General features: G+C 62.4%; 49 protein-coding genes and 1 pseudogene. 19 read left to right on the top strand and 31 right to left on the bottom strand.

The genetic code is table 11. The features are described 5' to 3' along the window. From NKI66_RS29985 to NKI66_RS29955, 7 genes and pseudogenes are all read right to left on the bottom strand, one after another. Positions 1-626, bottom strand: a pseudogene (locus NKI66_RS29985) (DUF4102 domain-containing protein); the annotation flags it as partial. 264 nt (positions 627-890) lie between these two features. Then, positions 891-4,100, bottom strand: coding sequence for a type I restriction endonuclease subunit R (locus tag NKI66_RS29980; RefSeq protein WP_352753804.1), 3,210 nt, complete (start codon positions 4,098-4,100; stop codon positions 891-893). Further along, complete coding sequence (locus tag NKI66_RS29975; protein WP_352753803.1) at positions 4,097-4,510, bottom strand: hypothetical protein; 414 nt, start codon at positions 4,508-4,510, stop codon at positions 4,097-4,099. The genes NKI66_RS29980 and NKI66_RS29975 overlap by 4 nt, the downstream gene beginning before the upstream one ends. Then, the gene (locus NKI66_RS29970) at positions 4,507-5,478 is read right to left on the bottom strand and encodes a restriction endonuclease (protein ID WP_352753802.1); all 972 of its coding nucleotides are present in this window, start codon (positions 5,476-5,478) and stop codon (positions 4,507-4,509) included. The genes NKI66_RS29975 and NKI66_RS29970 overlap by 4 nt, the downstream gene beginning before the upstream one ends. Further along, entirely contained in the window at positions 5,475-6,857 is a 1,383-nt protein-coding gene (locus tag NKI66_RS29965; protein WP_352753801.1) for a restriction endonuclease subunit S, read from the bottom strand. The genes NKI66_RS29970 and NKI66_RS29965 overlap by 4 nt, the downstream gene beginning before the upstream one ends. Beyond that, entirely contained in the window at positions 6,854-8,413 is a 1,560-nt protein-coding gene (locus NKI66_RS29960; RefSeq protein WP_352753800.1) for a class I SAM-dependent DNA methyltransferase, read from the bottom strand. Before NKI66_RS29960 ends, NKI66_RS29965 begins: the two co-directional genes overlap by 4 nt. Before the next feature lie 62 nt (positions 8,414-8,475). Beyond that, entirely contained in the window at positions 8,476-9,615 is a 1,140-nt protein-coding gene (locus NKI66_RS29955; RefSeq protein ID WP_352753799.1) for a LacI family DNA-binding transcriptional regulator, read from the bottom strand. Positions 9,616-10,170: 555 nt separating this feature from the next. Here NKI66_RS29955 and NKI66_RS29950 point away from each other — a divergent pair. From NKI66_RS29950 to NKI66_RS29935, 4 genes are all read left to right on the top strand, one after another. Next, complete coding sequence (locus NKI66_RS29950; RefSeq protein WP_352753797.1) at positions 10,171-11,133, top strand: sugar-binding protein; 963 nt, start codon at positions 10,171-10,173, stop codon at positions 11,131-11,133. Positions 11,134-11,329: 196 nt separating this feature from the next. Next, the gene (locus NKI66_RS29945) at positions 11,330-12,868 is read left to right on the top strand and encodes a sugar ABC transporter ATP-binding protein (protein ID WP_352753805.1); all 1,539 of its coding nucleotides are present in this window, start codon (positions 11,330-11,332) and stop codon (positions 12,866-12,868) included. 61 nt (positions 12,869-12,929) lie between these two features. Next, positions 12,930-13,925: an ABC transporter permease gene (locus NKI66_RS29940; protein ID WP_023810673.1), complete on the top strand. Its 996-nt coding sequence runs from the start codon at positions 12,930-12,932 to the stop codon at positions 13,923-13,925. Between the two features lie 136 nt (positions 13,926-14,061). Next, the gene (locus tag NKI66_RS29935) at positions 14,062-14,961 is read left to right on the top strand and encodes an aldose 1-epimerase (RefSeq protein WP_031213037.1); all 900 of its coding nucleotides are present in this window, start codon (positions 14,062-14,064) and stop codon (positions 14,959-14,961) included. Between the two features lies 1 nt (position 14,962). Here NKI66_RS29935 and phnN read toward each other — a convergent pair whose 3' ends face one another. The 9 genes from phnN to NKI66_RS29890 form a co-directional block, all read right to left on the bottom strand. After that, positions 14,963-15,592 carry a phosphonate metabolism protein/1,5-bisphosphokinase (PRPP-forming) PhnN gene (gene phnN, locus NKI66_RS29930; RefSeq protein WP_023810671.1) on the bottom strand — a complete coding sequence of 210 codons (630 nt, stop codon included), beginning with the start codon at positions 15,590-15,592 and terminating at the stop codon, positions 14,963-14,965. Beyond that, the gene (locus NKI66_RS29925) at positions 15,589-16,728 is read right to left on the bottom strand and encodes an alpha-D-ribose 1-methylphosphonate 5-triphosphate diphosphatase (protein ID WP_023810670.1); all 1,140 of its coding nucleotides are present in this window, start codon (positions 16,726-16,728) and stop codon (positions 15,589-15,591) included. Before NKI66_RS29925 ends, phnN begins: the two co-directional genes overlap by 4 nt. A 13-nt stretch (positions 16,729-16,741) precedes the next feature. Beyond that, positions 16,742-17,449: a DUF1045 domain-containing protein gene (locus NKI66_RS29920; protein ID WP_352753796.1), complete on the bottom strand. Its 708-nt coding sequence runs from the start codon at positions 17,447-17,449 to the stop codon at positions 16,742-16,744. Between the two features lie 153 nt (positions 17,450-17,602). Further along, positions 17,603-18,415, bottom strand: a complete 813-nt coding sequence (iolB, locus tag NKI66_RS29915; protein ID WP_023810668.1) for a 5-deoxy-glucuronate isomerase — start codon at positions 18,413-18,415, stop codon at positions 17,603-17,605. 334 nt (positions 18,416-18,749) lie between these two features. After that, positions 18,750-18,962 (bottom strand): DUF3329 domain-containing protein, encoded by a 213-nt coding sequence (locus tag NKI66_RS29910; protein ID WP_023810667.1) that lies wholly within the window; start codon positions 18,960-18,962, stop codon positions 18,750-18,752. 58 nt (positions 18,963-19,020) lie between these two features. Beyond that, positions 19,021-19,938 (bottom strand): myo-inosose-2 dehydratase, encoded by a 918-nt coding sequence (gene iolE, locus NKI66_RS29905; RefSeq protein ID WP_023810666.1) that lies wholly within the window; start codon positions 19,936-19,938, stop codon positions 19,021-19,023. Positions 19,939-20,080: 142 nt separating this feature from the next. After that, the gene (gene iolD / locus NKI66_RS29900) at positions 20,081-21,931 is read right to left on the bottom strand and encodes a 3D-(3,5/4)-trihydroxycyclohexane-1,2-dione acylhydrolase (decyclizing) (RefSeq protein WP_352440535.1); all 1,851 of its coding nucleotides are present in this window, start codon (positions 21,929-21,931) and stop codon (positions 20,081-20,083) included. 35 nt (positions 21,932-21,966) lie between these two features. Beyond that, on the bottom strand, positions 21,967-23,901 hold the full coding sequence (locus NKI66_RS29895; RefSeq protein ID WP_352440534.1) for a bifunctional 5-dehydro-2-deoxygluconokinase/5-dehydro-2-deoxyphosphogluconate aldolase: 1,935 nt from the start codon (positions 23,899-23,901) through the stop codon (positions 21,967-21,969). A 140-nt stretch (positions 23,902-24,041) separates the two neighbouring features. Further along, complete coding sequence (locus tag NKI66_RS29890) at positions 24,042-24,887, bottom strand: MurR/RpiR family transcriptional regulator (RefSeq protein ID WP_032909097.1); 846 nt, start codon at positions 24,885-24,887, stop codon at positions 24,042-24,044. A 156-nt stretch (positions 24,888-25,043) separates the two neighbouring features. Between NKI66_RS29890 and NKI66_RS29885 the strand changes: the two genes are divergently transcribed. Together NKI66_RS29885 and NKI66_RS29880 are read left to right on the top strand one after the other, a co-directional pair. After that, positions 25,044-26,153 (top strand): Gfo/Idh/MocA family protein, encoded by a 1,110-nt coding sequence (locus NKI66_RS29885; protein ID WP_023810663.1) that lies wholly within the window; start codon positions 25,044-25,046, stop codon positions 26,151-26,153. Positions 26,154-26,367: 214 nt separating this feature from the next. Next, the gene (locus tag NKI66_RS29880) at positions 26,368-27,111 is read left to right on the top strand and encodes a hypothetical protein (protein WP_352753795.1); all 744 of its coding nucleotides are present in this window, start codon (positions 26,368-26,370) and stop codon (positions 27,109-27,111) included. 43 nt (positions 27,112-27,154) lie between these two features. Here the strand turns inward: NKI66_RS29880 and NKI66_RS29875 are convergent, their stop codons facing one another. Next, entirely contained in the window at positions 27,155-27,856 is a 702-nt protein-coding gene (locus NKI66_RS29875; RefSeq protein ID WP_023810661.1) for a helix-turn-helix transcriptional regulator, read from the bottom strand. Positions 27,857-27,985: 129 nt separating this feature from the next. On the opposite strand from NKI66_RS29875, the gene NKI66_RS29870 reads away from it, so the two are divergent. Continuing rightward, positions 27,986-28,621, top strand: a complete 636-nt coding sequence (locus tag NKI66_RS29870; protein ID WP_023810660.1) for a LysE family translocator — start codon at positions 27,986-27,988, stop codon at positions 28,619-28,621. Between the two features lie 264 nt (positions 28,622-28,885). Here NKI66_RS29870 and NKI66_RS29865 read toward each other — a convergent pair whose 3' ends face one another. From NKI66_RS29865 to NKI66_RS29835, 7 genes are all read right to left on the bottom strand, one after another. Beyond that, positions 28,886-29,977: a 3-deoxy-7-phosphoheptulonate synthase gene (locus tag NKI66_RS29865; RefSeq protein WP_023810659.1), complete on the bottom strand. Its 1,092-nt coding sequence runs from the start codon at positions 29,975-29,977 to the stop codon at positions 28,886-28,888. Positions 29,978-30,497: 520 nt separating this feature from the next. After that, positions 30,498-31,292, bottom strand: coding sequence for an SDR family oxidoreductase (locus NKI66_RS29860; protein ID WP_023810657.1), 795 nt, complete (start codon positions 31,290-31,292; stop codon positions 30,498-30,500). A 33-nt stretch (positions 31,293-31,325) separates the two neighbouring features. After that, a complete protein-coding gene (gene iolG / locus NKI66_RS29855) occupies positions 31,326-32,321 on the bottom strand; it encodes an inositol 2-dehydrogenase (protein WP_352753794.1) in 996 nt (331 codons plus the stop codon). A 114-nt stretch (positions 32,322-32,435) separates the two neighbouring features. Beyond that, positions 32,436-33,203 (bottom strand): ATP-binding cassette domain-containing protein, encoded by a 768-nt coding sequence (locus NKI66_RS29850; RefSeq protein ID WP_023810655.1) that lies wholly within the window; start codon positions 33,201-33,203, stop codon positions 32,436-32,438. A gap of 2 nt (positions 33,204-33,205) precedes the next feature. After that, entirely contained in the window at positions 33,206-34,282 is a 1,077-nt protein-coding gene (locus tag NKI66_RS29845) for an ABC transporter permease (RefSeq protein WP_023810654.1), read from the bottom strand. Positions 34,283-34,394: 112 nt separating this feature from the next. Then, complete coding sequence (locus NKI66_RS29840) at positions 34,395-35,336, bottom strand: sugar ABC transporter substrate-binding protein (RefSeq protein ID WP_023810653.1); 942 nt, start codon at positions 35,334-35,336, stop codon at positions 34,395-34,397. A gap of 302 nt (positions 35,337-35,638) precedes the next feature. Next, positions 35,639-36,670 carry a LacI family DNA-binding transcriptional regulator gene (locus NKI66_RS29835; protein WP_023810652.1) on the bottom strand — a complete coding sequence of 344 codons (1,032 nt, stop codon included), beginning with the start codon at positions 36,668-36,670 and terminating at the stop codon, positions 35,639-35,641. A 168-nt stretch (positions 36,671-36,838) separates the two neighbouring features. Here NKI66_RS29835 and NKI66_RS29830 point away from each other — a divergent pair, with 168 nt between their 5' ends. The 3 genes from NKI66_RS29830 (at position 36,839) to NKI66_RS29820 (ending at position 39,574) form a co-directional block, all read left to right on the top strand. Continuing rightward, a complete protein-coding gene (locus NKI66_RS29830; protein WP_352720768.1) occupies positions 36,839-37,930 on the top strand; it encodes a fatty acid desaturase family protein in 1,092 nt (363 codons plus the stop codon). Positions 37,931-38,024: 94 nt separating this feature from the next. Beyond that, positions 38,025-38,339, top strand: coding sequence for a Rieske (2Fe-2S) protein (locus tag NKI66_RS29825; RefSeq protein ID WP_352672863.1), 315 nt, complete (start codon positions 38,025-38,027; stop codon positions 38,337-38,339). Continuing rightward, the gene (locus tag NKI66_RS29820) at positions 38,336-39,574 is read left to right on the top strand and encodes an NAD(P)/FAD-dependent oxidoreductase (RefSeq protein WP_031213034.1); all 1,239 of its coding nucleotides are present in this window, start codon (positions 38,336-38,338) and stop codon (positions 39,572-39,574) included. Before NKI66_RS29825 ends, NKI66_RS29820 begins: the two co-directional genes overlap by 4 nt. 285 nt (positions 39,575-39,859) lie before the next feature. On the opposite strand, the gene NKI66_RS29815 is transcribed toward NKI66_RS29820, so the two are convergent. The 6 genes from NKI66_RS29815 to hslV form a co-directional block, all read right to left on the bottom strand. Beyond that, entirely contained in the window at positions 39,860-40,819 is a 960-nt protein-coding gene (locus NKI66_RS29815) for a DUF1402 family protein (protein WP_352753793.1), read from the bottom strand. A gap of 231 nt (positions 40,820-41,050) precedes the next feature. Then, positions 41,051-42,364: an ATP-dependent protease ATPase subunit HslU gene (gene hslU / locus NKI66_RS29810; RefSeq protein ID WP_023810648.1), complete on the bottom strand. Its 1,314-nt coding sequence runs from the start codon at positions 42,362-42,364 to the stop codon at positions 41,051-41,053. A 4-nt stretch (positions 42,365-42,368) separates the two neighbouring features. Further along, entirely contained in the window at positions 42,369-42,968 is a 600-nt protein-coding gene (locus NKI66_RS29805) for a DUF2585 domain-containing protein (RefSeq protein ID WP_352753792.1), read from the bottom strand. Between the two features lie 52 nt (positions 42,969-43,020). Then, a complete protein-coding gene (locus NKI66_RS29800) occupies positions 43,021-44,181 on the bottom strand; it encodes a hypothetical protein (protein ID WP_023810646.1) in 1,161 nt (386 codons plus the stop codon). Beyond that, positions 44,178-44,690, bottom strand: coding sequence for a GNAT family N-acetyltransferase (locus NKI66_RS29795; RefSeq protein ID WP_023810645.1), 513 nt, complete (start codon positions 44,688-44,690; stop codon positions 44,178-44,180). The genes NKI66_RS29800 and NKI66_RS29795 overlap by 4 nt, the downstream gene beginning before the upstream one ends. Before the next feature lie 71 nt (positions 44,691-44,761). Beyond that, positions 44,762-45,313 carry an ATP-dependent protease subunit HslV gene (hslV, locus tag NKI66_RS29790; protein WP_023810644.1) on the bottom strand — a complete coding sequence of 184 codons (552 nt, stop codon included), beginning with the start codon at positions 45,311-45,313 and terminating at the stop codon, positions 44,762-44,764. Positions 45,314-45,555: 242 nt separating this feature from the next. Between hslV and hisB the strand changes: the two genes are divergently transcribed. From hisB to coaA, 9 genes are all read left to right on the top strand, one after another. After that, on the top strand, positions 45,556-46,155 hold the full coding sequence (gene hisB / locus NKI66_RS29785) for an imidazoleglycerol-phosphate dehydratase HisB (RefSeq protein WP_352611028.1): 600 nt from the start codon (positions 45,556-45,558) through the stop codon (positions 46,153-46,155). A 4-nt stretch (positions 46,156-46,159) separates the two neighbouring features. Then, positions 46,160-46,636, top strand: coding sequence for a DUF2628 domain-containing protein (locus NKI66_RS29780; protein ID WP_352611029.1), 477 nt, complete (start codon positions 46,160-46,162; stop codon positions 46,634-46,636). After that, positions 46,636-47,295 carry an imidazole glycerol phosphate synthase subunit HisH gene (hisH, locus tag NKI66_RS29775; protein ID WP_023810642.1) on the top strand — a complete coding sequence of 220 codons (660 nt, stop codon included), beginning with the start codon at positions 46,636-46,638 and terminating at the stop codon, positions 47,293-47,295. The genes NKI66_RS29780 and hisH overlap by 1 nt, the downstream gene beginning before the upstream one ends. Next, positions 47,292-47,582, top strand: coding sequence for a DUF1330 domain-containing protein (locus NKI66_RS29770; protein WP_023810641.1), 291 nt, complete (start codon positions 47,292-47,294; stop codon positions 47,580-47,582). Before hisH ends, NKI66_RS29770 begins: the two co-directional genes overlap by 4 nt. A gap of 4 nt (positions 47,583-47,586) precedes the next feature. Continuing rightward, positions 47,587-48,330 carry a 1-(5-phosphoribosyl)-5-[(5-phosphoribosylamino)methylideneamino]imidazole-4-carboxamide isomerase gene (gene hisA / locus NKI66_RS29765; RefSeq protein ID WP_023810640.1) on the top strand — a complete coding sequence of 248 codons (744 nt, stop codon included), beginning with the start codon at positions 47,587-47,589 and terminating at the stop codon, positions 48,328-48,330. Next, a complete protein-coding gene (locus NKI66_RS29760) occupies positions 48,327-49,163 on the top strand; it encodes an arginase family protein (RefSeq protein WP_023810639.1) in 837 nt (278 codons plus the stop codon). Before hisA ends, NKI66_RS29760 begins: the two co-directional genes overlap by 4 nt. Beyond that, complete coding sequence (gene hisF, locus NKI66_RS29755) at positions 49,160-49,954, top strand: imidazole glycerol phosphate synthase subunit HisF (RefSeq protein ID WP_023810638.1); 795 nt, start codon at positions 49,160-49,162, stop codon at positions 49,952-49,954. Before NKI66_RS29760 ends, hisF begins: the two co-directional genes overlap by 4 nt. A 72-nt stretch (positions 49,955-50,026) precedes the next feature. Beyond that, positions 50,027-50,350, top strand: coding sequence for a phosphoribosyl-ATP diphosphatase (locus tag NKI66_RS29750; protein WP_023810637.1), 324 nt, complete (start codon positions 50,027-50,029; stop codon positions 50,348-50,350). Positions 50,351-50,373: 23 nt separating this feature from the next. Then, a complete protein-coding gene (coaA, locus tag NKI66_RS29745) occupies positions 50,374-51,333 on the top strand; it encodes a type I pantothenate kinase (RefSeq protein WP_013528342.1) in 960 nt (319 codons plus the stop codon). On the opposite strand, the gene NKI66_RS29740 is transcribed toward coaA, so the two are convergent. Continuing rightward, the gene (locus NKI66_RS29740) at positions 51,320-51,949 is read right to left on the bottom strand and encodes an alpha-ketoglutarate-dependent dioxygenase AlkB family protein (protein ID WP_023810636.1); all 630 of its coding nucleotides are present in this window, start codon (positions 51,947-51,949) and stop codon (positions 51,320-51,322) included. The genes coaA and NKI66_RS29740 overlap by 14 nt on opposite strands. Positions 51,950-52,123: the final 174 nt, after the last annotated feature.

The following is a 52,123-nucleotide window of genomic DNA, read 5'->3' as shown; positions in this document are numbered from 1 at the left end:
TCGATGATGCCGAGTTCGACCGCATAGCTGAGAATGCCGCCGAAGAGACCTATCGTTCGGGCTGCCGTGCCGGCGCCACCGCGCACGATTGCGCGCCCACGCAGCTTGTCCGTCTTCACGTTCGCGCGTGTCTTCCCCGCCATGATGTCCTTCATGGCTTGGGTGATGTCGGACTTGGCCAAATCCCGCACCCGTCGGCTGCCGAGCAGCGGAACGATGTGGCGCTCAACGCGTCCGACATCGGTGGAGATCGTCGTGGGCTTCTTTGGCCGTCCTCGTTTGCCGAGCACGAGTCCGTTCTTGAGATCTTCGAGGTAGCGGGTGCAGAGTTCCTTGACGGTGATCGCCTCGCGATCGAGCTTGCGCTCCTCGGCGGGGTTGCCACCCCTTGCGACCTGACCCAGCAGGGCTTTCGCCTCGCGCCTGGCTTAGTCAGGAGTCCAAACTCCGTGCAGTCCGATCGTATAGCGACGCGAGCGGCCGGCACTGCGGTACTGCACAACATAGCTTCGCTTCCCCGATTTGAAGACGCGCATCCCAAACCCCGGAAGGTCGTCGTCCCATAGGACATAGTCAGAGGACTTGATTTTGGTGGCATCGACGGTTCGTTTGGTCAGCTTCGCCATGCTTTTGGGTCTCCTTGACAGATTCCCTGCGTAAGCAAAGCGTAAGCACGGCAGGGAGGGGTTTGAGCCGCTCCGTCGTACCGTCGGCGCTGATCGATTTCAAATTTGTTTTGTAATTTCAGAGGCATAGCGCGCATTCGGATAAAATCGGATAGTTTCGGCGAAAGCCACTATCCATTCTCCGAAGGCAGAGGTCACAGGTTCGAATCCTGTCGGGTGCGCCAGATTTCAAAGGTCCATATCGCACCTAAAGGTGTCGCTTACCTAAATATGTGCTGCAACCTCACGCAGCATCACCTCAGCCTGGGCAAGTACGGTTTGGACTGCCTCCTGCTCAAGATCAGGCGGATAGCCATATCTCTTGAGGATGCGCTTCACGAGGATGCGCATCCGGGCGCGTGCGGTCGCCTTGTGGTGCCAGTCTACTGTCGCCGAACCGCGCATCTGTTCGACCAGTTCGTGAGCGATCACCCGCAGCTTTTCACTGCCCATGGCCTCAATGGCACTCTCGTTCTCGGCAAGGGCGTCATAGAAGGCTAGCTCCTCGGGGGACAGCCCATGCTCCTCGCCTCGAACCGCCGACGCCTTGATGTCCCTTGCCAGGGCGATCAGCTCTTGGATCATCTCAACGGTCGAGATCGCGTTGGCATGATACCGAGCTACGGCTTCCTCAAGGCGCCGCGAGAACGACTTGGTCTCGACGACGTTCGACCTCGACCGGCTGCTGATCTCGCCATTTAGCAGCTTCTTCAAAGCCTCCAGAGCGAGGTTCTTCCTCTCCATCTGCTGGATTTCCGCTAGGAACTCCTCGGACAGGATCGACAGGTCCGGGGTCTGGATACCTGCAGCCTTCAGGATGTCCACGATTTCAGCGTTGGCAACGGCCTGATTGAGTAGCTGCTCGACTGCAAAGGTCTTGGCGCGGTCAGACATCTTGCCCCTCGCCGTGGTCTTGGCGAGTGCTGCCCGGACAGCTTGAAAGAAGCCGACCTCGTCGCGTATCGCTCGGGCTTCATCGCTGGCAGACGCCAGCGCATATGCCTTGCTCAGCTCCAGTACGGCGTTCTGATAGCGTCGATGCGCCTTCTTCTTGTCGTCGGCGCCCGAAATCTTCGCGGCCTCCCGCTCTTGCCAAGCGAGTATCCAGTCGATGGCGTCAGCCAATGCCACTAGGCGTTGCTGGGGCTGGCCGATCATGCCGAGACGGTAATCGTGGCCGTGGAACATCCCTCGCACGACCTCGTACTTCTCCATCAGGACGGCGACAGCCTCCTGCTCATCAATGCCGGTCTTTTCCTGATCAGAAGTCGTGTATTGGCCCAGTGCCTTCTTGAGGTTCTGCGCGATGCCAATGTAGTCAACGATCAACCCGCCGGGCTTATCCTTAAACACTCGGTTTACGCGAGCGATTGCTTGCATAAGTCCGTGTCCGCGCATCGGTTTGTCAATGTACATCGTGTGCATGCAGGGCGCGTCGAAGCCGGTCAGCCACATGTCCCGCACGATCACGAGCTTGAGTTCGTCGTCGGGGTCACGCGCCCGCTTGGCGAGGGCGTCGCGCCGCTTCTTAGTGCCGATGTGGGGTTGCCAGTCCAGCGGATCGGATGCGGACCCGGTCATCACGATCTTGATCGCCCCCTTGTCGTCATCGTCCGAGTGCCACGCTGGCCTGAGGGCCACGATATGCTTGTAGAGGTCCACGCAGATACGGCGGCTCATGCAGACCGCCATTGCCTTGCCATTCATGCCCGCGATACGAGCCTCAAGGTGTTCGACCAGATCGGTGGCGATCTGCGACAGACGTTTGTCCGACCCTACCAGCCGCTCGACCGTTGCCCATTTCGCCTTCTGCTTCTCCTGCTCGGAGAGTGTGTCGTCTTCGAGGATCGCCTCGATCTCCGCGTCGATCCTGGGCTTCTCGTCCTCGTTCAACTCGATGCGGGCTAGTCGGCTCTCGTAGAAGATCGGAACAGTCGCGCCGTCCTCCACGGCGCGACTGATGTCGTAGACGTCGATATACTCGCCGAAAATCGCAGGCGTGTTTATGTCGTCGGCTTCAATGGGGGTTCCGGTGAAGCCAATGAAGGAAGCGTTGGGCAGCCCCTGGCGGATGTAGTGCGCGTAGCCATAGCGACGCTTGCCCGAGGTCTTATCCAGCTTGGCGTCAAAACCGTACTGGCTTCGATGTGCCTCGTCGGCCATGACGATGACATTGCGACGGTCGGTCAGGACCGGAAAGCTCTCCTCCCCGGTCTCGGGCGAGAACTTTTGGACCGTCGTGAAGATCACCCCACCGGAGGCGCGGTTGAGCAGACGGCGAAGTTCGTCGCGGCTGTCCGCCTGCTCGGGCGTCTGGCGGATCAGGTCGCGACACAGACTGAACGTTGCGAACAACTGATCGTCTAGGTCGTTGCGGTCGGTCAAGACGACCAGCGTCGGGTTCTCCAGCGCCTTGGACCGCACGATCAGCCCACCGAAAAAAGCCATCAACAGGCTCTTGCCTGAACCCTGCGTATGCCAGATGACGCCGATCTTGCGGTCACCGTCAGGTTTCGCGGCCTCGATCGCACTGGTGAGTGCCTTCGTTGCGCCATGGAACTGATGGTATCCGGCAATGATCTTGAACGGACCTTCACCCTTGTCGCCGAACACAATGAAGTCACGCAGCAAGGCAAGGAACCGCTTGCGGTCGAACACACCGTACAACAGCGTCGCCATCTCGCGTGGGCCGTGCGGCGTGAAATCGCCATCCGCTCCCGTCACCGTCCGCCACGGCATGAACCGTTCCTCGTCAGCGGTAAGTGACCCTATCCGGGCCAGAACGCCATCGGAAGCGATCAAGACCGCGTTCGTCCGAAACAGCGACGGCACCTGCGCCTTGTAGGTCTGGAGCTGATTGAAGGCAGCGCCGATGTCGGCAGCCTCGGCACCAGCGTTCTTCAACTCGATGATGGCGAGGGGCAGACCGTTGACGAACACCACGATGTCTGGACGGCGCTTGTGGCGACCCTCAACCACGGTGAATTGGTTGGTCACCAGCCAGTCGTTGTTGTCGGCTTTGTCAAAGTCGACCAGCCAGACCTTGTCACCCTTGATCTCCCCGTCGGCCACGACAAACTCAACATCGACACCTTCGGTGAGAAGGCGATGGATGCGCCAGTTTTCTTCGACCAGGGATGGGGTTTCAGTAACGAACAGTTGCTTGATCGCCGATGCGCGGGCCTCGGCTGGGATGGTCGGGTTCAGACGGTCGACCGCTGCCCTCAGACGCGAAGCCAGAATGGTGTCGGAATAGGCTTCACGCTCAGGAGTGGAGCCGTCAGGCGCGATTTGACTGGACGGAGCGTAGAGGTAGCCAAGCTCCTCAAAGATGTTTATGGCGGCGGCTTCCACGATGTCCTCGCGGAAGCCTGAGCGAGTATAGTCAGTGTCGATCTGCTCGTAGATGATTTCCTTGCCCGGCGTCTCCGTCACGGCACGCTCCCGTGGGCGAGCACATCGAGAATACGATCTACCTCACCGATGGTCTCGGGAACGAACCTGACGGCATCGCCACGATGCAGGCGGTCAAGGGTCTTGAGCGCGCTGTGTCGACCATAGAGGATGTCGCCCCGTGCGTTCTTGGTCATATAGGTTTCGCTGCCGGGACGCTTCCGATGCTTGATACCTGCGACCTTTGAAAGGTCCACGCCATTAGTCTCGCTCCAAATCTGGAGGATGCTGTCGGGTTTGATGATGATGGCGACTTCTATCGGGCCTCGACCCTTGCGCGGTAGGAGGTACCGCCGCGCATGAACATTCTGGTGGCCCGCGGTGTGGACTGCCGCTTCGCGATTAAGACGAGCTTCGCAATGTGCTTTGAGCGCTGCCTGCGGATCAGTCATGCCAGCACCAGACCGGGTTTCAGCCCCAGACGCTCCTTGAACTCTACAGGGATATCTGACCAGTGCTCGACCAGAAGATCGACCAATTGACTTCCATTGATCAATCCGATCCGGGGAAACCCCGCCTCGAGCGCAACGTCGAACGCGGCCTTCTGAAAGCCTGCAGTGGTAATGAACGCACCTTGCCCGTTAGACGGTATAGCTTGTCGAAGCTGGCGGACGGTGGAGGCAGCGATCTTGGCATCTAGCTTGTATCGTTTAGCCTGGACGAACACTTTTACCTTGGCGAGGTTGGCAATGTTTAGCTCGCCGATGGCGTCTACGCCGCCGTCGCCTGTCTTCCCGACTACCTCTGACCCCTCGAACCCAAGTGCAGTGAGAAGATGGCCGACGAGGATCTCAAACTCTTTGTCATCTAGCGTGAGGATTTGGTCGAGAACGGCCCGATACGGATCGTAAGCACCAGCGTGGACAACTGGTGACAAGCTGCCGCGTCCTGTCCGTTGCAGAACTTCGTCAACCTGGGAAACTCCAAAGACAGTCAACGAGGATTGCAATGTGTTCTGCAAAGGCACGGACAGCCCGGAGCGAAGCAGAGGCAGTGACGACCACTTCACACGCCTGCGATGAGGATAGCGGCACGCGGGGTCGGCCGGGACGTAAAAGTAGGATGGATCGGGTCCGACGATACCGTGATGCAGCAACTCCGTGTTCGTGTCCGGCGTAATCACCGTGTCGCCGGCCTTCATCTCGATAAGGAAGCGTGCAAGCTGCCCCACCTGCTGGCCTACGACGATGTTGCTGTCATCCTCGGGGTAGGCAGCGCGATAGAGCGGGTACAGTTCATCGCGGGTGGGAGTGACCGAAAGATCAGCCACTCGCTCCCAACCGATGCCGCAATATCCGCCATGCAGGAAGGCTTGAGCGTATTTGCCGGCGTCGGCGCGGACGCACCAGACCCTGGTCATTGCGCTGCCTCCAGACGATGCTCGGCATCTCGAAGGGTGATGTCGCCGGACATGAGCTTAGGGAGCAAAAGGTCTCGGGTAGCTGCGAGCGTCCTACTTTGTGCTGCATTGGCGAGTATTCGAGACACAAGGGAATGGACCAAGGAGCCAAAAGCGGCAGCGATTTCCTGGCCTGCATTGACAAACGGCAGCGCCTTCACTGCTGTCGAATTCAGCCCCGGGATTGCAACGCCGGTTCCGCGATTTCGCATCTCATCCATCACGGCTTCAGACGTAAGCATGAAATATAGAAACTCTTGAGTAAACGGTGGGCACGCCCTGATCCTATAGACGTGTTCGTTGATACAAAATTCGGAAAAAGGAAAGCCGGTCCCGAACATGCTGACATGGGGTTCGAATTCTCCAGGTCGCCCGCCATCTTTGTACAAAAGCACATCACGGTCGCTCACATGGCCCCGCTTCATGCCTTTATGAAACTCTGCAGTAACATATTTCGTCTTACTAAAGTCGTACTTTCCAATACTAACGATACTCTCCGCACCAACGCTAGGTATTCCAAAATTGATGCCCTTGACGCCGCCTTTGGGCCGCGACCCGGTCTCAAGTACTAACAAGATGGACGCAAGGGAACTTGTCGTCCAGCCCGACGGCAGCCCATCGTCGCCCAACGCTGCCGGAAACAGATCAGCCAGTTCCTGCGCCCGATTGGGGTCGGCGACGAGACACCCCATGATATCGATAGGATCGGTTGCGCCGTCGATCTTGCGGCGGGTCGGGCCGAAATTGACATACCAATCGCGGAAGATCGCCTGCGCCATAGTCTCCAGCGTTTCATTCATCCGCCGGTTCAGTTCGATCTTGTCGTCAAGCGCGCCGAGCACTTCGCAGAAGAGTTTTTGTTCTGGCTTTGGCGGTAGCAGGAACCTATACGCCTTTATGCGGCTCGGCGACGTGTGCTTCACGGTTGAACCCGTGCAACTTGCCAGGACTTCTGCCCTATAGCTTGATGTTCGCATCAACCAGTAGATGAAATCACGGCTGGCAAGGTCAGAGATGCAATCAACCTTTCCAAGGCGCTGATTGTGCAAATAAACAGACCCATCACGGGGAACTATCGCAGGGTACCCAAGAGTGTCACCCGCCTTGCTGAGATCGGTCATCGTCACGAGGAGGTCGCCAGCTCGAAGGACGTAGCCCGGTGCTGACGGGCCGTCGTAGAACTTGAGCTTTCCAAACTGGAAGCCGCCACCGACCGCGAAGTTGCCCGGCGTCAATAGGATGTCTCCTGGCGGCGCGTCTCGGAAATACTCGCCTTTGAACGCAAAGCCATGTTTCACCTCGATGAGGTCGCCGAGCGTTGTAGACGTCCATCCACTCATGGCGTCACGTCCCCGAGTACTCGCTCGATCCGCTCTTCCAGCGTTCGCCCCTCTGCAAACTGCGACTGTAGCTGTTCGCGCAGTTCCTCGAACTTTTCGGCGAACGAAACGCCGTCAATCTCTGCCTCTGCTGCACCCACATACCGACCGGGCGCCAGCACATGACCATGCTCGCGAACCTCTGTTAGGGTGGCCGACTTGCAGAAACCCGGATCGTCGGCGTAGTCGGCCCAGCCGTTCGCCGCCAGTGTCTCGGGCGTGGCACGCCAGCGATGGTAGGACCCCGCGATCTTGTCGATGTCCTCTACACTGAACTCCTTGCGTATCCGATCCACCATGAAGCCGAGCCTGCGGGCATCAATGAACAGGATTTCTCCGCGCCGGTCGCGGTGACCGTTGGCGCTCTTGTTCCGCGCCAGTATCCAGAGGCAGGCCGGGATTGGGGTGGAGAAGAACAGCTGGCCCGGTAGTGCGACCATACAGTCCACAACATCCGCCTCGATCATGGCCTTGCGAATGTCGCCTTCGCCAGATTGGTTAGACGACATCGAACCATTGGCGAGGACGACGCCCGCTGTTCCACGTGGGGCCAGATGGTGGAGGATGTGCTGAAGCCAGCCGAAGTTGGCGTTCCCTCTTGGCGGGACGCCGTGCTTCCAGCGCTGGTCGTCGGTCAGGCGCTCACCACCCCAGTCCGACACGTTGAAGGGCGGGTTGGCCATGACGAAATCGGCCTTGAGGTCCGCGAACTCGTCACGGTGGAAGCTGCCCTCATTGTTCCATCGGATGTCCGCGTCGATACCCTGAACCGCGAGGTTCATCTTTGCTAGCCGCCACGTTGTGTGGTTGATCTCCTGACCGTAGATCGCGATGGCGTCACGCCGCCCGCCGTGCTCCTCGATGAACTTCTCCGACTGCACGAACATGCCACCTGAGCCGCAGCACGGGTCATAGACGCGGCCCGTATAGGGTTCGAGCACTTGGACCAACGTGCGGACGACGGAACGCGGCGTGAAGAACTCGCCGCCTCGCTTCCCCTCGGAACTCGCGAACCCGGACAGAAAATACTCGTATACGCGGCCTAACAGGTCTTTCGCCGTGTCGGTGCTATCGTGCATGCCGATGTTGGAGAACAGGTCGATCAGCTCGCCGAGCATCGTCTTGTTCAGCGTCGGGCGCGCGTAGTTTTTCGGCAGAACGCCCTTCAGCCCTTCGTTCGACGGGGCCTTCTCAATGGCCTCCATTGCCTCATCTACCAGCTTGCCGATCTCGGGGCGCTTGGCGTTGGCCTGCAAATACGACCAGCGAGCCTCCTTCGGTACCCAGAATACGTTTTCGGCCAGATACTCCTCGGGGTCTTCCGCGTCGGCATACTCATCCGCCTCCAGCTTCGCGTGCTGGCCTTCGAAAGCGTCGGAAATGTACTTTAGGAAGATCAAACCGAGCGCGACGTGTTTGTACTCGGACGGCTCAAGGTTGCCTCGCAACTTGTCTGCCGCCTTGAACAGCTCCGCTGTGAACGCCAAATCAGAGCCGTTGCCGCTGTTAGATGCCATCCTGTCCCCCAAATCATTAGCGGTTAGGGTAGGATGCTAGGGCAGGCTCTGCAAACGGTTCCTCAGATACGCTCTTTAGGTCCTGCCCCCGCCACCGCCCTAACAGACTCCCGCTCCACCAGCGGGCACTCCAACTTCGTAATCGGATACCGCCCCCGTCCAGGCGCCGCCGGCGCCTCCAGCTGCTCGATCGCCCATTGCCCCATCGCCATGTGCGGCAGGATCGAGGTCGTCAGCGGCGGGAACAAATGCCGGGCGATTTCCTCGTCGTCGTAGCCGACCACGGAAATGTCTTGCGGAATGTGCAGGCCGGCTTCCTTCAGCGCTTCGTAGCAGCCGATCGCGGTGCGGTCGTTCTGGCAGAAGATGGCGGTCGGGCGGTCTTTCAGCGCCAGCAGCTTGACGGTCGCGGCGTAGCCGGCGCTGGCCGACCAGTCGCCCTCGACCACCAATTCGCCGTCGAACGGGATGTCGGCGGTGGCGAGCGCGCGGCGGTAGCCTTTCAGCCGGTCTTGTGCGGCCTGCATCCACGGCTCGCCGGTGATGGTGGCGATGCGGCGGTGGCCGTGGCTGATCAAATGGCGGGTCGAGCTCTGGCCGCCGGCGATCTCGCTCGGCACCACGGCGGGGAAGGCGTAGTCCGCCGTGTAGCAATTGAGCAGGATCACCGGGATGTCGAGGCCGTAGAGATAGTCGGGCGCGGTGATCTCGCGCGTGAAGATGGTCATGTAGATCAGCGCCGAAATGCCCCGCTTGGTGAGTGCGGCGATGGCGCGCGGCTCCATGACGGAATCGCCCAGCGTCTGCGCCACCAGAAGCACGTTGCCGGCATTCCACGAGGCCTGGCGCGCGCCCTCGATGGCGACCACGGCTTCCGGGCTGGTGGCGAGCTGGTCGACGGCAAAGCCGATCACCCCGTCCAGTCCTTCGAAGGCGGGCCCCTCGAAGGCAGGCAACGCCGGGTGAAGTGCCGAGAAGGCGGGCGCCGAATAGCCAAGGGTCCGCGCGGCCTCGATCACCCGTTCGCGGGTCTGCTGCGACAGCTTGATGCCGGGCGAATTGTTGAGCACGAAGGAAACGGTCGCCTGCGAGCAGCCGGCGGCCCTGGCGATGTCGATCATGGTGACGCGACCCTTGGTGCCCTTGGCCGCCGCCTTGCGCCGCCTCGCCGTGTCGCTGGCCCGATCCGTCGTCTCGCTCATGGCAAATCCCAGTCTGGCTGGCCGGTCAGGCCGGCAAGATGGCGTGACGCCGTCGATTTATAGAGATATCATCAAGGCGTTTATAACTATTAGTATGCCGGAGGTCTATCCGCCATGGATCTCCATAAAAGCCAAAACTCAAATGACGAAAGGCTTGGGCGGCGAGCCAGTGGTGACCAAGGCTCGGCGTTGGATACGCCTGGAAATCGCCGGCATTGGCTCGGAACTAATACTGTTTACTAATACAAAAATGCGCTGTACCGTCAATCCGTCGCATCCGGCCGGTGGGCTCGGGGCGGTGGGAGTGTACGAAAATGGCCCGATGGCGAGCGGATCTTACCCCCGCAAGCCTTGTCTCGGATATGTGATATGTCTGACAAATCGGACTATTTACGAACGAAGGATGAGTCTCTAAGGTCCGCATCGTGGCTGGGACGGCGCCATTCTTTCGGTGCCGTGAACCCTTTGAGGAGGAGGGCGTCCAAGCTGCAAACGGCAAATCAGGTCAGTGCAAGATCGGTCAGTCGAACGACTGAACCAAATGGGAGGTTGAACATGAAATCCTTGATACGAAATGCATCCGTAGCCGCGACCGCGCTGCTGCTCGGCCTGTCGGCCACGGCAATCGCGCGCGCCGACGACAAGCCGACGCTGGCCTTCGTCGTCAACGGCGCTTCCGATTTCTGGAAGGCCGCCGAAGCCGGCGTCAAGAAGGCGCAGGGCGAACTGCCCGACTATACGCTCGAGCTCAAATATCCCGAGCAGTCCTCGGTCGCCATCCAGCAGCGGCTGATGGACGATCTGGTCACCGCCGGCGTCAAGGGCATCATGGTCTCGGCCGTCGATCCCAAGACCTCGACCGATGGCCTCAACAAGATCGCTTCGGAAACGGCGCTGTTCACCACCGACTCGGACGCCCCGCAGACCAAGCGCGTCGCCTATATCGGCTCGTCCAACGTCGATGCCGGCAAGCAGGCGGCCGAAATCGCCAAGAAGGCGATGCCCAATGGCGGCAAATGCCTCGGCTTCGTCGGCCTGCTCGGCGCCGACAATGCCAAGGAGCGCATCCAGGGCATGAAGGACGGCCTCGCCGGAACCAAGATCGAGCTGATCGACGTGCGCGGCGACGACATCGACCAGGCGCGCGCCAAGAAGAACGTCGAGGACGCGCTGGTCGCCAGCCCCGACGTCACCTGCATGGTCGGCTTCTACTCCTACAATACGCCGCGCATCTATGAAGCGCTGCGCGACGCCGGCAAGCTCGGCTCGATCACCGTCGTCGGCTTCGATGACGATCCGATCACGCTGGGCGGCGTCAAGGAAGGCACCATTGCCGCCACCGTCGTGCAGCAGCCCTTCGAATGGGCCTATCAGGGCATGAAGCTGATGGCTGCCTATCTCAAGGGCGACAAGTCGGGCATCCCGGAAGGCAACCTCATCATCATCCCGACCAAGATCATCGGCAAGGATGACGTCGACGCCTACGCCGCCAATCTGAAGGCGATGGCCGGAAAATAAGACTTGAAGCAGTTCAGCCGGCTCAACGTCGCTTGGGCCGGCTGCTCGCATTGACGAACACCGCGAGGATCGTCAGTCTGCCAAAAGCCAAGAGCATGATCCCGAAAAGTGGAAGCCGGTTTTCTCGGACAAACGGGAAACCGTTTTGTCCAGAGATCATGCTCAGAAATTGGCCCCCCAATCGCTGTCAGGCATGATGAACTATTCCGACACATCCATCGCAGCAACGACGCCGTTCCTCAGCCTCGAGAACGTGCGCAAGACCTATCCGGGCGTCGTCGCGCTCGACGGCTTCTCCATGGAGGTCAGGCCGGGCGAGGTCATCGGCCTCGTCGGTGAAAACGGCGCCGGCAAATCGACCTTGATGAAGATCCTCGGCGGCGTCACTAGGCCCGACAGCGGCACGATCACCGTCGACGGCACCGCGCATGACAGGCTCTCAGTCGAAGCCAGCCTGGGTTCGGGCATCGCCTTCGTCCACCAGGAACTCAACCTGTTCGACAATCTCGATGTCGCCGCCAACATCTTCTTCGGCCGCGAGCCGTTGCGCGCCGGGCCGCTCAGGCTCGTCGACCGCGCAAAACTGCGCACCATGGTGGCGCCGCTGTTGAAGCGCGTCGGCGCCAATTTTTCCGCCGACACGCAGGTCGCGACCTTGTCGCTGGCGCAGCAGCAGATGGTCGAGATCGCCAAGGCGCTGTCGATCGAGGCAAGGCTGGTCATCCTCGACGAGCCGACATCGAGCCTGCCGCTCGCCGAAACCGACAAATTGCTCGACGTCATCAAGGCGCTGAAGGCCGACGGCATCAGCGTCATCTTCATTTCGCACCGCCTGCACGAGGTCGAGCGCGTCGCCGACCGCGTCGTCGTGCTGCGCGACGGCATGCTGGCCGGTACGCTGGGCAAGCATGACATCGGCCACGACCAGATGGTCAAGCTGATGATCGGCCGCATGCTGAAGGAGCGCGAAAAGGCCTCGGAAGCGGCGCGTGCGCCCGGCGCCACGGCGCTTGCGGCCAAGGCCATCCGCACGCCTGCCTATCCCGGCCGGCCGGTCGATCTCGACGTCAGGCGTGGCGAAATCCTCGGCCTGGCCGGCCTTGTCGGCTCCGGCCGCACCGAATTGGCGCGGGTGTTCTTCGGCATTGACTCGAAGCTCGGCGGCGCGCTGGAACTCGACGGCAAGCCGCTTGCGCTGGCTTCCGCGGCGGATGCCGTCGCGCAAGGCATCTTCCTGGTCCCGGAAGACCGCAAGCTGACCGGCATCCTGCTCGACCTGTCGATCGCGCAGAACATTTCGCTGCCCAATCTGCCGGCGCATGCGCGCCGCTCCCTGGTGTCCTCAAGCGCCGAGACCGCCACCGCCGAGAAACAGAAGAAAGATCTCGGCATCAAGGCGCCTTCGGTGCAGACGCGCACCGGCACGCTGTCGGGCGGCAACCAGCAGAAGGTCGTGCTCGGCAAGTGGCTGGCCATGAATCCGAAGGTGATGATTCTCGACGAGCCTACGCGCGGCATCGACATCGGCGCCAAGGCGGAAATCTACGGGCTGATGCGGGCGCTCGCCGATGCCGGCGTCGCCGTGCTGATGATCTCCTCCGACATGGAAGAGGTGATCGGCGTGTCCGACCGCATCGCCGTCATGCATGAGGGCCAGATCTCCGGCATTCTCGACAAGGACCGGTTCAGCCAGGAAAACGTGCTGCTGCTGGCAGTGGGCAAGCAGCCGAAATAGTTTCTTGTTTGCCACGGGTTCCGGTCCGGAACCTTCCAGGGCGGGCATTGGGGAGAAGACGATGAGCAAGAAAGATCTCGGCCTGCTGATCCTGATCCTGGTGGTCGGGGCGATCGTTGCGATCATCAATCCGCGCTTCCTGCTTCCGATCAACCTCGCCAACACCTCGAACCTGATCGGCCTGTTCGGCATCCTGTCGATCGGCCAGGCCTTCGTCATCATCACCGGCGGCATCGAATTGTCGGTCGGCTCGGTGGTCGCGCTGCTCGGAACGCTATTCATCGACTTTATCGCCGTGCGTGGCATGGGATGGCCGGTTGCCTTCGTGCTCATCCTGGTGCTTGGCGCCATCATCGGCCTGGCACATGGCTGGCTGATCACAAGGCTCAAGCTGCAGCCCTTCGTCGTCACCCTGTGCGGCCTTTTGATCTACCGCGGCGTCGCCCGCTTCTACACTGGCGACGGCACGGCGGGTTTTGCGTTCGGCCAGAATTTCCCCGACCTCGAATTCCTGACCGCCGGGCGCTCTTATGGCGTGCCGAACAGCTTCATCGCGCTGATCGTCATCTCAATAGTCATGTGGGTGGTGCTGCACCGCTCGGTGTTCGGCCGCTATCTCTACGCCATCGGCAAGAACGAGGAGGCGGCGAAATATTCCGGCATCCGCACCGGCCGCGTCGTCATCGCCGCCTATGTCATCTGCGGCGTGCTGACGGCGCTGTCGGCGATCTATTTCGCCATGTACACGCGCTCGATCTCACCGGCCAGCCACGGCCAGTTTTACGAGCTCTACGCAATCGCCGCCGCCGTGCTCGGCGGCTTCTCGTTGCGCGGCGGCGAAGGCTCGCTGATCGGCGTCATCCTCGGCACGGTGCTGCTGCAGGAACTGCAGAACCTCGTCAATCTGCTCGGCATCCCGTCCTCGCTCAACTTCGCGGTGATGGGCGGCGTCATCCTCATCGGCGTGCTGGTCGACCAGCAATGGGGCGTGTTCCGGGAACGGCGGCTGATGGTCGACGCCACGCGCAAGAGCGCTTCCGGCGCGGCCGCGGAATAATCGCCCTGCCAAGACGCGCCGCGCGTTTGTCGGCGCCTGGCGGCATGAATGAAATGGTTGCGGCCTTGCCGCCCTTCTGCGATTGCGGGACGTCTCCACATCATGCCGGATGTCGGTGGCGGACGAGTGGCAAGCCATGAGAGCGAAACCTGAACTGTTGATGTTGAGGGCAGGGGCGCTTGAAGCCGAACTGGCGCCGCAAATCGGCGGCAGCGTGAGCGCGCTGCGCTGGCGCGGCATCGATCTCCTGCGCCGGCTTTCGGACGGGGATCGCGATACCGGCAATGTGCTTGGCGTGGCCATGTTTCCAATGACGCCCTACGCCAATCGCATCACTGGGAACGCTTTCGACTTCGGGGCGCAGCGCTGGCAGGTCCTGCCCAACAATCCGCCGGAGAAATTCAACGTGCACGGCAGCGGCTGGCAACACGCCTGGACTGTCACCGAGACAGCAGCCGCGAACGCGACGCTGACGCTGGACATTGCCGCCGGAGCCGAGCCCTATTCCTATCGAGCGACGCAGGCTTTCGCGGTCACCGAAGAGGGGCTGAGCGTCACCATTACGCTCACCAACACCGGACCGGTTACCTTGCCGTTCGGTTTTGGCCTGCATCCCTGGTTCGATCGCGATCCGGACGTGACATTGCAATTCGAGGCGAAGCGCTTCTACCTCGAAGAGCCGGATGGCATTTCCGGTGATCCGATCACACTTCCGCCCGAACTCGACTTTGCCGAGGACCGGCCTTTGCCAAACGGCTGGCGCAACAGTGATTACGGCGGCTGGAGGGGCGAGGCGATCATTCGTTTTCCAACCCGCGGTGCCGGCTTGCGGATCAAGGCCGACCCGGTCTTCAAGCATCTGATGCTCTACGCCGATCCGACAAAACCGTATTTCTGCGTCGAGCCGCAAACGAATGCCTCCGGTGCTTTCAACCGGGGCCGGTGGGACGATCCGGAGGAAGGCGTGATCGTGCTGGCCCCTGGCGAAAGTGCTGCCGGCACCGTCTTGTTCATGCCTTTTGCGCTTGAAGGCTAGCCTAGATCAGGCCCGACATGTCGGAAAAAGCCATCGCCTTGCGCAGCACCTCGGCGAAACGGTCGCCGGCCGCCTCGCGTGGGCCGCTGTTGTCGATCGAGGTGACGCCAGGTCCCGACAGGCTCACATTGGCGCTGCGCGCCAGTCGCGCCAGCACCTCGCCGCGTGACTCGCGACCGCGCATTGCCAGCCGCTCTGCCAGAACCTCCGGCGAGGCGGTGATCTCGACGATGGCCAGATTGGCATAGCGTTCGCGCAAGGAGGGGATGATCGCGCGCGACACATTGGCGACAGCGACACGGCCATTGGCAACGGACCAGTCGACATCGACGGGGATGCCGTAGCGCAAGCCGTGCGCTTCCCAGGAGATGGCGAAGGCGCCATCGGCTTCGGCCTCGACGAAGGCGGCATCGGCCAGCGTGTCGTGGTCCTCGCTGGCGACATCGCTCGGCCTGGTGATGACGCGGCGGACGAACTCCAGCCTTGTCTCATCGGCAAAGCGGGCGCGGGCGTAGCCGATCACCGTGTCCTTGCCGGCGCCGCTTGGGCCGACGACGGCGACGAAAACGCCATCGCGGATCGGAAACGTCTCGGCCGACAATTCCCGCTCGATCGATGCCGACACCATCATGCGACCCGGCTTCCCTGCCGCCACACGGTGCGCACCACCGGGACATGGTCGTCGACGCGCACGCGCACCAGATCGGCGCGGCGGCCCTGTTCGATGACGCCGCGATCGGTCAGGCCAACCGCATCGGCCGGGTTCTTCGAGACCATGGCGACGGCCTGCGGCAGGGAAATGCCTTCGACGACATCGCCGAGGAAGAACGCCGACTGGATCAGGCTGAAGGGAATATAGTCGGACGACAAGATGTCGAGCAGGCCGTCGCCGGCCAGCGTACGGGCGGAGACATTGCCCGAATGCGAGGCGCCGCGCATGACGTTGGGCGCGCCCATCAGCACGCCCATCCCGGCCTCTTTCGAGGCCCTGGCGGCCTCTTCCGTGGTCGGGAATTCGGCGACGCGCACGCCCTGTTCGATCGCCTCGTCGACATGGCCTGATGTGGCGTCGTCGTGACTGGCCAGCACGATGCCGCGCTCCTGGCAGGCGGCGGCGATCACCGCCCGGTTCGGCGCCGAATTGCGCGCCGATTCGGCCATCCGCTTTTCGCAGAACAGCTTGAAATCGCGATCGGTCAGCTGCAGCTTGCGCTGGTAATAGTAGGCATAGGTCTCGAGATTGACGAACTGGCGCTGGCCTGGCGCATGGTCCATCAGCGACGCCAGCTTGACCCGCTCGTCGCCGTCGAAATTGGCGAAAGCCCCGAGGCAGTCCGGTGCCGAAACCTCGCAGCGCAGATGGATGAAATGGTCGGCGCGCAGACGGTCCTGCTTCACACTGTCCTCGATCGCGTCGGCCAGCTTGCGGATGTCGGCCGATGTGAGGTCGGCGTCTTCGTCCATGCCGACGCGCAAGGCGTCGAGCACAGTGGTGATGCCGGCGGTCGCCACCTGCGCGTCATGGGCGAGCACGGCGGCGATCGGATTCCAGCGCACCTTGGGCCGCGGCGCGTAGTGGCCTTCGAGATGGTCGGTGTGCAATTCGACCAGCCCGGGAATGATATAGTCGCCGCCCATATCCTCGCCGATGCGGCCGATGCCGGATTCGATGCCGGCGATAAAGCCGTCGCGCAGCACCAGCGAACCCTCGACGATCTCGTCGGCAAGCACGATGCGGGCATTGTGGAGAACAGTCTCGGCGGTCATTTCAGGCAGTCCTTCAGGCGGTTTTTCTGGCCGGGCGGCGCCCGAGCGCGTGATGCGAGAGCACCATGAACGGTGCACCCGGTTCGGTTTCGACAAACAAGGTCAGCGCATCCACCAGCACCTTCTGTTGCAGCACTTCCGCGAACAGGCTGTCGATCGCTGCGCGCAAACGAGGGCTTTCCTGTGACCCCGCCCGGCCGGACAGCGTCATGTGGAAGCGAAAGGTTTCGAAGACATAGGGGTAACCCCATTGGCAGAGGTTGCGGAACTCGGCCGGCTTCAGCGAATCCGGGCTGCGCCGCTCGATTTCCGCTTCGCTCAGCGGTGCGCGAAACCGGTCGAAATCGCGCACCACGTCATCGGCGAACCGGTTGAGCGCAGGCAGCGGCCCTTCCGGCACCAGTGCGAAGAAGCCGTCGATCTGGCTGACCACGAGACGCGGGATGGTCACCACCGGCGTCACCTCGGCAAAATGGTCGAGTGCGGCGCGCAGCGAGGTTTCGGTCTCGTTGGTAGCCAGGCGGAAGGGGGCTTTCAGCGTTGCGTGAAAGCCATAGCGGCGTGCCGAAGCGGTGTGGAAAGCGACTTCCGCCGCCGACAGGTCTGCCACCGCTTCGACCGGCCTCGTCGCGGCGCCGAACGGGTCGCGGCCCAGCCAGTCGGCGGCGATCCGCGCCAGCGGCTCGTCCTGCCGGGGGGTGAAATAGAGGGCATAACGCATGGAAAGTCCTTGTCAGCTTCGCTGCCATAGGTGATTTCCATGACGAATTGACGAAGCCTTGCTGGCTTTCAGGTAACAAAACGCTGCGGCGGGGTCATTAGCCGACGATTTTTTCGTGCTGGACCAGGGAGCGAGTGCTCACGCAGCGACCGGTCAGGCCTTCATCAGCCATTCATGCTCAGGCGCATTGTGGAATTTCCACGTCCGCTTCGGTCCGGCCATGACGTTAAGATAATAGAGGTCGTAGCCGTGGCAGGCGGCGCAGGGGTGATAGCCCCGGGGCACCAGCACGACATCGCCATCCTCGATCGCCATTGCTTCATCGAGCGCGCGATGGCCGTTCTTGTCGGCATCGGTATAGACGCGCTGGAAGGCAAAACCCTGCGGCGGGTTGAGACGGTGATAGTAGGTTTCCTCGAGATAGGATTCGGCGGGCAGATTGTCCTGGTCGTGCTTGTGCGGCGGATAGCTCGACGTATGCCCGCCGGGCGTGATGACCTCGACCACCAGCAGCGAATCGGCCGGCTCGCCCTCCGGCAATATGTTGGTGACGTAGCGCGTGTTGGTGCCCTTGCCGCGCACATCCTGGCCGAGATCGTCCGGTGCGATCACCCGCACCGGCAGCCCGCCGCCAAGGCCCGGCGCCGAGCAGACGGCGAGTTCCAGTTCGGTGTCCGCTGTCACCGACCAGTCCGAACCCTCAGGCACATACACCGACCACGGCTTGCCCTCGAAGGGCGACATGCGCTCGCCAAGCAGGCCCAGATCCTTGCCGCCGGCGGACGCCGTGCCCTTGCCGGTGACGAACACCAGGCAGACTTCGCGATCGTCGGTTTTTCCGGACGCGCTCTCGCCGGGCTTCAGCCGGTGCAGGTCGAAACCGACATAGGTCCAGCCGGCGATTTGCGGTGTCACATGGGCGACCCGGCCATGGCCTTTATTGGCTTTGACGAGCAGCTTCGACATTTTTGTCTCCTATTCCAGTGGCCTGACGGTTGCAGGCCTGTAAAGCCAAGTCGTTTGTTTGAAAGGACCATCGCAAACGTTCGGAAATTGGCCGGCGCCCTTCCAACTTCGTCATCCTAGGGCGAAGCAGGAGCGAAGCTCCGTCGCGGAGACCCTAGGATCCATGCCGTTGCCTCGGCCGAAGGGCACAGCGGAGCGGAATCTGCACCGTCACACCAGCTTCAAAGTCATGGCATGGATCCTAGGGTCTGCGCCGCGTCGCTGCGCTCCTTGCTCCGCCCTAGGATGACGAAGTTAGAAGCACTGCAAGCCAATCGCCAACGCATGCGATCAGTCACTCCTTCGGTTCGGCCTCGGCCTTCGCCTCGTCGGCCGGCTTATAGAGATAAAAAAACTGCCAGACGGCGTAGCCGGCGAAGCCGAGCGCGATCATGCCCCAGAACGGCGTGCCGGTGGCGAACTCGATGATCGACCAGATGACGCAGACCGCGACGATGGCGACGCGCCGCCACAAAGGCCGGAAGAAGGGGTGTTCGGAATCTTTCATCGGGCCAATCTACAGCAATCGGCCTCGCCGGGAACCCGTCGCACCAGCCATTGGGAAACTAGACATTTGGAAAGCCTTGCGTCTCGACCGTATAGCCGGCGGCGGTCATGACGCGCATCAATTCCTTGTAGCCAACCTGCGCCATCCTGAGTGGCGGGTTCTTCTTCGGGTCCTGCTCCGCCTCGACCACGAACCAGCCCTCATAGCCATGGTCGGCGAAGCGCTGCACGATGGCGCCGAAATCCAGCGAACCATCGCCCGGCACGGTGAAGGCGCCCAGCGCCACCGCGTCGAGGAAGGATTGTTTGGTGCGATCGAGCTTTTCGATCACCCCCATGCGAACGTCCTTCACATGCACATGGCTGATCCGGGTATGATGGTTGTCGATAGCGCGCAGCACGTTGCCGCCGGCGAATGCCAGATGTCCAGCATCGAGCAGCAGGGGAATGCCGGCTCCGGAATAGCGCATGAAGGCATCGAGTTCCGGCTCGGTCTCGACCACTGCCGCCATATGGTGGTGGTAGGAGAGCGGCATGCCTTGCTCGGCGCACCATTCGCCAAATTCGGCGAGCCGCCTGGCATAAGCCTTCATCTCGTCATCCGACAGCTTCGGCTTGGTGGCCAGCGGCTTTGAGCGGTCGCCCTGGATCGAGCGGCCGACCTCGCCATAGACGATGCAAGGCGCATTCACCGCCTTGAACAGGTCGATCATCGGCTGGATGCGATCCTTGTTGTCGGCCATCTCCCCATCGACCAGCGTGCCCGAGAACCAGCCGCCGCACAGCGTGACGTCGGCGGCCTTCAGGATCGGCAGCATGATTTCGGGGTCATTGGGAAAACGCCGGCCCATCTCCATGCCGGTGAAGCCGGCCGACCGTGATTGGCGCAGGCATTCTTCCAGCGACACGTCATCGCTGAGTTCCGCAAGATCGTCGTTCCACCACGCAATGGGGGACATGCCCAGTTTGGCTTTCAAGTAGTCACTCCGGTTCTTGTTCACCCTCCCCCTTGTGGGCAGGGTCGCTGCGAAGCAGCGGGGTGGGGGTGGCGCCGGACCCCCACCCGGACCTTCGGTCCGACCTCCCCACAAGGGGGAGGTAGGGGTGGCAGCGCCTATATCAATCGCCAACGGTCTGCATCTTCCGCTTCTCGTCATACGCCTTGCGCGCCGCGTTGACCTGCGGCCGTACAGACACTTCCGGCACCGCCACGTCCCACCAATGGCCCCCGGCATCGGTGGAAACCAGCGGGTCGGTGTCGATGACCAGCACGGTGGTGCGGTTGTTCTTCTTTGCCTTCTCCAGCGCGTTTTCCAGCCCGGCGATCGACGGCACCTTCTCGGCGATCGCCCCCATGCTCGCCGCATGCGCGGCAAAGTCGATGTCGGGCAGGACCTCGTGGCGCGAGTCCTTCAGGAGATTGTTGAAGTTGGCGCCGCCGGTCGCCATCTGCAGCCGGTTGATGCAGCCGTAGCCGCGATTGTCGAGCAGCACGATGGTCAGCTTCAATCCGAGCATCACCGAAGTGGCGATTTCGGAATTCATCATCAGGTAGGAGCCGTCGCCGATCATGACGACGATCTCATCGCCGGGCTTCGCCATCTTGGCTCCGAGCCCGCCGGCAATCTCGTAGCCCATGGTCGAGAAGCCATATTCGCCATGATACGATCCGGGCGCGCCCGCCTGCCAAAGTTTGTGCAATTCGCCCGGCAGGCCGCCGGAGGCATTCAGCAGCGTCACACCGGAGCCCATGGCGCGCTGCACGGCGCCGATCACCTGCGCGTCGGACGGGTAGGCGGCATTGGTCGACGCCGTCACCTTGGCCGCCTCGGCCTGCCAGGCCTTCTTGCCGGTGGCCGCATTGTCGGTCCAGGTGGAAGGTGCCTTCCAGCCGTTCAGCGCAGCACTGAGTTCGGCCAGGCCCTCGGCCGCATCGGCCACCAATGGCAGCGCGCGGTGCTTGCCGGCGTCGAAGGGCTGCACGTTGAGCCCGATGATGGTCTTGCCGGAATTCTTGAACAGCGCCCACGAGCCGGTGGTGAAATCCTGAAGGCGCGTGCCGATGGCCAGCACGACATCGGCTTCCTCAGCCAGCCGGTTGGCGGCAGAAGTGCCGGTGACGCCGACCGCCGCCATGTTGAGCGGATGGTCGTCCGGCAGCGAGGATTTGCCGCCTTGCGTCTCGCAGACCGGGATGCCGGCGCTCTCGGCGAATTTCGCCAGTTCGTCCGACGCCTGCGAATAGAGGACGCCGCCGCCGGCGATCACCAGCGGTTTTTTCGCACCCTTGAGCGCGCCGACTGCAGCGGCAAGCTCATGGCGGTCAGGGCGCGGCCGGCGCTGGTGCCAGACCCGCTCGGCAAAGAAACTCTCGGGATAATCACAGGCCTCGGCCTGGACGTCCTGGCACAGCGACAGCGTCACCGGCCCGCATTCGGCCGGATCGGTCAGCACTTGCATGGCGCGGCTGAGCGCAGGAATGATCTGCTCCGGCCGGGTGATGCGGTCGAAATAGCGCGAAACCGGACGGAAGCAGTCGTTGACCGTCGCCGTGCCGTCGGAGAAATCCTCAGCCTGCTGCAGCACCGGGTCGGGAATGCGGTTCGCGAAGACGTCGCCCGGCAAAAACAGGACGGGCAACCTGTTTACATGGGCGAGCGCCGCCGCCGTCACCATGTTGAGCGCGCCAGGGCCGATCGAAGAGGTCGCGGCCATGAAGCGGCGGCGGAAATTGGCCTTGGCGTAGGCGATCGCCGCATGCGCCATCGCCTGTTCATTGTGGGCGCGGAAGGTCGGCAATTCGTCGCGCAGCTGATAGAGCGCCTCGCCGATGCCGGCGACATTGCCGTGGCCGAAGATCGCCCATACGCCGCCGAAGATGGGGACTTTGCTACCGTCGATCTCGGTCATCTGGCGCGACAGGAAGCGGGTCAGCGCCTGCGCCATCGTCAGGCGGATTGTCTTGCTCATGGTGGTTTCCTCCGCAGTCCTTGTGCCGGGCTTTCTTATGCCGCCTTACGGCCGCGCGCGGCAAGCCACGCTTCGGTCAGCTGTTCGAAGCGCTGCGCCATATCGGCGATCGCCTCGTCATCCGACATCTTGCCGGCCAGCCATTGCTCGGCCGCATGGACGAAGATGGTGCGGCCGACCGCAAAGCCCTTAACGATGGGTGCCTTGGCGGTGGCGGCGAAAGCCGCTTCCAGCTCGTCCTGCGGCGCCTCCAGGCCAAGCAGCACGACGCCTCGGCACCACGGATCGTGCTTCAGGATCACCGCTTCGATTTTGGCCCAGGCGCCGGCCGACGCCTGCGGCTCGAGCTTCCACCAGTCCGGCTTGATGCCGAGCGCATAGAGCTCCTCCAGCGCGCGCGGGATCGTCGTGTCGTCGAGCTTGCCATGCTTGCCGGCAATGATCTCGACCAGCAATTCGCGGCCGACCTTGCGCGCGGCTTCGAACAGCGCGCGCAGCTTCTGCTGCTGTTCGTCCTTCAGCGCCGCCGGATCGTCGGGATGGTAGAAGCACAGGCACTTGATGCAGTGATCGACCGGCCACTCCACCAGCTGCGAGCCGATGTCCTGCGAGAATTCGAAGCGCAGCGGCCGCGAACCCGGCAACTCCACCGGCCGCCCGAGCCAGGCGAAGGAATGCCTGGCGAATTCGAACATCGCCTTGCGGCCATGTTTCTCGTCGATCAGCATGCCGTAGCCGTCGCGGCCGGCAGCGACCTTCGCCGCGGCCTTGACCGCCAGCACCTTGAATTCTTCGATCCGCGCCGGATCGGCGCCGGCCTTCGCCGCCACATCCTCCAGCTGCACGCGATGGTCGCAGGCGAGCGCCATCAGCGAGGCGACGTCGCGCCGGCGCGTCGTCGCCCAATGGATGTGGTTGATCGCCTCGTCCTTGCGCAACGCCAGATGCTTGCTGCCGTTCTTGAGGAAGAACCGCAGTTCCTCGAAGGTCGGATATTCCGGCGCGCAGAGCAGCCGCGACACGGCGAAAGCGCCGCAGGCGTTGGCCCAGGTCGCCGCTGTCGCATGATCTTCGCCACCCAGCCAGCCGCGCAGGAAACCGGACATGAAGGCGTCGCCGGCGCCGAGCACATTGTATATCTCGATCGGAAATCCCTTGCCGACGACACCGTCCTCGAGATCGTCGCTGATCGGTCCGTCATAGACGATGCAGCCCATGGCGCCGCGCTTCAGGACGATAGTGGCGGACGACAGCGAGCGGATCGTCTTCAGGGCGCTCAGGCAATCGTCGGCGCCCGACGCGATCATGATCTCTTCCTCGGTACCGACGATGAGGTCGCAGTCGGGCAGCACCGTCTTCAACTGTGCCGAGACTCGGTCCGATTTCACATAGCGCTCGAACCCTTCGGCATGGCCGGCAAGGCCCCACAGGTTCGGCCGGTAGTCGATGTCGAACACCACCTTGCCGCCCTTGGCCTTCATGATGCGGATCGCCTTGCGCTGCGCGGCATCGCTGTTGGGCCTGGAAAAATGCGTGCCGGTGACGACGATCGAGCGCGCCGAGGCGATGAAGGCCTCGTCGATGTCTTCCGGCGCCAGCGCCATGTCGGCGCAATCGGAGCGGTAAAAGATCATCGGCGAAACGCCTTCGTCCTCGACCGACAGCAGCACCAAAGCGGTCAGCCGCTCCTTGTCGGTCTTCAGGCCGTCGACATTGACGCCTTCACGCGTCAGCTGCTCGCGGATGAAGCGGCCCATCTGCTCGTCGCCGACGCGGGTGAGCAGCGCCGAGCGCAGGCCGAGCCTGGCGGTGCCGACAGAGATATTGGCCGGGCAACCGCCGACCGACTTGGCGAAGGAGGTGATGTCCTCCAGCCGCGAGCCGATCTGCTGCCCATAAAGGTCTACGGAAGCGCGACCGATGGTGATGACGTCGAGCGGCGCGTATTCAGCGTCCACGGCTTCGCTCATTGGAACCTCCCGTCGGCCTTGTTGTGTTGGGGTACACGCGCGAGCGGCAGCGTGGCGCCGGGAATATGAAATAATAATTCCAATCCATAGTCAATATGGAATGAGCGTTCCTTCGGGGAAAAGTACCTTTCGGCGGTGGATCAGGCCTTGCGCTTCCGACCCGTGTCGCGTCGCTTCTCGCCGACGCCGACGGTCAGCGCCATGGCCAGCGCCATTGTCGCCGACAGCGAGCGGAAGCCGGCGAAATCGGCCTCGGCAACCTCGAACCAGACCTTGGCGAACTGGGCGAGCGGGGAAAACGAGCTGTCGGTGATGGCGACGATCGGCACGCCCTGTTCCGAAATACTGCGCGCCTCCTCGATGGTGGCAGGCGCATAGGGCGAGAAGGAGATGGCGATGACGGCATCCGCCGGCGTTGCGAAGCCGATCATCTCGGCATTCAGCCCGGCCGCCGATTCGATCAACTGGTTGCGGATCTTCAGCTTGCCCAGCGCATAGGCGATGTAGGACGCCACCGGATAGGAGCGGCGCTTGGCCAGCACGTAGATGGTTTCCGCCTTTGCCAGCAGGGAAATAGCATCTTCCAGATGCGCTTCGTCCAGCGTGCGCGAAATGTCGTTGAGCGAGGTGCTGGCCGCGGCGACGAAGCCGTCGAAGATCGCCCGATGGCCGGCGCCGCCCTCTGCCTTGGCGCGCAACGCCTGCAGCCTTTCGTCATAGGATGAGTTGCGCTCGCGCAGCCGTTCGCGAAACACCTGCTGCAGGCTGGTGAAACCATCGAAGCCAAGCTGCTGGGCAAATCGGATCAGGGTTGAAGGCTGCACGCCGGCCGAAGCGGCGATGCTGGCGGCCGTGCCGAAGGCGATATCGTCGGGATTGTCGAGCGCATGGGCGGCGATCTGGGCGATGCGCTTCGGCAGGCTTTCGCGCCGCTCCAGGATGGTGGTGCGCAGCGTCTCGAAATCGCGAGGTACCCGTTCGTCCATCGTCGCTGTGTCCAAGCTCATGCGTGAAGCGTCCCTCTCTGCATCATCATAGCGAGCCTGCGCAAGAACGCCATAAAAAATGAGGCAGACATTCCATTTCGGATGAAAATGGACTAATTCATCCACGTAACGCTTCAAGCAGTGGAGAAACGGAAAATGGTCGGCGTCGGTCTCATCGGTACGGGTTTCATGGGCAAGTGTCACGCCATAGCATGGAGTGCCGTCAGCGCCGTCTTTCCCGACGTTGCCAAGCCACGGCTGGTCCATCTCGGCGAGGTCAATGAAGAGCTCGCCCGGCGCAAGGCGGGCGAGTTCGGTTTCGCCAAGGCGTCCGGCGACTGGCGTGCCGTAGTCAACGATCCCGAAGTCGATATCGTCTCGCTGACCACGCCCAACCAGTTCCATCCGGAAATGGCCATCGCCATCCTCGAAGCAGGCAAGCATCTGTGGTGCGAAAAGCCGATGGCGCCGAGCTTTGCCGAGGCCGAGGCGATGGCTGCGGCGGCGAGCAAGTCCGGCAAGGTCGCGGCGCTCGGCTACAACTACATCCAGAGCCCGGCCATCCGCCACATCGGCGCTTTGCTGGAAGAGAAGATCATCGGCGAGGTCAACCATCTGCGCATCGAGATGGACGAGGACTTCATGGCCGATCCCGAGGCGCTGTTCTTCTGGAAGCACGAGGCGGCCTCCGGTTATGGCGCGCTCGACGATTTCGCCGTGCATCCGCTGTCGCTGGTCTCAGCCCTGTTCGGCCGCGTCGCCAGCGTCATCTGCGACATGGCCAAACCCTATGCCGATCGCAAGCTGGCCAGCGGCGGCCGTCGCGTGGTCGAAACCTACGACATCGCCAGCGTGCTGATGCATCTGGAAAATGGCATTGCCGGCACGCTGCTGGTCAACCGCTCGGCCTGGGGCCGCAAGGGCCGCATCGCCATCCAGATCTTCGGCTCGAAGGGGTCGATCTTGTTCGACCAGGAGCGGATGAATGAAATCCAGCTCTATGTCACCGCCGATCGACCGACCGAGCAGGGCTACCGCACCATACTGGTGGCGCCCCACCACAAGCCGTACGACGCTTTCCTGCCGGCGCCCGGCCATGGCCTCGGCTTCAACGACCTCAAGATCATCGAGTGCCACGAATTGCTGACGCGCCTGGCCGGTAAGCCTGCGCGGGTCATCGAATTCGCCGAAGGGCTGGAGATCGAGCGCACCGTGCACGCGATGGCGCGCTCGTTCGAGGAAAAGCGCTGGGTGGATGTGAGGTGATCATTCTTGGGGAGCACGACTGGTGATGGGCGCTTCAGCTGCGGAAATTGCGATCGGCTGGCGGAACTCACCAAGCGACGATGTTGGTGGTTTCGGCATAGCGGATAGGCGCAATTCGGGCAGATGAGGCTCCTTGGCGCAGCCGATTTCGTCGTGATGGGAAAAGTGATATCCCATGCAAGGCAAAATTTAGGAATTTCACCGGGCTAAATAAATGATCAAACTCGGAGCGAGAAACTTCTGGTTCTTACTTGCAGTTGCAAGTTACCTTTCCTTGAGTATGATCGCAACAGGTGCTTCTGCCGAAGGTATAGGTCAAAGCGTTAAAGGCGCCTCATTGAGGTATTTGTCACATTTGGATCAAGGGGCGAAAATTTTAGTATGGCCATCTTACACCAGAACGTATGAAATTATCAACGCTGGCCCTGAGATAGATGGTTCCGTAAGTGAATATAGAACTAATCGAGATGGCATTTTCGACCTAGTTCGGACGAGTGGAACAACTCAGATTTCCATTATATCAGTTTCCCCAGGCGTCTTTGCAAATGACATAGAGAAATTATTGGGGAATTCGAAATTACTGCAGGGTTATAAATCATTTGCCTATACGGCGCGCCTCAGTGGTGATGGCTGCACAGCATATAAATTTACCAGCAGAAAGACGTGGATCTCGGTTGGCTTGGTTTTTGTTGATAAGACTAAATTTGGGATAGGCAACAAGGTGGAAACTAACGCGTGCGTCTTTGGAGCTCTTGATTACGTGAACGGCTTTCCGACCAAGGACACGTATTTCGAGTATATGTCACTCCCGCAAGAGCCTGTCAGAAAGCTTATCTTAGAGGCGATTCATCGCTGCGCTGCCGATGGCGACAACAGGTCCCGGCAGGACGAGATAACAAAGGATGGTATCACTCCGCTGCCCTCGTTGGGGTGCGTAGCGGCGAAGATAGGGCAATAGAACTATCTAGCTTGGGTCGGTGGCAGAACCAAAGCGCTGGAACTCAACTCGCGGCGGTCGAGGCGTTCGTCTCCCAGCCGTTGACCCAGACCTGTCGCAAGCGGTCGCCTTCGCCCTTGAACCGCAGCCCCGTCGCCTGGCAATCCTCGATCCGGTCGCTGCGGAAATTGCGGATCGCCTGGCGCAGCTCGCACCAGGCGACGATGTTGGCGGTTTCGGCGTAGTAGATGAGCGCGATCGGGCGGATGAGGCGCTCGGAGGCGCGGCCCATTTCGTCGCGATAGGAGAGGTCGAGCTTCTCCTCATCGCGGATGGCGCGACGCACCAGCGCCAGATCGATCGCACCGGTCGAAGGCGCGGCGAACCCCCACGCATGCAGCGCATTGGCATCGAATGCCTGGCGCAGGGGCGGCGGTACCGCGCCGGCGATCTTGGCGCTGACGCGCTTGGCCGCCTGTTTGAGCTCGCTGTCCCCGGTGCGCTCCAGCAGCGCCAGTGACAACACGATCGCCTCCATCTCCTCGATCGAAAACATCAGCGGCGGCAGGTCGAAGCCGGGGCGCAGGATATAGCCGATGCCACGCCCGCCCTCGATCGGCACGCGCATCGCCTGCAGCGCTGCGATGTCGCGATAGATCGAGCGCACCGTCACTTCCAGCCGCTCGGCAATCGTCGCCGCCGTCACCGGCTGCCGCGCCAGCCGCACGATCTGGATGATCTCGAACAGGCGTGACGCCTTGCGCATTTTTTCCCCCGGGTTGCGAGCCCAACTGACACAGCATTGTCAGTTGGGCTGATCTATAGGAGCGCCTATCGAATTGAAAATCAACAGGTTCCGCTGCGGTTTGGCGGAGCGAGGCGGCAGGCAACTGACATGGATTATGCGGAAAATCTCTGGCTTTTCTTTATCCTGCTGTTCGGCATCATCGCCGTTCCAGGCATGGACATGCTCTTCGTGCTCGCCAATGCACTGACCGGCGGACGCGACAGGGGTCTCGCCGCGACTGGCGGCATCATGGTCGGCGGCATGGTGCACACGCTGAACGGCGCCATCGGCGTCGGCCTGCTGATGCATTTCGTGCCGATCCTGTTCAAGCCGCTTCTGCTTGCCGGCGCCGCCTACATGGCCTTTATCGGCATCACGCTGATGCGCAGTTCCATCACTGTCGGTCAGGAGGGGCCTGCCGGCAGCCGTTCCGCATGGAAGGCCTTTCGCCAGGGTTTTGTGACCTGCCTGATCAACCCGAAGGCATACCTGTTCGTGCTTGCCGTCTACCCGCAGTTCCTGAAACCGGACTACGGTCCGATCTGGATGCAGGCGACGATCATGGGACTGCTGACCGTGGCGACGCAGGCTGCGATCTATGGCGGACTGGCGATCACGGCCGGCCGCAGCCGCAATCTTCTGATCGCCAATCCGAGGGCGACGATTTTTGCCGGCCGGGCGGCCGGACTGCTGCTCTTTGCCGTGTCGGTGTTCACGGCATGGGAGGGGTTAAGGGCGGCGTAGGGATTTCTTGCGAAGAGGACCCCCACCCCTAACCCCTCCCCACAAAGGGGGAGGGGGACTCCAGTCGGCGCTGACAACGGCAAACTGCCGACGTTTTTCAGGCGTCAAAGGTTCGAGTAGGAGTGCGCGGCAGCGTTCCCTCCCCCTTGTGGGGAGGGTTAGGGTGGGGGTCCTTCTTCGCAAGAATCCATATGCGATTGCCCTCCCTCTTGTGGGCAGGGGTTAGGGTGGGGGTCGTGCCGGGCAAAGGCCGGCATCAGTGGCTCAAGCGGCTCCCTGCCGGTTGTCGATCATGGCGCGGCGTGTCGAGCGGCGCCATTCGACAGCACCCGCAAGGCCGTGCAGCACCGTCTCGGTGGTCGCCCAGTCGATGCAGCCATCGGTGATGCTCTGGCCATAGACCAGCGGCTTGCCCGACACCACGTCCTGCCGGCCGGCGATGAGGTTGCTCTCGATCATGAGGCCGATGATGCGCTCGTCGCCTACCGCGACCTGGCCGGCGACATCGGCCGCCACCTTGGGCTGGTTTTCGGGCTTCTTGGCCGAATTGGCGTGGCTGACATCGATCATCAGCCTGGGCGCAACGCCGATATGAGCGAGTTCCACAGCGGCGGCTTCGACGCTCGCCGCATCATAGTTGGGCTGAACGCCGCCGCGCAGGATGACGTGGCAGTCCTCATTGCCCGTGGTCGTGGCGATGCCGCTGCGCCCGCCCTTGGTCACCGCCATGAAATGATGCGGCTGGGCGGCGGATTTCACCGCCTCGGCGGCTATGCGAAGATTGCCGTCGGTGCCGTTCTTGAAGCCGACCGGGCAGGAGAGGCCCGAGGCGAGTTCGCGGTGGATCTGGCTCTCGGTTGTGCGCGCGCCGATCGCGCCCCAGGCAACCAGGTCGGCAATGTATTGCGGCGTGGTCATGTCGAGGAATTCGGTCGCCGCCGGCAGGCCGAGATTGTTGACGGCCGACAGCACGTTGCGTGCCATCCGCAGCCCCTTGTCGATGTTGAAGCTGCCGTCGAGGTCGGGATCGTTGATCAGGCCTTTCCAGCCGACCGTCGTGCGCGGTTTCTCGAAATAGACCCGCATCACGATCTCCAGCCGGTCCGACAGGCTCTCGCGCAGCGCTGCCAGGCGGCTGGCATAGTCGACGGCCGCGACCGGATCGTGGATCGAACACGGGCCGACAATGACGAGCAGCCGGTCGTCGGTGCCGTTCAAGATGGCATGGGTTGCGTTGCGCGATGCGCTGACGGTGCGCGTCGCGGTCAAAGTGCGCGGGATCTCCCGCATCACCTCGTCCGGCGTACTCAGTTCTCGGATTTCCTTGACCCGAAGGTCGTCTGTGGTGGTCAACACGGCTTTCTGCTCCTGTCGAGAGCATGATGCCGAAAAGTGTGAAGCGGTTTTCGGACGACATCATGCTCCTCTTTGATTTAGAGGGAACCTGCCGGCTGAAAACAAAAAAGCCGCCAGGTATGGCGGCTGTTCGGATCTTGTTGCTGCAATCTTCAGATCGAGCGCAATCCTCCCGCCGCCAGCGAGCTCCTAAAGTACCAATACGTGGCGGTCAGGTTGATCATGAGGCTCATATAGTCGATGCGGAGGCGCTTGTCACGTGGGTGATGCGGAGACAATTCGGGATGGCCGAAGCACCCAAACTTCGTCATCCCTGGGCGGAGCAGGAGCGAAGCTCCGTCGCGGAGACCCTGGGATCCATGCCGTGACCTCAGCCGTGGAGTGCATCGGAGCAGAATTTCGCACCGCAGCAACGCTCAGAAGTCGCGGCATGGATCCTCGGGTCTGCGCCGCGTCGCTACGCTCCTTGCTCCGCCCGTGGATGACGAAATTATGGTCGTTTCCGCTAGACTCGCCGATCCTATTCCGGCGAAGCCCCCGCAATGCTCTGGTCATAGTCGACCAGCGATCCGGTCATGACGCCCGACTGCGGGCTGACCATGTAGCTGATCAACCGTGCTAGCTGGTCCGGCTTCACCAACTGGCCCATCGGCTGCGCCGCTTCGGCCTTTGCCAGCCAGTCGTCCGGCGCATCGTGCCATTTCTTCTGCACGATGTCCTCGCCCTCTGTGTCCATCCAGCCGGGCAGCACCGCGTTGCAGCGGATGCGGTTGTGGCGATAGGCATTGGCGACGTTCTTGGTCAGCGTCATCAGCGCCCCCTTGCTGGTCGAATAGGGCGTCAGGAACGACTGGCCGGTATGCGCAGACATCGACAGCACATTGACGATCGAGCCGGGTGCCTTCTTTTCCAGGAGATGCGCCACCACGCCCTGCATCAGGAAGAACGGGCCGCGCACATTGGTGTCGAAGATGGTGTCGAACAGCTCTTCGCTGGTTTCGACCAGCGAACCGCGCGCCGATGTCGCGGCGGCGTTGACCAGCGCGTTGATGGTGCCGAAATGCGAGATCGCGTTGGCAACGGCGCGCTTGCAGTCGGCCACTTTAGAGACGTCGGCGCTGATGAAGATCGCGTCGACGCCCGCTTTCTTGAAATGGGCGACGGCCTTGTCGCCCTTCTCTTGCGAGCGGCCGATGAGCGCCAGTGCCCGGCAGCCCTCGTCGGCCAGGGCTTCGGCAACGGCAAATCCGATCCCCTGGGCGCCACCGGTGACGATGGCGCGTGTCTGTGAATTGCGATCGGCTGATGCGCTCATCGCTCTGCTCCTGTGGTTTCTTTCCAAGGGTTCTTACTTGTCGAGACGGACGGTCTTGCCGGTCGTTGCTGATTTCAGCGCCGCGTCGGCCAGCTTCAGCGCCACCAGCCCATCCGCACCGCTCGGCGACGCTTTCTTGCCCGAGGTCGCGGCTGTGATGAACGCGGCGATCTCAATGGCATAGGCGTCGAGGTAGCGGGTCATGAAGAAGTCGTGCAGCGGCGGGCGGGTGTAGCCCTTCTCGTTGGCCAGTTCGATCGACACCGGCCGCTGGTTCTCGGCCGCGATCATGCCTTTCGAGCCATGCACCTCGATGCGCTGGTCGTAGCCATAGGTGGCGCGGCGCGAGTTGGAGATGACGGCCTGCTTGCCGGAAGCGGTTTCGAGGATGACGCTGACGCTGTCGAAGTCGCCGGCGGCACCGATCTTCTTGTCGACCAGCACCGAGGCATGCGCGCTGACCGCCACCGGCTCTTCGCCGAGCAGGAAGCGCGCCATGTCGAAATCATGGATGGTCATGTCGCGAAAAATGCCGCCCGAGCGTTTGATGTAGTCGATCGGCGGCGCGCCGGGATCGCGCGAGGTGATGGTGACCATCTCGACGGTGCCGATGGCGCCGTCGTCGATAGCCTTGCGCACGGCGGCGAAATGCGGGTCGAAGCGCCTGTTGAAGCCGACCATCAGCGTCGCCTTGGTCTTCTCGACCACGGCCAGGCACTTCTCGACGCGCTTGACGTTGAGATCGATCGGCTTCTCGCAGAAGATCGCCTTGCCAGCCTTGGCGAAGCGCTCGATCAGATCGGCATGGGTGTCGGTCGGCGTGCAGATGACGACGGCGTCGATATCCCCGGATTTCTCGATGGCGTCGATGGTCCGCACCTCGGCGCCATAGGCGCTCGCCAGTTCAGTTGCCGCCTTCTCGAACGCATCGGCGACAGCAACCAGTTTGGCCTGCGGATTGGAGCCGACGGCGCGGGCATGGACCTTGCCGATGCGGCCGGCACCGAGGAGGGCGAAGCGAACAGTCATGATATTTCCTCTGGGGGGATGGGTTAGAGAGAGTTGTGTCCACACCTTCCCTGAGGAAGGGGCAAGATTGCTTCAAGCACGCATATCGTCCTCAAAACAGGATGACCATCCTGTTTAGGCCGCGAGTTCCGCCTCCCCGGTCTTGGCGCCGGTGATGTAGGAGACGATGTCGTTTCCGTCGGTGTTCTCCTTGCGCAGATTGGCGACGATGCGGCCGCGCCGGAACACGACGATGCGGTCGCAGAGATCGAACACCTGGCGCATATTGTGGCTGATCAGGATCAGCGGCTCGCCATTGTCCTTGAGCGTGCGGACGATGTTTTCGACCTGCGCGGTCTCCTGTACGCCAAGGGCGGCGGTAGGCTCGTCCATGATGATCAGCTTGGAGGCGAACGTCGCCGTCCGGGCGATCGCCACGCACTGGCGCTGGCCGCCCGACATGTGGCGGATGGTGTTGGACAGATTGGGGATCTTCACCGCCGTGCGGACGAGCGCCGCCTCGGTCGCCTTGCGCATGTATTTGCGGTCGAGGATCGAGAACGGGCCGAGGTTGAACAGCACCTTCTCGCGGCCGAGGAACAGGTTCGACGGCACGTCGAGATCGTCGGCCAGCGCCAGGTTCTGGAACACGGTCTCGATGCCCGCCGTGCGAGCCTCGATCGGCCCGGCAAAATTCACTTCCTTGCCGTCGAACCAGATCTGGCCGCTGGTGCGCTGCTCGACGCCGGTGATCTGGCGCACGAAGGTCGACTTGCCGGCGCCGTTGTCGCCCATGATGGCGACATGCTCGCCCTTGCGCAGCTCGAAATTCGCGCCTTCCAGCGCGTGCACGCCGCCATAGCGCTTGGTCAGGTTTTCGGTCTTCAGGACGATGTCTGACATGGTCATGCCCTCATTGCCCGCAGGCGTTGGCGCCACTGGTCGAGAACCACCGCACCGACGATGATCACGCCCTTGACCATCTCCTGGTAGTAGGCGTCGAGGCGCAGGAAGGTGAAGCCGGAGATGATGACGCCGAAGATCAGCGAGCCGATCACCGTGCCGATGATCGAGCCGCGGCCGCCCGACAGGGAGACGCCGCCGATGACCGCCATGGCGATGGCGTCGAGCTCGTACATCACGCCCATGCCGGACTGCGCGGTCAGGTTCTTGGAGCTCAGCACCACGGCGGCGAGCGCGGCGAGAATGCCGGCGATGACGTAGACCAGGATCTTGTGGTTGGCGATCTTGATGCCGGACATGCGCGCGGCATCTTCGTTGGAGCCGATCGCATAACAGTGCTTGCCGTACCTGGTGTAGGTCATGATCAGCTGGAACAGGATGGCCAGCGACAGGAAGATGACGACGGGCATCAGGCCTTTGCCGATGCCGGCGAAACTCTCGGTGGGAAACGAGATCGGCTGGCCCTTGGACCACCATTTGGCGATGCCGCGCGCGGTCACCATCATGCCGAGCGTGGCGATGAACGGCGGAATGCGCGTGTAGGCGATCAGCGCGCCATTGACCAGGCCGGCAAACAGGCCGCAGGCGATCGCCACCAGCAGCGGCACGATGACAGGCAGGTCCGTCCAGCCTTGCGCCAAAAACATCGCCTTGGGATTGGGGTTGCCGTTGACCGTCGCCACCTGGGCGAAGCTCATGGCGATCATGGCGGTCGCGCCGACGATCGAGCCCGAGGACAGGTCGATGCCGCCGGTGATGATCACTTGCGTCACGCCGATGGCGATGATGCCGACGATCGACACCTGCAGGATGATGATCTGCAGGCGCGCTTCGTTGAAGATGCCGCCGACGTCGCTGCGGGTGTTGAACAGGAAGCTGTCGCCGAGAAAGACGCGGCCGATCAGTTCGAAGATGACGACGAGAATGACCAGCGCCAGGAAAACATTGAACTCGGCCGGCCATGTGCGCTTCCTCGCATCATAACCGACGCCGCCGACGCCATGAGATGTCTGTGCCACGTATCCTGTCCTCCATCAGCCGCGGTCGCCCTCGCGCCGTGCCGGCGCCGAGGGAGAGAGGGGAGCGGCGCTGTCTTGGTCGAGCGCCGCTCCGTATCGAACCGTTGGCGGCTCAGTTCTTCTTCAGGAACTTGTCGATGTTGGCCGGCGTCACCAGCTGGAAGGGCACGTAGACCTTGTGCTCGATCTTCTCGCCCTTGGAGAGCTTGAGCGCCGCATCGAGAGCGCCGGCGCCCTGGCCGGCCGCGTCCTGGAACACGGTTACGTCGAGGTCGCCCGCCTGCATTGCCGCCAGCGCGTCCTGGGTGGCATCGACGCCGCCGACGACAACCGCCTTCATGTCGATGCTGCCGGCCTTCATCGCCTGGATGGCGCCGATGGCGCTTTCGTCATTGTTGGCGATGACGCCGTCGAACGGCTTGCCGGTCGACAGCCAGTTGGTCATCAGGTTCTGCGCCTCGTCGCGGTTCCAGTTCGACGTCTGCTTGTCGATGATCTTGATGAAGCTGCAATCCGGCGTCGCGATCACATCGTCGATGTCCTTGGTGCGCTGCACGGCGGCCTGGTTGGAAAGCTCGCCCATGATCACATAGACATTGGCTTCCTTCTTGCCGGCTTCCTTGAACAGGCGGCAGACTTCCTTGGTCTCGAGCGTGCCGGAATCGGCTTCGTTCGAGGCGACGAAGGCCTGGTTGTCGGGCAGCGTATCGACATTGACCGGCTCGCGGTTGACATAGACCAGCGGGATCTTGGCTGCCGCGGCTGCGTCCGACATCGCCTGGGTGGCCGAAGTGTCGACCGGGTTGACGATGATGGCATCGACGCCGGAGGCGGCGAAGTTCTTGATCTGGTCGAGCTGCTTGGCAACGTCGTTCTGCGCGTCCTCGACCTGCAGCTCCACGCCGCTCATGCCCTTGGCCTGCTCGATCATGCCGTTGCGCAGCACGGTCAGGAAGTTGTCGTCGAACTTGGCCATCGACACGCCAACCTTGGCGGCCAGGGCGGATGAGCTCATCAGCGCCGCGAAGGCGACGCCCAAAATCAATTTCTTCATTGTGTTTCTCCTCCACATATTGGTGTCCGGTTTCACCGATTTATCCGGAATCCCCGATCTCCCCGGGGAATCTCTCCCTGATATCTTTTCTATTCCGGATGACGCTTGCCTCCTGGCTGGAACGTCAAACCCTCTGTTTGAAACAGATGTTCCGGAACGAAAGAACCAAAATACACAGATGATGAAATATTTATTCCATTTCACATCGGGGCGTCAAGGGCGATTCCGCGGCCTGCCGGCCGATTTACGCATCGCTCTGATGGATTCTATCATTTGCCTCGGCGGCCTTGCGCGGCGGCGGGCTAGATGTTTTCCGGCAGGTAGATGTCAAAGGGCAGGAAGGTCTGGCCCGGAGCGTTGGCGGCGCCGGTTTCGATGGCATGCGCCATCAGGTCGACAAGCTCACGGCACAAAGCGGCGAGCGGGGTCGAGATCACCATGGTGAGGATGTTGTCGGCGAGTGCCGCGCGCGACTCGGCGTTGATCTCGTTGCAGACGACCACCGGCATGGTCGCGGGCTTCGCTGCCCGCAGCGCCGAGACTGCGCCTTCCATGCCGCCGCCCGCGACGTAGCAGCCGGCAAGATCCGGATAACGTGCCAGAAGATCGATCATCGCGTCATGGGTCACCTGGTTGGCTTCCAGATTGACCAGCGTCTCAAGCACGCTGAACTCCGGCGCGTGCTCGCGGAAGAAGGAGCGAAAGCCGATCTCACGCAGCTCATGGCCGTGGAAGCGGTGGCTGCCGACGAAGAGGGCGACCTTGCCGGGCCGCTTGGCTGCTTTGGAGATCATCCATGCGGCGGTGCGCCCGACCTTGCGGTTGTCGAGGCCGATATAGCCCTCCCGGATGCCGGCGGCAAAGTCGGACAGCACCGAAAAAACCGGCTGCCCTCTCGCCTTCAAGGTTTCCACGACCGCTGTCAGGGTCGGATGGTCCGGACCGACAACGGCGATGGCCCTCGATTTCGCCGCCAGCCTGCGCATCTGGGAGGCGATCTCGTCGGGAGCCAGGGAACTGGCGAAATCGATGGTCGCAACGCCGCGGAAGCGCTGCGATTGCGAGATGGCCAGTTCAAGTTCCCGCGCGAAGTCGCCGTAAAAGGCATCATTGCCCCGCAGCAGCAGGAAGCCCAGCCGGTACTCCGGCAATTCCTGGCGCATGCGCTGCTTGATAAGGCCGGCGGCGTGGTAGCCGATATCGGTAGCGGTCTCGTAGACGCGGCGCGCTGTCTCTTCGCGCACCGGCAGCCGGTTGTTCAGCACGCGGTCGACGGTGGCGACACTGACGCCCGAGATGCGCGCCAGATCTGATATTGTCGGCCGCTTCACCATGCTCGCCTCGTCGGGTTTGCTTGAGCCTTCGTATATCATCCTGATGGGAAATGATAGAAACTATCTTTGTGATGTTGAGTCCATCATCGGTCGGCGTTACTTTGATGCTCGAAACCAAGGGATTTCACGGCATCGCTCTGGCGGATGCCTTTGCCGAGGGAGGCAATCATGTCCACTGCGCCGTCCCGGCGTGACTACAGCCTGATCGGCCGCGACGCCAGGCTCGCCGTCGAGACCGGCCTGTCGGCGGCCGAGTGGTATCACACCGACGTACCGCGCAAGCAGATGAAGGAGCTGATGCAGCGCTCCGACGGGCCGGCGATCCGCGATACCGCAATCTGGTTCGCCGCCCTGATCGTCAGCAGCGCCGGCGGCGCCTGGTTCTGGGGCAGTTGGTGGTGCGTGCCGTTCTTCTTCGTCTATGGCGTCCTCTACGGCTCCTCGACGGATTCGCGCTGGCACGAATGCGGTCATGGCACCGCCTTCCGGACGCAGTGGATGAACGATGCGGTCTATCAGATCGCCTGCTTCATGATCATGCGCAATCCGGTGACCTGGCGCTGGAGCCACACGCGCCACCACACCGACACCGTCATCGTCGGCCGCGACCCGGAAATCTCGGTCATGCGGCCGCCTGATCTGGTTCGCGCCATGCTGGGCTTCGTTGGCGTGCTCGACGCCTGGCGTGCGATGTCAGACATGCTGCGCAACGCCGCCGGCAACATCAGCGCCGCCGAAAAGACCTTCATTCCCGAACAGGAACAGCCCAAGGCGATCCGCGTCGCCCGCATCTGGACGGCGGTCTATGCCGCCATCGTCGGGCTGGCGCTCTACACCGGTTCGTTCCTGCCGCTGATGCTGGTCGGCCTGCCCAGGCTCTACGGCGCCTGGCACCATGTCATGGTCGGGCTGCTGCAGCATGGCGGCCTGGCCGATAACGTCACCGACCACAGGCTGAACAGCCGCACCGTCTACATGAACCCGATCAGCCGCTTCATCTACTGGAACATGAACTACCATGTCGAGCATCACATGTTCCCGATGGTGCCGTACCATGCGCTGCCGAGGCTGCACGAACTGATCAAGCACGATCTGCCGGAACCGACACCGTCGATCTTGGCCGGCTATCGCGAGATGATACCGGTCTTCCTGCGCCAGCTGCGCAATGAGGACTATTTCCTCAAGCGCAAGCTGCCGCCGACCGCACGGCCATATCGCGAAGAATTCCACAACGACACTGTCGCCGCCGCGGCGGAATGATCGTGCTTCCATCCGATCTGGAATATTTATTTAACGCAATTCCGGACGGAAAGCCGCTGCGCACTTTTCCTGGATTTGCTTTGGGAGGACTTGAATGAGCGACTGGGTCGAGGCCTGCGCCACCGGCGACATAGACGAGGAGGATGTGATGCGCTTCGATCATGGCGGCCGCTCCTTCGCCATCTATCGCAGCCCCGACGACGAGTTCTTCGCCACCGACGGCCTCTGCACGCATGAAAAGGTGCACCTGGCCGATGGGTTGGTGATGGACGACATCATCGAATGCCCCAAGCACAATGGCCGCTTCAACTACAAGACGGGTGACGCCCGCGGCGCCCCGGTCTGCGTCAATCTCAAGACCTATCCGGTCAAGGTCGATGCCGGCAAAGTCCTGATCCAGATCGGATGACTGACATGGCGGGGGGGATGCTCATCATCGGCGCCGGCGAATGCGGCGGGCGGGCGGCATTGGCGCTGCGCGACCTCGATTATCGGGGGCCGGTGACGCTGGTCGGCGACGAGCCGCATCTGCCCTACGAGCGCCCGCCTCTGTCCAAGGAGGCGATGGCCAGCGATGCGCCCGAGATCAAGGCGATCGCCAGCGACGCAATTCTGGCCGAGAAATCGATCCGGCATATACATTCCGTCCAGGCCGTGGCGATCGATCGCGCGGCGCATGCGGTGCGCCTGTCGGACGGATCGGTCCTGCCCTACGACAAGCTCCTGCTGGCAACCGGTTCGACGCCGCGCAAGCTGCCGATGCCGGGGTTGGGTCCGCGCTGCGTCTATCTCCGCACCTTTGCCGATGCGCTCGCCATTCGTGCGCATCTCACCGCCGGCAACCGCATCGCCATCATCGGCGGCGGTTTCATCGGTCTCGAACTCGCGGCCGCGGCCCGCAAGCTCGGCACTGATGTCACCGTCATCGAGGCGCAGCCGCGCATCCTGATGCGCGGCGTGCCGGCGGAGATCGCAGAAATCATCCATGATGCGCACGTCGCCGAGGGTGTGGATATCCTGTGCGGGGATGGCATCGCGTCCATCGCCGACGACGGCAACAAGGTGCGCATAGCGCTTGCCGGCGGCCGGGAAATCGTCGCCGACCTCGCGATCATCGGCATCGGCGCCGTGCCGGTGACCGGGCTTGCGGCCGAAGCTGGGCTGGCGATCGACAACGGCATTGCCGTCGATGCCGAGCTGCGCAGCAACGATCCCGACATCTTTGCCGCCGGCGATTGCTGCTCGTTTCCGCTCGCCGTCTATGGCGGCCGCCGCGTACGGCTGGAAGCCTGGCGCAACGCCCAGGAGCAGGGCGCGCTGGCGGCCAGGAACATGCTCGGCGCCGGCGAGGCACATACGGCGGTGCCGTGGTTCTGGTCGGATCAATACGGCCTGAGCCTGCAGATCGCCGGGCTGTCCGACGAAGGCCGCAGCACCGTGCGCCGCGACCTCGGCGATGGCGCCTTCATCCTCTTCCATCTGGCTGAAGACGGCAGGCTGGTGGCGGCCAGCGGCGTCGGCCCCGGCAACGCGGTCGCCCGCGACATCAGGCTGGCTGAAATGCTGATCGGCAAGCGCGCGAAGCCGGCGCCGGAAGCACTGGGATCGCAGGACGTCAAGCTGAAGTCGCTGCTGGCGGCTTGAGCCTGCTCTGCCCCTTGTGGGAAGGGTAATCGCATATGGAATTCCTGAGATGTCTGCCCGGCACCGACCCCCACCCCTAACCCCTCCCCACAAGGGGGAGGGAGACTTCCGTCGGCGCCGACCTAGGCTAGTCGCCTGACTTTTCGGCGCCAAAGAAGAATAAAAGGCACGCGACAGCGTTCCCTCCCCCTTGTGGGGAGGGTTAGGGTGGGGGTCCTTCTTCGCAAGAATCCATATGCGATACCCTCCCCACAAGCGGGAGGTAGAGGCCTGAGCTCAAACCCGCTAAAACAGCGCCTTCAGCTCCGCCAATTTGTCATTCACCAGCCAGCCATAGTAATTCTCTTCCGGCAGCTTTTCCGGCTCGCCGGCGGCGCGGCGCCTGTCGTTCTCCGCCTTCAGCGCGTCAGCCCGCTGCTCCGGATTGCCGACATTGTAGAGCGTGGCGGTGACCCCCGGATTGCCCGAAATGTCGAAGCCGGCAATGCTCTTGTAGGCATCGATCGATTTCCGGATCGTCGCGGCGACGTATGGCAGCGTCAGGTCGGGATCCATGATGGTCTTGTAGACAGAGTTTGGGTCGCCGACGTCGAGCTTCGGCAGGCCGGAGACCTTGTGCACGAGATCGCTCATCTGCAAGGCGGTCAGCGGATTGAGCTGGCCAAGGCCGAAGGTCTGGCCGGCATAATAGGGCTGGAAGAAGGTGGCGCCGAAACGGTCGTCGGGAAAGTTCGTCCCGCCGACCGACTTGCCGCGAAACGAACGGTTCCACACCTGTTCGCGGCATTCCCACAGATCGTAGCTGTCGGACATTGCGGCGCATTTCTTGAATTCCGGCCGCTGCACGAAATCGGTGATGTCCTCGCCGTCATAGGCGAAGGACAGCTTGCTGGAGAGATAGGAGATCGCCTTGACGTAGTAGGTCTGCAGCCGGTCATAGGCATCGACATTGTAAGTGTGCTCGCCGACGATGGCGCCGACGATGTGCAAGGGATCGATGCCGTAGGTGGCGGCTGCCTTCTTGATCTTGCCGCGCAATTCGGCGTCGTTCTGCAGCAGGGCGTAGACCTTGCGGTACTTCGCCTGGAAGCTGGTGTTGGTCGCTTGCGTGCGCCGGCTGGAGGCGCCCGGAATATCGGGCTGCACGGCATTGCGATTTCCCGGCGGCACCAATGTCGCTGCCTCGGCGGCGAACAGCGTCGCCGCCAGCGTCAAGCCGAGAATAACCAGAATCAGTTTTTTCATGCACCCGCCGCCCAAGCAATTCCAGGAAAAGTGTGAAACGGTTTTCCGGAATTGCGTCAAACCAAGAGATCGAGAATTGCCGCGCAAACTAGGTAAAGCTCTTGGTCGAGTCGAGAGCGCCCCTTCACCCGGCACTACGAAAGCTGCCAGATGATACCATCTGGCCACACATGATTTTGCTGGCCGGAAAATGTTGCCTGGACCGGCGCCGGAACGTTCCGGCGCCGTCGTTCAAAGGATGAACCGCGACAGGTCGGTATTCCTGGACAGGTCGCCGACATGCTTTTCCACATAGGCGGCGTCGATGGTGACGCTGGTTCCGTTGCGGTCGGGCGCGTCGTAGGAGATTTCGTCCAGCACCCGTTCCATCACTGTCTGCAGTCGTCTTGCGCCGATGTTCTCGACGCTGGCGTTGAGGTCGACGGCAATGCCGGCCAGCGAATCGATCGCGTCGTCGGTGAAGGTCAGGTCGACGCCCTCGGTCTTCATCAGAGCGATATACTGCTTGATCAGGCTGGCCTCTGTCTCGGTCAGGATACGGACGAAATCGTCCTTCTCCAGCGCCCGCAGCTCGACCCGGATCGGCAGGCGGCCCTGCAATTCCGGCAACAGGTCTGACGGCTTGGACACGTGGAACGCACCCGAGGCGATGAACAGGATGTGGTCGGTCTTCAGAGGTCCGTATTTGGTCGCCACCGTGGTGCCTTCGATCAGCGGCAGCAGGTCGCGCTGCACGCCTTCGCGGGAAACGCCGGCGCCCATGCCGCCTTCACGCGACGCGATCTTGTCGATCTCGTCGAGGAAGACGATGCCGTCATTCTCCGTCGCATCGAGCGCCCGGCGCACCACCTCGTCCTGGTCGAGCAGCTTGTCGGACTCGTCGTTGACCAGCAGGTCGTAGGATTCCTTCACCGTCGTCTTGCGCATCTTGGTCTTCTTGCCGCCCATCGCCTTCGACAGCATGTCGTTGATGTTCAGCACGCCGATATTGGCGCCCGGCATACCGGGGATTTCGAAGCCGGGCATGCCGCCAGCGCCGGTGTCGGCGACCTCGACCTCGATCTCCTTGTCGTCGAGTTCGCCGTCGCGCAGCTTCTTGCGGAAACTATCGCGGGTGGCCGGGCTCGCCGTCTTGCCGACCAGCGCTTCCAGCACGCGTTCCTCGGCGTTGACGTGGGCGCGCGCCTTGACGTCCTCGCGCATCTTCTCGCGCACCAGGCCGATGGCGATCTCGACCAGGTCTCGGATGATCTGCTCGACGTCGCGGCCGACATAGCCGACCTCGGTGAACTTGGTCGCCTCGACCTTGACGAAAGGCGCACCGGCGAGCCGCGCCAGGCGGCGCGAAATCTCGGTCTTGCCGACGCCGGTCGGCCCGATCATCAGGATGTTCTTCGGCATCACCTCTTCGCGCATCTGGCCCTCCAGCTGCTGGCGGCGCCAGCGGTTGCGCAAGGCGATGGCCACGGCGCGCTTGGCGTCTTTCTGGCCAATGATGAAACGGTCGAGTTCCGAAACGATTTCGCGGGGAGAAAATGTGCTCATATCACTAAATTCCACTTTGCCACTGCTTGATGGCCTCGAACGGATGCAGCAGCATGATCACGTTGAGTGTCAGATTGTCCCGGATGAGATAGCCGGTACCGAGTTCGAAGATGATGGCAAGGCTGACGATCACCCATATAGGTAGCCTTCGCGCCATCACAAATCCCAGCACCATGGCCAGTGTGTCGGACACCGAATTGATGATGCTGTCGCCGTAATAGTCGAGCGAGATGGTGTCGGCGCGGTAGCGCTCGATGATGAACGGGCTGTTTTCGAGCAGCTCCCAGCCGCCTTCGATGAAGACGGCGAACGCCAGCCTCAGTCCGATCGGCGAACGCGGGAACAGGAATTTGGCCAGCGCATAGAACAGGAAGCCGTGGATGATGTGCGAGAACGTATACCAGTCCGAAATGTGCTGGGAATTCTCCGAACTGTTCACCACGCCGTGCCAGAGTTTCACATAGCCGCAGGTGCAGATCGGCGCTCGCCCCATGCCGTAGAGCGCCCCAGCCTGGAAGATGACCAGGGCAAGCACCAGCAGAAGCCCCATCCGCCAGCTGTCTTCATAGGCCGAATAGCTGCTCTCCGTGGCCGGTGTCGTCATCGGTTCATTCCCCCTCGTTTCGCGTCGCCGTGTCGATCATCACAAAGCCTTGTCACGCCTTCAGCGGCGGTAGCCGGCGGATCACGGCAGCCGGCAAGGTGGGTTTGACCACAATCCGCCGGATACGCTGCCAGCCAGCCCCGAACAGAATAATCAGCGCGCCAACAACGACCAGGATCAAGGCAAAAGGCGGGATACCCGTCGAATCGGAGGCGGAATTCACCAGATAGTAGATGCCCAGCGAGCCGAAGTAAGCCAATGTCGGAACCAGAAGCGAACGGCGGTCGATGGCAAGCGCGACATAGAGGAAGCCAAGGATCAGAATCGTCAGCATGATGGTTGCATTGGCATCCGGCGCGATATGTCCGAATACGACGTTCTGGCCGGTTGCCATGATAAACAGCGGATGCACCAGCATGGGCGCCGAGACGACATGCAGCCAGAAAGCGCAATCAGACCAGATCTTGCGTCGATCCCTGTCGTAAATGTCAAAAGCTACACCCGTTGCGAACACGATCAGGCCGCAGATCAGCGGCATGTAAAGTGCCGCGCGGAGCAATTCGGGAACATCCTCAATACGCGGCGGCGCAATCGCACCCGCTGTCACGCTGTCATACAGGATTATCGCCGTTTGCAGGAAGGCAAGCAGTGTAAAGGCGATGGCGATAGCCCCGGCAATGATGGGGACGCGAAAACGCCAGAAATAGATCGCCGCCGCGATTATTCCTCCGCCCAGGAACAGATATCCGGCCTGGGACGCCTTCTGGCGCAACGCCAATAGCTGCCAGATAGTCTCCGGCTTGCGTATGCCGAAGCTGGACTCCACTTGTAGCGCCAGAGCGGCCAGAATGGCGGCCATGAAAATCAGGGCAAGCACGGACGACGATAATTTCATCCGGTGCTGACGCGTGACAATTTCGGCAAGCCCCCAGGCGAAAACCGCGAGGATGCCGGCGATCCAGAATGTCTGGCCTGGAAGCAAGGTGGTGAGGACAAAGAAGAAGCCGGCGCTGAGCAGAACGGTTCCAACGGTGACGAACAGATCGTTGCCGCCGCCGACCAGCCGCAGGTTTTCCTCGTCACCCTCGTCATCGGCGCGCCTGACCTCGGGGGCGAGAGCGACCGCGCGTTCCATGGCCTCCAACTGATCGCGCAGGGTCTGCGAGATCAAACCTTTCGCGACTGCCTTGTCGAGTGTTTCGGCGCTGATCAATTGGGCTCCTGCGTCGCGTCGCGCGCCATCATCAAGGCAGGCCCGTACTCCGATGTTCTGGTGTCAAAGGCAACAAAGCCAGCCTTTTCATAGGCGCGGATGGCCCTGACATTGGCGGGATCAGGATCGATGATGACGCGCGGCACGCCTTCGTCGAAAAGCTGTTCGACGAACTGGCGCACGATTGCCGAGCCATGGCCGAGCCCGACCAGCTCCGGCCGGCCGATCGACAGGTCGATGCCGAGCGTGCCGAACGGCTGGTCGGCATAGGGATGGCCGTCCTCCAGATGCGGATCATAGGTCTGCAGATAACCGATCGGCTTGCCGTCGAGTTCGATAATCAGCGGCTCGACGGAAATCGAGTCGATGTGCTCGCGGATCTGCGCGATCTCGATCTCGGGATCGTCCCACCACTCGGCGACATGCGGTTCGGCGAGCCAGCCGGCGATCATCGGCAGGTCTTTCTCGGTCACCGGCCGAAAATCATAGCTATCTTCTTGTTGGACCATGATCTCTGGACGAACGGAACCGTTCGTCCGAGAAAACCGGTTTCCACGTTTCGGGATCATGGTCGGCCCGCTCAGCCGACATCGAGCGTTTCGACGACGAAGCTGTTGTTGGTGTAGACGCAGATGTCGGATGCGATCTGCATCGCCTTGCGGGCGATCTCCTCGGCATCCTTGTCGCTGTCCATCAGCGCGCGTGCCGCCGCCAGCGCGTAATTGCCGCCCGAACCGATGGCCATGACGCCGAATTCGGGTTCGAGCACGTCGCCGGTGCCGGTCAGCGCCAGCGAGACCGACTTGTCGGCCACCAGCATCATCGCCTCGAGCCGGCGCAGATAGCGGTCGGTGCGCCAGTCCTTGGCGAGTTCGACGCAGGCGCGCGTCAGCTGGTCTGGATATTGTTCGAGCTTGGCCTCGAGCCGTTCCAGCAGCGTGAAGGCGTCGGCGGTGGCACCGGCGAACCCGGCGATCACATTGCCGCCCTTGCCGATGCGGCGCACCTTCTTGGCGTTGCCCTTCATGATGGTCTGGCCAAGGCTGACCTGGCCGTCGCCGGCGATCACCACCTTGTTGCCCTTGCGCACCGTCACGATGGTCGTGGCGTGCATGGTCAGTTCATTGGACATTTCCTGGCTCCGAGCAGCGCCATCCCGATAAGGCGATCGGCGCGGTACGAGTAACTTTGATCGGCCATATGTATGCATGGGGCCGGTGATTGCAAATCGCTCTCTGGCAAGGCCGATACCGCTGTCAGAGGCAACTGGCAATCGCCGGATCATGCTGCTAGAAGGCTTTCGTTTTCAAGCCTGCGAGCGCTTGAAGCCTCTGAGCCGGTCACGATGTGAACCTCTGGGACAAGGATAGAGTGATGCCGCCCCGTTCCGCCGAAGCAAGCCGCAAGACCAAGGAAACCGACATCTCCGTGGCGGTCCATGTCGACGGCTCCGGCAAGTCGGATATCGCCACGGGCGTCGGCTTCTTCGACCATATGCTGGACCAGCTGTCGCGCCACTCCCTGATCGACATGACGGTCAGGGCGAAGGGCGATCTGCACATCGACGACCACCACACGGTCGAGGACACCGGCATCGCGCTCGGCCAGGCGCTGGCCAAGGCACTGGGCGAGCGGCGCGGCATCATGCGTTATGCCTCGATCGACCTTGCCATGGACGAGACGCTGACGCGCGCCGCGATCGACGTGTCCGGCCGTCCCTTCCTGGTCTGGAACGTTTCCTTCTCATCGCCGAAGATCGGCACCTTCGACACCGAGCTGGTGCCCGAATTCTTCCAGGCGCTGGCGCAGAATGCCGGCATCACGCTGCATGTCACCAATCACTACGGCGCCAACAACCATCACATCGCCGAGACCTGCTTCAAGGCGGTGGCGCGCGCGCTGCGCGCGGCTCTCGAACGCGATCCGCGCCAGCCGGATGCGGTTCCCTCCACCAAGGGATCGTTGAAGGGATAAGGCAATGGCCACCTATGTCGTGATGGAACCGCCAGGCCGCAGCGAAAAGGCCGATGCCACGGCCTTTGTCCGCGATGGCTTCACCTGGCTGGGCCTTCTGGTGCCGCCGCTATGGTTCGCCTGGCATCGGCTGTGGATCGAGGCGGCGCTTGCCTTCGTCGTCATGGGCCTGCTTTCGATGCTGGGCCAGAAGCTCGGCCTTGGTCTGGCCGGGTCGTTGCTGTCGTTGCTGGTTTCGCTCTATGTCGGACTGGAAGGGCAAGGCCTGCGCATCGCGGCACTTCGCCGGCGCGGTTGGCACGAATGGGGCGCGGTCGAAGCCGGTTGGCTCGACGATGCTGACACGCGCTATGCGCTCGAGGCGGAAGCGCTTCCCGATCAGGCCGCACCGGCACCGCGCATGGTCCCGGACGCTGCCCTGGCGCGGCCGTCGCAGCCGGGCATGGCGCTGGGGCTGACCCACATCCCGGGAAGAAGCTGATGCGGGTTGCGATCATCGATTACGGTTCGGGCAATCTGCGCTCGGCCACCAAGGCTTTCGAGCGCGCGGCGCGGGAAGCCGGCATATCGGCTGCTATCGACCTGACATCGGATGCCGAACGGGTGCGCACGGCCGACCGCATCGTCCTGCCCGGCGTCGGCGCCTATGCCGACTGCGCGGCCGGCTTGCATGCCCTCGAAGGCATGTGGGAAGCGGTCGAGGAGGTGGCTATCGACAAGGGCCGGCCGTTCCTCGGCATCTGCGTCGGCATGCAGCTGATGTCCGAGCGCGGCCTGGAAAAGACAATCACCAACGGCTTCGGCTGGGTATCAGGTGACGTCAAGGAGATCACGCCGGCCGATCCGACGCTGAAGATCCCGCAGATCGGCTGGAACACGATCGAGCTCAAGCGCCAGCATCCGCTGTTTGCCGGCATACCGACTGGCGCAAGCGGGCTGCATGCCTATTTCGTGCATTCCTACCATCTCGATGCGGGCAAGGCGGAAGAGGTTCTGGCGGTCGCCGACTATGGCGGCCCGGTGACGGCGGCCGTCGCCCGCGACAATCTCGTCGGCACGCAGTTTCACCCGGAAAAGAGCCAGGCGCTGGGCTTGGCGCTGATCACCAATTTCCTGCGCTGGAGCCCTGAAAACCGATGAGCAAGAAGGGCTACTGGATGGCGATGGTCGAGGTGACCGATCCGGAAAATTATCCGCTATACATTGCCGCCAACAAAGCGGCTTTCGACAAATATGGCGCAAAATTCCTGACCCGCGGCGGTCGGTCGTCGAGCCCGGAAGGGCCATCGGGCAATCGCCATGTCATCATCGAGTTCGAGAGCTACGCGGTCGCACTCGCCTGCTTCCATTCGCCCGAATACCAGGCGGCGCTGAAATTCCGACGCCTCTATTCGACGTCGCATTTCGCCATTGTGGAAGGCGCCTGAACGGATGATCCTTTTCCCGGCGATAGATCTCAAGGACGGCCAGTGCGTGCGCCTCAGGCATGGCGACATGGCGACCGCGACCATCTACAACGATGATCCTGCCGCCCAGGCGCGAGCCTTCGAGCAACAGGGCTTCGAATGGCTGCATGTCGTCGACCTCAACGGCGCCTTCCAGGGCCAGAGCGTCAACAGTGCGGCGGTCGGCGCCATCCTCAAGGCAACGAAGAACCCGGTGCAGCTCGGCGGCGGCATCCGCACGCTGGCGCAGATCGAGGATTGGCTCGATCGCGGGCTGGCCCGCGTCATCCTCGGCACGGTGGCGGTGCGCGATCCCGACCTGGTCAAGCAGGCCTGCAAGGCGTTTCCGGGCAAGGTCGCCGTCGGCATCGACGCCAAGGGCGGCAAGGTCGCCGTCGAGGGCTGGGCCGAGGCGTCGAGCCTTGGCGTCATCGAACTGGCGAGGAAATTCGAGGGCGCCGGCGTCGCCGCCATCATCTACACCGACATCGACCGCGACGGCGTTTTGACCGGCATCAATTGGGACGCCACCATCGACCTCGCCGATGCCGTGTCGATCCCGGTGATCGCTTCCGGCGGCCTCGCCTCGATCGCCGACATCGTGCGCATGACCATGCCCGATGCGCAAAAGCTCGAAGGCGCGATCTCCGGGCGCGCGCTCTATGACGGCCGCATCGATCCGGCCGAGGCCCTGGCGATCCTCCAGGGCAGGGCGGAGCCGCGGACGTGAAAATTTCCATCATCCTGGCCTCCTATGACAGCGGCCATTACCATGGCGGCATGGGCCAAGGTCCGGACGCGCTGGTCTCGGGCGGGCTCGTCGAAGCCTTGACGATGGCCGGTCACGACGTCGCGGTCGGGGACATCGGCAAGGTCGGAGACGATCAGGAGCGCGAGATCGCCACCGGCTTTGCCGTCTGCAACGCGGTTGCGAGCGAGGTTCGCCTTGCCCGTGACGCCGGTCGGTTTCCCATCGTCCTTGCGGGAAACTGCCTGACCAGCGCCGGCGCGGTCGCCGGTGAGGACGCCGATGCGATCATCTGGGCCGACCAGCATGGCGACCTGAACACGCCCGAGACATCCACATATGGCTTTCTCGACGGCATGGCGCTGGCGACGGTGCTTGGCCTGTGCTGGCGGCCGATGGCGTCGGCCATTCCCGGCTTCAGGCCGATCGATCCGTCGCGTTGCGTGCTCGTCAACGCGCGCGATCTCGATCCGGCGGAAAGACAGCTTCTCGAGACCTTGCCGATCGTGCGGACGGAATGCTCCGGGGTGGCCCAGGCGGCCGAAAGACTGAAGATCGCCGGCGCCAGACGCGTGCACATGCATCTCGATATGGACGTGCATGATCCCCGGGAGCTGCAGGCCAACCGCTATATCACTTCGGGCGGCCCGAGCCCGGAACAGCTGCGCGACGCCACTTGCGCCATGGCGCTGGCGGTGCCGGTCGTCGGCATCACCGTCTCCGCCTACGACCCGGCCTTCGACGCCCAGGCCGATGTTCCGCCGCTGGTTGGCCAGTTGCTGAACGATCTCATCGCCACGATAGAGGGCCGCTGATGCTGAAAGCCCGTGTCATCCCCTGTCTCGACGTCAAGAACGGCCGTGTCGTCAAGGGCGTCAACTTCGTCGATCTCGTCGACGCCGGCGATCCGGTCGAGGCGGCCAAGGCCTATGACGCGGCCGGCGCCGACGAACTCTGCTTCCTCGACATCACCGCTTCGTCGGACAATCGCGAAACCATCTTCGACGTCATCGCACGCACCGCCGAACAATGTTTCATGCCGCTGACCGTCGGGGGCGGCGTGCGCCAGGTCGCCGATATCAGGAAGCTGCTCTTGGCCGGCGCCGACAAGGTGTCGATCAACACGGCCGCGGTGAAGAACCCGGATTTTGTTGCCGAGGCCGCCGACAAGTTCGGCAACCAGTGCATCGTCGTCGCCATCGACGCCAAGAAGGTGTCGAGCACCAGTGAGACCGACCGCTGGGAGATCTTCACCCATGGCGGCCGCGAAAAGACCGGCATCGATGCGGTCGAGTTCGCCCGGAAAATGGTCGATCGCGGCGCCGGCGAGATCCTGCTGACCTCGATGGATCGGGACGGCACCAAGGCCGGCTACGACATCGCGCTGACCCGCGCGATATCAGACGCCGTGCGCGCGCCGGTGATCGCTTCCGGCGGTGTCGGCACGCTCGACCACATGGTCGAAGGCATTCGCGACGGCCATGCCGGCGCGGTTCTGGCGGCGTCCATCTTCCATTTCGGCACCTACACGATAGCGCAGGCCAAGGCACATATGGCCGCCGCGGGGCTGCCGATGCGGCTGGACTCTGTGAATAATCGGCCCTAAAGCATGATCCCGAAAAGTGGGAACCGTTTTTCGGAAAAAGATCATGCTTAAACAAGCAGATAGATGACGGCCATGACCGAGTTTTCACTGTCAGATCTGGAAAAAATCGTCGGGGAACGCGCCCATTCCGGCGACCCGGACTCGTGGACGGCAAAACTGTTCGCGCGCGGCATCGACAAGGCGGCGCAGAAGCTCGGCGAGGAGGCGGTCGAGACGGTGATTGCCGCCGTCAAGGGCGACAAACAGGCCATCGTTTCGGAAAGTGCCGATCTTATATATCATTGGCTTGTCGTTCTCGGCCTCTCCGGGGTTCCGCTGAGCGACGTGCTCAGGGAACTCGAAGGCCGCACCGGGCGTTCGGGGATCGCCGAGAAGGCGTCACGGCCCAAGGGCTGACCGCGAGGAGGGCAGGTATCTCGATGGATCAGCTCGCGCCGACCGAGAAGTATTCCCCCTTTCGCTTCTTCTCCGCCGAGCAATGGTCGCAATTCCGCGCCGATACCCCACTGACGCTGAGCGCGGACGAATTCCGCCGCCTGCGCTCGCTCAACGATCCGGTCGATCTCGAGGAGGTCACGCGCATCTATCTGTCGCTGTCGCGGCTGTTGTCGGCGCATGTCGAAGCGAGCCAGCTGCTGTTCCGGCAACGCCAGGCCTTCTTCAACGCGGTCGACGTGGTCAAGACACCCTTCATCATCGGCATCGCCGGTTCTGTCGCCGTCGGCAAATCGACCACCGCACGCGTGCTGAAGGAACTGCTGGCGCGCTGGCCGTCGAGCCCCAAGGTCGATCTCATCACCACCGACGGTTTCCTGCTGCCCAACGAGGTCCTGCGCCGCGAGAACCTGATGGAGCGCAAGGGTTTCCCCGACAGCTACGATGTGGGCGCGCTGCTGCGCTTCCTGTCGGGCATCAAGTCGGCGCTGCCCGATGTCCGCGCGCCTGTCTATTCGCACCTGACCTATGACGTCATTCCCGGCGAGTTCGTCACCATCGACAGGCCGGACATATTGATCTTCGAAGGCATCAATGTCCTGCAGCCCGGCAAGCTGCCGCAGGACGGCAAGATCGTGCCTTTCCTGTCGGACTTCTTCGACTTCGCCATCTACATCGATGCCGACGAGAAGCTGATCCACAACTGGTACATTTCCCGCTTCATGCGGCTGCGTGAGACCGCCTTCCGCAATCCGGACTCCTTCTTTCACCGCTATTCGCAGCTGTCGGAGGGGTCGGCGCGCGCCATCGCCGAAGGCCTGTGGACCAACATCAATTTGAAGAATCTGCGCGAGAACATCCTGCCGACGCGGGCCCGCGCCGACTTGATCCTGCGCAAGGGCGCCGACCACCTGATCGAGGAAGTGGCGCTCAGGAAGCTGTGACGGCCGGCTTCGTCACCCGTCGCAATGTCAGATTGATCCGCCCGCCGTTTTTCAGCAGCGCCGAGGTCGAGGGATAGATCCGATCGACGCCGTGAAAGCACAGCCGCCCCTCGCCGCCGAGCACCACGACGTCACCGCTTTGCAGCCTGAACGACTTGGTGGCGCCATCACGCGTAGTCTGGCCGACTCGGAACAGGCAGTCGTCGCCGAGCGAGACGGAGACGACCGGCGCCGAAAAATCGGCCTCGTCGCGGTCCTGATGCAGCCCCATTTTTGCATCCGGCGTGTAGAAATTGATCAGGCATGCTTCCGGCGGGTGCGGATAGCCCGAGACCTCGCGCCACAGCTCGAGCAGCGCATCCGGAATTGGCGGCCAAGGCGCCCCGGTTACCGGATGCGCCGGCTGGTAACGATAGCCGTGCTCCTTGTCGGTGACCCAGCCGAGCGGCCCGCAATTGGTCATGCGCACGCTCATCTCCTTGCCGGTGCGCGGCATGGCCGGCACGAACAGCGGCGCCTGCTGCACGATCCGTCTCACCTCATCGACCAGCGCTTCCTGCACGGTGCGTGACAGATAGGCCGGCATGTGGCGGACACCTTTGGGCAGAACGAGCACGGATTCGGTCACCTCCCGGATGGTTCGGAACCGTAAAATGTCACGATCAAAAGAAAACGGCGACCCGAAAGCCTAATGCAGTTCACTTAGGCACCTTCAGTGTTCTGACAGGATATTTGGCTGGTAGCTTTTTGACGACACGGGGGCATGATCGCCCCCGTGTTTTTGGGAGGA

The sequence above is a fragment of the Mesorhizobium sp. M0518 genome (genome assembly GCF_040321125.1).
Taxonomy (GTDB): domain Bacteria; phylum Pseudomonadota; class Alphaproteobacteria; order Rhizobiales; family Rhizobiaceae; genus Mesorhizobium.
This window is presented reverse-complemented; position numbering and strand designations above follow the sequence as displayed.

What these genes read in the sequence shown, in the direction of transcription:
- NKI66_RS29975 (WP_352753803.1), bottom strand. Translation starts at nt 4,510, where the DNA reads ATGACTGATCCGCAGGCAGCGCTCAAAGCACATTGCGAAGCTCGTCTT.
- NKI66_RS29970 (WP_352753802.1), bottom strand. Translation starts at nt 5,478, where the DNA reads ATGACCAGGGTCTGGTGCGTCCGCGCCGACGCCGGCAAATACGCTCAA.
- NKI66_RS29965 (WP_352753801.1), bottom strand. Translation starts at nt 6,857, where the DNA reads ATGAGTGGATGGACGTCTACAACGCTCGGCGACCTCATCGAGGTGAAA.
- NKI66_RS29960 (WP_352753800.1), bottom strand. Translation starts at nt 8,413, where the DNA reads ATGGCATCTAACAGCGGCAACGGCTCTGATTTGGCGTTCACAGCGGAG.
- NKI66_RS29955 (WP_352753799.1), bottom strand. Translation starts at nt 9,615, where the DNA reads ATGAGCGAGACGACGGATCGGGCCAGCGACACGGCGAGGCGGCGCAAG.
- NKI66_RS29950 (WP_352753797.1), top strand. Translation starts at nt 10,171, where the DNA reads ATGAAATCCTTGATACGAAATGCATCCGTAGCCGCGACCGCGCTGCTG.
- NKI66_RS29945 (WP_352753805.1), top strand. Translation starts at nt 11,330, where the DNA reads ATGAACTATTCCGACACATCCATCGCAGCAACGACGCCGTTCCTCAGC.
- NKI66_RS29940 (WP_023810673.1), top strand. Translation starts at nt 12,930, where the DNA reads ATGAGCAAGAAAGATCTCGGCCTGCTGATCCTGATCCTGGTGGTCGGG.
- NKI66_RS29935 (WP_031213037.1), top strand. Translation starts at nt 14,062, where the DNA reads ATGAGAGCGAAACCTGAACTGTTGATGTTGAGGGCAGGGGCGCTTGAA.
- phnN (WP_023810671.1), bottom strand. Translation starts at nt 15,592, where the DNA reads ATGATGGTGTCGGCATCGATCGAGCGGGAATTGTCGGCCGAGACGTTT.
- NKI66_RS29925 (WP_023810670.1), bottom strand. Translation starts at nt 16,728, where the DNA reads ATGACCGCCGAGACTGTTCTCCACAATGCCCGCATCGTGCTTGCCGAC.
- NKI66_RS29920 (WP_352753796.1), bottom strand. Translation starts at nt 17,449, where the DNA reads ATGCGTTATGCCCTCTATTTCACCCCCCGGCAGGACGAGCCGCTGGCG.
- iolB (WP_023810668.1), bottom strand. Translation starts at nt 18,415, where the DNA reads ATGTCGAAGCTGCTCGTCAAAGCCAATAAAGGCCATGGCCGGGTCGCC.
- NKI66_RS29910 (WP_023810667.1), bottom strand. Translation starts at nt 18,962, where the DNA reads ATGAAAGATTCCGAACACCCCTTCTTCCGGCCTTTGTGGCGGCGCGTC.
- iolD (WP_352440535.1), bottom strand. Translation starts at nt 21,931, where the DNA reads ATGAGCAAGACAATCCGCCTGACGATGGCGCAGGCGCTGACCCGCTTC.
- NKI66_RS29895 (WP_352440534.1), bottom strand. Translation starts at nt 23,901, where the DNA reads ATGAGCGAAGCCGTGGACGCTGAATACGCGCCGCTCGACGTCATCACC.
- NKI66_RS29890 (WP_032909097.1), bottom strand. Translation starts at nt 24,887, where the DNA reads ATGGACGAACGGGTACCTCGCGATTTCGAGACGCTGCGCACCACCATC.
- NKI66_RS29885 (WP_023810663.1), top strand. Translation starts at nt 25,044, where the DNA reads ATGGTCGGCGTCGGTCTCATCGGTACGGGTTTCATGGGCAAGTGTCAC.
- NKI66_RS29880 (WP_352753795.1), top strand. Translation starts at nt 26,368, where the DNA reads ATGATCAAACTCGGAGCGAGAAACTTCTGGTTCTTACTTGCAGTTGCA.
- NKI66_RS29875 (WP_023810661.1), bottom strand. Translation starts at nt 27,856, where the DNA reads ATGCGCAAGGCGTCACGCCTGTTCGAGATCATCCAGATCGTGCGGCTG.
- NKI66_RS29870 (WP_023810660.1), top strand. Translation starts at nt 27,986, where the DNA reads ATGGATTATGCGGAAAATCTCTGGCTTTTCTTTATCCTGCTGTTCGGC.
- NKI66_RS29860 (WP_023810657.1), bottom strand. Translation starts at nt 31,292, where the DNA reads ATGAGCGCATCAGCCGATCGCAATTCACAGACACGCGCCATCGTCACC.
- iolG (WP_352753794.1), bottom strand. Translation starts at nt 32,321, where the DNA reads ATGACTGTTCGCTTCGCCCTCCTCGGTGCCGGCCGCATCGGCAAGGTC.
- NKI66_RS29850 (WP_023810655.1), bottom strand. Translation starts at nt 33,203, where the DNA reads ATGTCAGACATCGTCCTGAAGACCGAAAACCTGACCAAGCGCTATGGC.
- NKI66_RS29840 (WP_023810653.1), bottom strand. Translation starts at nt 35,336, where the DNA reads ATGAAGAAATTGATTTTGGGCGTCGCCTTCGCGGCGCTGATGAGCTCA.
- NKI66_RS29835 (WP_023810652.1), bottom strand. Translation starts at nt 36,670, where the DNA reads ATGGTGAAGCGGCCGACAATATCAGATCTGGCGCGCATCTCGGGCGTC.
- NKI66_RS29830 (WP_352720768.1), top strand. Translation starts at nt 36,839, where the DNA reads ATGTCCACTGCGCCGTCCCGGCGTGACTACAGCCTGATCGGCCGCGAC.
- NKI66_RS29825 (WP_352672863.1), top strand. Translation starts at nt 38,025, where the DNA reads ATGAGCGACTGGGTCGAGGCCTGCGCCACCGGCGACATAGACGAGGAG.
- NKI66_RS29820 (WP_031213034.1), top strand. Translation starts at nt 38,336, where the DNA reads ATGACTGACATGGCGGGGGGGATGCTCATCATCGGCGCCGGCGAATGC.
- NKI66_RS29815 (WP_352753793.1), bottom strand. Translation starts at nt 40,819, where the DNA reads ATGAAAAAACTGATTCTGGTTATTCTCGGCTTGACGCTGGCGGCGACG.
- hslU (WP_023810648.1), bottom strand. Translation starts at nt 42,364, where the DNA reads ATGAGCACATTTTCTCCCCGCGAAATCGTTTCGGAACTCGACCGTTTC.
- NKI66_RS29805 (WP_352753792.1), bottom strand. Translation starts at nt 42,968, where the DNA reads ATGACGACACCGGCCACGGAGAGCAGCTATTCGGCCTATGAAGACAGC.
- NKI66_RS29795 (WP_023810645.1), bottom strand. Translation starts at nt 44,690, where the DNA reads ATGGTCCAACAAGAAGATAGCTATGATTTTCGGCCGGTGACCGAGAAA.
- hslV (WP_023810644.1), bottom strand. Translation starts at nt 45,313, where the DNA reads ATGTCCAATGAACTGACCATGCACGCCACGACCATCGTGACGGTGCGC.
- hisB (WP_352611028.1), top strand. Translation starts at nt 45,556, where the DNA reads ATGCCGCCCCGTTCCGCCGAAGCAAGCCGCAAGACCAAGGAAACCGAC.
- NKI66_RS29780 (WP_352611029.1), top strand. Translation starts at nt 46,160, where the DNA reads ATGGCCACCTATGTCGTGATGGAACCGCCAGGCCGCAGCGAAAAGGCC.
- hisH (WP_023810642.1), top strand. Translation starts at nt 46,636, where the DNA reads ATGCGGGTTGCGATCATCGATTACGGTTCGGGCAATCTGCGCTCGGCC.
- NKI66_RS29770 (WP_023810641.1), top strand. Translation starts at nt 47,292, where the DNA reads ATGAGCAAGAAGGGCTACTGGATGGCGATGGTCGAGGTGACCGATCCG.
- hisA (WP_023810640.1), top strand. Translation starts at nt 47,587, where the DNA reads ATGATCCTTTTCCCGGCGATAGATCTCAAGGACGGCCAGTGCGTGCGC.
- NKI66_RS29750 (WP_023810637.1), top strand. Translation starts at nt 50,027, where the DNA reads ATGACCGAGTTTTCACTGTCAGATCTGGAAAAAATCGTCGGGGAACGC.
- coaA (WP_013528342.1), top strand. Translation starts at nt 50,374, where the DNA reads ATGGATCAGCTCGCGCCGACCGAGAAGTATTCCCCCTTTCGCTTCTTC.